Annotated in this window: 49 protein-coding genes and 1 pseudogene (1 of these 50 cut by a window edge); 35 read left to right on the plus strand and 15 right to left on the minus strand. The window is 66.9% G+C overall.

Going from position 1 to position 57,334, the window contains the following annotated elements:
• Window positions 1-619: cysteine dioxygenase (locus tag QZ609_RS02940; RefSeq protein WP_295490868.1), on the minus strand; the 619-nt coding region annotated here is incomplete at its 3' end.
• A 66-nt stretch (window positions 620-685) separates the two neighbouring features.
• The gene (locus QZ609_RS02945; RefSeq protein ID WP_295490872.1) at window positions 686-1,894 is read right to left on the minus strand and encodes an acyl-CoA dehydrogenase family protein; all 1,209 of its coding nucleotides are present in this window, start codon (window positions 1,892-1,894) and stop codon (window positions 686-688) included.
• 209 nt (window positions 1,895-2,103) lie between these two features.
• Here QZ609_RS02945 and QZ609_RS02950 point away from each other — a divergent pair, with 209 nt between their 5' ends.
• Genes QZ609_RS02950 through QZ609_RS02985 form a run of 8 tightly spaced genes read left to right on the plus strand, consistent with a single transcriptional unit; the run spans window position 2,104 to window position 10,163 of the window.
• On the plus strand, window positions 2,104-3,195 hold the full coding sequence (locus tag QZ609_RS02950; protein WP_295490875.1) for an LLM class flavin-dependent oxidoreductase: 1,092 nt from the start codon (window positions 2,104-2,106) through the stop codon (window positions 3,193-3,195).
• Window positions 3,196-3,205: 10 nt separating this feature from the next.
• Window positions 3,206-4,045 (plus strand): class II aldolase/adducin family protein, encoded by an 840-nt coding sequence (locus QZ609_RS02955; RefSeq protein WP_295490878.1) that lies wholly within the window; start codon window positions 3,206-3,208, stop codon window positions 4,043-4,045.
• Between the two features lie 41 nt (window positions 4,046-4,086).
• The gene (locus QZ609_RS02960; RefSeq protein ID WP_295490881.1) at window positions 4,087-5,094 is read left to right on the plus strand and encodes an ABC transporter substrate-binding protein; all 1,008 of its coding nucleotides are present in this window, start codon (window positions 4,087-4,089) and stop codon (window positions 5,092-5,094) included.
• 27 nt (window positions 5,095-5,121) lie between these two features.
• Complete coding sequence (locus QZ609_RS02965) at window positions 5,122-6,162, plus strand: ABC transporter permease (RefSeq protein ID WP_295490884.1); 1,041 nt, start codon at window positions 5,122-5,124, stop codon at window positions 6,160-6,162.
• A complete protein-coding gene (locus QZ609_RS02970) occupies window positions 6,156-6,971 on the plus strand; it encodes an ABC transporter ATP-binding protein (protein ID WP_295490887.1) in 816 nt (271 codons plus the stop codon). Before QZ609_RS02965 ends, QZ609_RS02970 begins: the two co-directional genes overlap by 7 nt.
• A gap of 37 nt (window positions 6,972-7,008) precedes the next feature.
• A complete protein-coding gene (locus tag QZ609_RS02975; protein ID WP_295490890.1) occupies window positions 7,009-8,181 on the plus strand; it encodes a cytochrome c in 1,173 nt (390 codons plus the stop codon).
• Between the two features lie 19 nt (window positions 8,182-8,200).
• A complete protein-coding gene (locus tag QZ609_RS02980; protein ID WP_295490893.1) occupies window positions 8,201-9,142 on the plus strand; it encodes an ABC transporter substrate-binding protein in 942 nt (313 codons plus the stop codon).
• 28 nt (window positions 9,143-9,170) lie between these two features.
• Window positions 9,171-10,163, plus strand: coding sequence for an ABC transporter substrate-binding protein (locus tag QZ609_RS02985; protein WP_295490896.1), 993 nt, complete (start codon window positions 9,171-9,173; stop codon window positions 10,161-10,163).
• Window positions 10,164-10,291: 128 nt separating this feature from the next.
• On the opposite strand, the gene QZ609_RS02990 is transcribed toward QZ609_RS02985, so the two are convergent.
• The gene (locus QZ609_RS02990) at window positions 10,292-11,188 is read right to left on the minus strand and encodes a LysR substrate-binding domain-containing protein (RefSeq protein ID WP_295490898.1); all 897 of its coding nucleotides are present in this window, start codon (window positions 11,186-11,188) and stop codon (window positions 10,292-10,294) included.
• Window positions 11,189-11,314: 126 nt separating this feature from the next.
• On the opposite strand from QZ609_RS02990, the gene QZ609_RS02995 reads away from it, so the two are divergent.
• The 10 genes from QZ609_RS02995 (at window position 11,315) to QZ609_RS03040 (ending at window position 23,829) form a co-directional block, all read left to right on the plus strand.
• A complete protein-coding gene (locus tag QZ609_RS02995) occupies window positions 11,315-12,376 on the plus strand; it encodes an SMP-30/gluconolactonase/LRE family protein (RefSeq protein WP_295490901.1) in 1,062 nt (353 codons plus the stop codon).
• A 195-nt stretch (window positions 12,377-12,571) separates the two neighbouring features.
• Window positions 12,572-13,507 (plus strand): 5-dehydro-4-deoxyglucarate dehydratase, encoded by a 936-nt coding sequence (gene kdgD, locus QZ609_RS03000; protein ID WP_295490903.1) that lies wholly within the window; start codon window positions 12,572-12,574, stop codon window positions 13,505-13,507.
• Between the two features lie 31 nt (window positions 13,508-13,538).
• Window positions 13,539-15,110, plus strand: coding sequence for an aldehyde dehydrogenase (NADP(+)) (locus QZ609_RS03005; RefSeq protein WP_295490905.1), 1,572 nt, complete (start codon window positions 13,539-13,541; stop codon window positions 15,108-15,110).
• Between the two features lie 90 nt (window positions 15,111-15,200).
• The gene (locus QZ609_RS03010; protein WP_295490908.1) at window positions 15,201-16,553 is read left to right on the plus strand and encodes an MFS transporter; all 1,353 of its coding nucleotides are present in this window, start codon (window positions 15,201-15,203) and stop codon (window positions 16,551-16,553) included.
• A 17-nt stretch (window positions 16,554-16,570) separates the two neighbouring features.
• A complete protein-coding gene (locus QZ609_RS03015) occupies window positions 16,571-17,980 on the plus strand; it encodes an enolase C-terminal domain-like protein (RefSeq protein ID WP_295490911.1) in 1,410 nt (469 codons plus the stop codon).
• A gap of 34 nt (window positions 17,981-18,014) precedes the next feature.
• On the plus strand, window positions 18,015-19,616 hold the full coding sequence (gene garD / locus QZ609_RS03020) for a galactarate dehydratase (protein WP_295490913.1): 1,602 nt from the start codon (window positions 18,015-18,017) through the stop codon (window positions 19,614-19,616).
• A gap of 1 nt (window position 19,617) precedes the next feature.
• Complete coding sequence (locus QZ609_RS03025; RefSeq protein ID WP_295490914.1) at window positions 19,618-20,466, plus strand: NAD(P)-dependent oxidoreductase; 849 nt, start codon at window positions 19,618-19,620, stop codon at window positions 20,464-20,466.
• 4 nt (window positions 20,467-20,470) lie between these two features.
• Complete coding sequence (locus QZ609_RS03030) at window positions 20,471-21,355, plus strand: SMP-30/gluconolactonase/LRE family protein (protein ID WP_295490917.1); 885 nt, start codon at window positions 20,471-20,473, stop codon at window positions 21,353-21,355.
• Window positions 21,356-21,409: 54 nt separating this feature from the next.
• A complete protein-coding gene (locus tag QZ609_RS03035; protein WP_295490920.1) occupies window positions 21,410-22,708 on the plus strand; it encodes an MFS transporter in 1,299 nt (432 codons plus the stop codon).
• A 338-nt stretch (window positions 22,709-23,046) separates the two neighbouring features.
• Window positions 23,047-23,829, plus strand: coding sequence for an MHYT domain-containing protein (locus QZ609_RS03040; protein WP_295490923.1), 783 nt, complete (start codon window positions 23,047-23,049; stop codon window positions 23,827-23,829).
• Between the two features lie 320 nt (window positions 23,830-24,149).
• Here QZ609_RS03040 and QZ609_RS03045 read toward each other — a convergent pair whose 3' ends face one another.
• Window positions 24,150-25,727, minus strand: coding sequence for a methyl-accepting chemotaxis protein (locus QZ609_RS03045; RefSeq protein ID WP_295490926.1), 1,578 nt, complete (start codon window positions 25,725-25,727; stop codon window positions 24,150-24,152).
• A 66-nt stretch (window positions 25,728-25,793) separates the two neighbouring features.
• Window positions 25,794-27,356 (minus strand): methyl-accepting chemotaxis protein, encoded by a 1,563-nt coding sequence (locus QZ609_RS03050; RefSeq protein WP_295490929.1) that lies wholly within the window; start codon window positions 27,354-27,356, stop codon window positions 25,794-25,796.
• Between the two features lie 359 nt (window positions 27,357-27,715).
• Between QZ609_RS03050 and QZ609_RS03055 the strand changes: the two genes are divergently transcribed.
• From QZ609_RS03055 to QZ609_RS03065, 3 genes are all read left to right on the plus strand, one after another.
• Window positions 27,716-28,225: a sigma-70 family RNA polymerase sigma factor gene (locus QZ609_RS03055; protein WP_295490932.1), complete on the plus strand. Its 510-nt coding sequence runs from the start codon at window positions 27,716-27,718 to the stop codon at window positions 28,223-28,225.
• A complete protein-coding gene (locus QZ609_RS03060; RefSeq protein WP_295490935.1) occupies window positions 28,222-29,178 on the plus strand; it encodes a FecR family protein in 957 nt (318 codons plus the stop codon). Before QZ609_RS03055 ends, QZ609_RS03060 begins: the two co-directional genes overlap by 4 nt.
• Before the next feature lie 150 nt (window positions 29,179-29,328).
• Complete coding sequence (locus tag QZ609_RS03065; RefSeq protein WP_295490937.1) at window positions 29,329-29,850, plus strand: helix-turn-helix transcriptional regulator; 522 nt, start codon at window positions 29,329-29,331, stop codon at window positions 29,848-29,850.
• 95 nt (window positions 29,851-29,945) lie between these two features.
• Here QZ609_RS03065 and QZ609_RS03070 read toward each other — a convergent pair whose 3' ends face one another.
• The 3 genes from QZ609_RS03070 to QZ609_RS03080 all read right to left on the minus strand — a co-directional run bounded on the left by QZ609_RS03070 (window position 29,946) and on the right by QZ609_RS03080 (window position 33,604).
• A complete protein-coding gene (locus QZ609_RS03070) occupies window positions 29,946-30,683 on the minus strand; it encodes a response regulator transcription factor (RefSeq protein ID WP_295490939.1) in 738 nt (245 codons plus the stop codon).
• 242 nt (window positions 30,684-30,925) lie between these two features.
• Window positions 30,926-33,232: a TonB-dependent receptor gene (locus QZ609_RS03075; RefSeq protein ID WP_295490942.1), complete on the minus strand. Its 2,307-nt coding sequence runs from the start codon at window positions 33,230-33,232 to the stop codon at window positions 30,926-30,928.
• A 162-nt stretch (window positions 33,233-33,394) separates the two neighbouring features.
• Window positions 33,395-33,604 carry a hypothetical protein gene (locus QZ609_RS03080; protein ID WP_295490945.1) on the minus strand — a complete coding sequence of 70 codons (210 nt, stop codon included), beginning with the start codon at window positions 33,602-33,604 and terminating at the stop codon, window positions 33,395-33,397.
• Here QZ609_RS03080 and QZ609_RS03085 point away from each other — a divergent pair.
• The gene (locus QZ609_RS03085; RefSeq protein WP_295490948.1) at window positions 33,585-33,776 is read left to right on the plus strand and encodes a hypothetical protein; all 192 of its coding nucleotides are present in this window, start codon (window positions 33,585-33,587) and stop codon (window positions 33,774-33,776) included. The genes QZ609_RS03080 and QZ609_RS03085 overlap by 20 nt on opposite strands.
• A gap of 36 nt (window positions 33,777-33,812) precedes the next feature.
• Here the strand turns inward: QZ609_RS03085 and QZ609_RS03090 are convergent, their stop codons facing one another.
• Entirely contained in the window at window positions 33,813-36,056 is a 2,244-nt protein-coding gene (locus tag QZ609_RS03090) for a LamG-like jellyroll fold domain-containing protein (protein ID WP_295490951.1), read from the minus strand.
• A gap of 302 nt (window positions 36,057-36,358) precedes the next feature.
• On the opposite strand from QZ609_RS03090, the gene QZ609_RS03095 reads away from it, so the two are divergent.
• Window positions 36,359-37,258, plus strand: a complete 900-nt coding sequence (locus tag QZ609_RS03095; protein WP_295490955.1) for a type III effector protein — start codon at window positions 36,359-36,361, stop codon at window positions 37,256-37,258.
• 7 nt (window positions 37,259-37,265) lie between these two features.
• Here QZ609_RS03095 and QZ609_RS03100 read toward each other — a convergent pair whose 3' ends face one another.
• On the minus strand, window positions 37,266-37,562 hold the full coding sequence (locus tag QZ609_RS03100; RefSeq protein ID WP_295490958.1) for a hypothetical protein: 297 nt from the start codon (window positions 37,560-37,562) through the stop codon (window positions 37,266-37,268).
• Between the two features lie 422 nt (window positions 37,563-37,984).
• Here QZ609_RS03100 and QZ609_RS03105 point away from each other — a divergent pair, with 422 nt between their 5' ends.
• Window positions 37,985-40,768, plus strand: coding sequence for a DNA translocase FtsK 4TM domain-containing protein (locus QZ609_RS03105; protein WP_295490960.1), 2,784 nt, complete (start codon window positions 37,985-37,987; stop codon window positions 40,766-40,768).
• On the opposite strand, the gene fliD is transcribed toward QZ609_RS03105, so the two are convergent.
• Window positions 40,769-42,805 (minus strand): flagellar filament capping protein FliD, encoded by a 2,037-nt coding sequence (gene fliD, locus QZ609_RS03110; protein ID WP_295490963.1) that lies wholly within the window; start codon window positions 42,803-42,805, stop codon window positions 40,769-40,771.
• Between the two features lie 264 nt (window positions 42,806-43,069).
• Between fliD and QZ609_RS03115 the strand changes: the two genes are divergently transcribed.
• Genes QZ609_RS03115 through QZ609_RS03130 form a run of 4 tightly spaced genes read left to right on the plus strand, consistent with a single transcriptional unit; the run spans window position 43,070 to window position 47,939 of the window.
• Window positions 43,070-43,363 carry a hypothetical protein gene (locus QZ609_RS03115; protein ID WP_295490966.1) on the plus strand — a complete coding sequence of 98 codons (294 nt, stop codon included), beginning with the start codon at window positions 43,070-43,072 and terminating at the stop codon, window positions 43,361-43,363.
• On the plus strand, window positions 43,360-44,409 hold the full coding sequence (gene mdtN / locus QZ609_RS03120; protein WP_295490969.1) for a multidrug transporter subunit MdtN: 1,050 nt from the start codon (window positions 43,360-43,362) through the stop codon (window positions 44,407-44,409). The genes QZ609_RS03115 and mdtN overlap by 4 nt, the downstream gene beginning before the upstream one ends.
• Window positions 44,390-46,402 carry an FUSC family protein gene (locus tag QZ609_RS03125; protein ID WP_295490971.1) on the plus strand — a complete coding sequence of 671 codons (2,013 nt, stop codon included), beginning with the start codon at window positions 44,390-44,392 and terminating at the stop codon, window positions 46,400-46,402. Before mdtN ends, QZ609_RS03125 begins: the two co-directional genes overlap by 20 nt.
• Window positions 46,389-47,939, plus strand: a complete 1,551-nt coding sequence (locus QZ609_RS03130) for a TolC family protein (RefSeq protein WP_295490973.1) — start codon at window positions 46,389-46,391, stop codon at window positions 47,937-47,939. Before QZ609_RS03125 ends, QZ609_RS03130 begins: the two co-directional genes overlap by 14 nt.
• Before the next feature lie 28 nt (window positions 47,940-47,967).
• Here the strand turns inward: QZ609_RS03130 and glnA are convergent, their stop codons facing one another.
• Complete coding sequence (gene glnA, locus QZ609_RS03135; protein WP_295490976.1) at window positions 47,968-49,443, minus strand: type I glutamate--ammonia ligase; 1,476 nt, start codon at window positions 49,441-49,443, stop codon at window positions 47,968-47,970.
• 247 nt (window positions 49,444-49,690) lie between these two features.
• Here glnA and QZ609_RS03140 point away from each other — a divergent pair, with 247 nt between their 5' ends.
• Window positions 49,691-49,975, plus strand: coding sequence for a hypothetical protein (locus QZ609_RS03140; protein ID WP_295490979.1), 285 nt, complete (start codon window positions 49,691-49,693; stop codon window positions 49,973-49,975).
• Between the two features lie 53 nt (window positions 49,976-50,028).
• On the opposite strand, the gene QZ609_RS03145 is transcribed toward QZ609_RS03140, so the two are convergent.
• Complete coding sequence (locus QZ609_RS03145) at window positions 50,029-51,471, minus strand: FAD-binding oxidoreductase (RefSeq protein ID WP_295490982.1); 1,443 nt, start codon at window positions 51,469-51,471, stop codon at window positions 50,029-50,031.
• Between the two features lie 157 nt (window positions 51,472-51,628).
• Here QZ609_RS03145 and QZ609_RS03150 point away from each other — a divergent pair, with 157 nt between their 5' ends.
• A complete protein-coding gene (locus tag QZ609_RS03150; RefSeq protein ID WP_295490984.1) occupies window positions 51,629-52,534 on the plus strand; it encodes a LysR substrate-binding domain-containing protein in 906 nt (301 codons plus the stop codon).
• A gap of 123 nt (window positions 52,535-52,657) precedes the next feature.
• A complete protein-coding gene (locus tag QZ609_RS03155; protein ID WP_295490986.1) occupies window positions 52,658-54,076 on the plus strand; it encodes a VOC family protein in 1,419 nt (472 codons plus the stop codon).
• A 15-nt stretch (window positions 54,077-54,091) separates the two neighbouring features.
• Here QZ609_RS03155 and QZ609_RS03160 read toward each other — a convergent pair.
• Window positions 54,092-54,313: pseudogene (locus QZ609_RS03160) on the minus strand (IclR family transcriptional regulator C-terminal domain-containing protein); the annotation flags it as partial.
• A 48-nt stretch (window positions 54,314-54,361) separates the two neighbouring features.
• Window positions 54,362-54,796: an Hg(II)-responsive transcriptional regulator gene (merR, locus tag QZ609_RS03165; RefSeq protein ID WP_004636746.1), complete on the minus strand. Its 435-nt coding sequence runs from the start codon at window positions 54,794-54,796 to the stop codon at window positions 54,362-54,364.
• A gap of 70 nt (window positions 54,797-54,866) precedes the next feature.
• Between merR and merT the strand changes: the two genes are divergently transcribed.
• The 4 genes in view from merT to merA are tightly spaced (at most 39 nt apart) and all read left to right on the plus strand, a layout consistent with a single transcriptional unit that may run on beyond the window.
• Window positions 54,867-55,217 (plus strand): mercuric ion transporter MerT, encoded by a 351-nt coding sequence (gene merT / locus QZ609_RS03170; RefSeq protein ID WP_004636748.1) that lies wholly within the window; start codon window positions 54,867-54,869, stop codon window positions 55,215-55,217.
• 12 nt (window positions 55,218-55,229) lie between these two features.
• On the plus strand, window positions 55,230-55,505 hold the full coding sequence (gene merP, locus QZ609_RS03175; RefSeq protein WP_004636750.1) for a mercury resistance system periplasmic binding protein MerP: 276 nt from the start codon (window positions 55,230-55,232) through the stop codon (window positions 55,503-55,505).
• 27 nt (window positions 55,506-55,532) lie between these two features.
• Window positions 55,533-55,955 carry an organomercurial transporter MerC gene (gene merC, locus QZ609_RS03180; protein WP_004636756.1) on the plus strand — a complete coding sequence of 141 codons (423 nt, stop codon included), beginning with the start codon at window positions 55,533-55,535 and terminating at the stop codon, window positions 55,953-55,955.
• Between the two features lie 39 nt (window positions 55,956-55,994).
• Window positions 55,995-57,334, plus strand: partial view of a mercury(II) reductase gene (gene merA, locus QZ609_RS03185; RefSeq protein WP_004636758.1) — the 5' portion only. The gene runs 346 nt beyond the window's last position; 1,340 of the gene's 1,686 nt are visible here — the first part of the coding sequence; its start codon is at window positions 55,995-55,997; the stop codon falls past the right edge of the window.

The raw sequence follows: 57,334 nt of genomic DNA on the forward strand, positions 1-57,334 counted from the left end.
CCTTGGAACGGTCCCAGAGGTTGGGCAGGTGGGTATTCGAATAGCCGGAGACGAAGGGCTTGCGCTCGCCGTCGTCGGTGTAGACCGAGCGGTGGATGCCGCCGATGTTGCCGCCGTACACGTGGATGCTGATCGAGGTGCGGTCGTCGAACGCGTTGTGCACGCGGTGGATGTCGCCCACGTTGGGCGAGACGCGCTCCACGTCACCCGGCGCCAGGCGGATGGCGGCGCCGTCGGGCTGTATGCGGCCTTGCGCATCGACCTTGAACGGCTGGGAATACTCCGCGCCGCGCAGCATGCCGATCAGGCCCCACGTGGTGTGGTCGTGGATGGGCGTGCGCTGGCCTGGGCCCCAGACGAAGCTGACGATGGAGAAGCGCTCGCCCGAGTCGACATGCAGCAGGTATTGCTGGAAGTGCTCGGGGTGCGGCTGGGCGTATTCGGCGGGCAGCCAGTCGTCACGGGCGACCAGGGCGCCGAGCAGGGCGCCCGCGCGCGAAAGGATCTCGGCCTCGGTCAGCTGCTGGTCCAGCAGGCGCGACAGCGCGGTCACGAAGTCGCGCAGCGGGGCGATGGACTGTGTCGCGGCGGGCGGGGTGGCAAGCGCGGGCGTGCTCATCGGCAGGTTCCTGGGGCGGGGATGGCGGGCGGGGTCATCATGCGTGGCTTCGGCCGGTACGTCCAGCTAGACCCCAAGGGCAGTGCGGCCGGCGGCGAGCAGGATCGAATCGTTCTGTGGGGTATGGATGCGGCTGCAGAGCACGTCGCGGTAATGCCGCTCCAGCGGGTTGTGGCGCGACAGCCCGTGGTTGCCCGAGAGCTGCAGCGCCAGCTCCACCGCACGGATGGCGTTGGTGGTGACGGTGTACTTGAGCAGGCCGCTGTCGGTGACGGACAGCGGGGTGCCGGCATCGGCCGCTTCGGCGGCATGGTCGAGCAGCACGCGGTTGGTGCGCAGCACGGCGGCAATCTCGCCCGCGGCTTCCTGCATGCGCGGTAGCGTCGCCAGGGGGCCGCCAAGGTTGGCCGGGGCGCGGGTGTTGAGGAACGGCACGAGCCAGTCGCGCGCGGCCTGGGCCACGGCGTCGTACAGGCTGCCGAGCAGCACCACCATCCAGGCCTGCTGGTCGAGGTTGGCGCAGGTGTCGGCCTGGCTGGCGCCGTGCGCTGTCCATTCGGCGGGTGTGCGGATGTCGACGGCGTGGTCGAGCGGAATCTCCACGTCTTCCAGCACCACGTCGTGGCTGCCGGAGGCGCGCAGGCCAAGGTGGTTCCAGGTCGGTTCGATGCGGATGCCGGGCGTGTCCGGCAGCGGGCGCGGCACGAGAAAGATGCCGACACGCGGCTCGGCTTCGTCGGTGCGGCCCCAGACCGACAGCCAGCGCAGGGCCGGGCTGCCGGTGCTGTAGAGCTTGCGGCCACGGATGCGCCACGTATTGCCGACGCGGGTGGCCACCGTCGCGGGCAGGCCGCCGCGCGCCGGTGTGCCGAGGTCCGGCTCCACGCGCAATGCGTTGATGAGCGCCCCCTCGTTCAACGCGGTGGCAAACACCTGTTGCCGCACCTGCGCGGGCCAGCGTGTGTCGGCACGGCCGATGGCGCGGTGCTGCAGATACGTCATGGTCAGCACCAGCGCCGTTGCCGCATCGCCATGGGCAACCGCAGCAATGATGCGGCGCGCGGTGGCCAGGCCCGCACCCCCTCCGCCAACTGCCTGCGGAATGACCTGTGCGATCAAGCCCGAGGTATGCAGCAGCGCAAAGTTGTCGTGCGGGAAGGTGCCGTGCGCGTCGTGCTCGGCGGCGGTGGCAGCCAGTTGCGGCGTGATGGAGGCCAGCACGTCGGCAAGCCGCTCGGGTGGCGTGGGCAGGCGGTGAAGCGGAGCGGACGACATGGCGAGGCGGCGGTCGATGCGAGTGACGTTGGCACACAGCCTATCCGCCTTGCCACGCATGACGAACGATCCATGCCGAATATGCAGCGTTGAATTTATTCGTTAGCGCGGCGCAAGCGTTGTCGTAATTTCATTCGCATTCGTGGCGAGCTGTGGCGCAGCCAAGGCAGCCTCGCCGGCCTTCTAACGATATGCGGAGTGCAACCACCATGAGCGTCGATTTCATCGGCATGATCCAGAGTCAGAAACAGTCGGAGATCCATCCGCCCGATCCCAATGGCCCGGTGATCGATCGCGACTATGTGCGCGCCTTTGCGCAGGCACATGAGCAAGCGGGCTTCGATCGCATCCTGGTGCCGCATCACTCGACCGGGCCGTCGGCCACGCTCACGATCTCGTATGCGGCGGCACTCACCGAGCGCATCCACTTCATGCTCGCGCACCGGCCCGGTTTCACCAATCCGACGCTGGCCGCGCGCCAGATCGCCACGCTCGACCAGTTCACCGGCGGGCGTCTGGGCGTGCACTTCATCTCGGGTGGCTCCGACAGCGAGCAGCGCCGCGACGGCGACTACCTCGACCACGACCAGCGCTACGCCCGCACCGACGAATACCTCGGCATCCTGCGCCGCCTCTGGACGGAGGCCAAACCGTTCGACCACGCGGGCGCGTTCTATCGCTTCGAGCAGGGCTTCTCGGAAGTGAAGCCAGCGCAGAAGCCGCATGTGCCGATCTACTTTGGCGGCGCATCGGACGTGGCCGTCGAGGTGGCGGGCAAGCATGCGGATGTGTATGCGCTGTGGGGCGAATCGCTGGAGCAGGTGCGCGAGCTGACCACGCGCGTGCGGGCCGAAGCCGCCAAGCATGGGCGCAGCATCCGCTTCTCGGTGTCGTTCCGGCCGATCCTGGCAGACACGGAAGCGGCCGCCTGGGCGCGCGCCGAACAGATCCTGGAGCGCACCCGCGCGCTGCGCGTGCAGCAGGGCTACAGCCGGGGCGGCCCGCAGCAGAGCGAAGGCGCACGCCGCCTGCTGGCCGCGGCCGAGCAGGGCGCGCGCGTGGACAAACGTTTGTGGACGGCGATCGCCCAGGAAACCGGCGGGCGCTCCAATTCCACCGCGCTGGTCGGCACGCCCGAGCAGGTGGCCGACGCGCTGCTCGACTACTACGACCTGGGAATCACCACCTTCCTGATCCGCGGCTTCGACCCGCTGGAAGACGTGGTGGACTACGGCCGCACGCTCATCCCGCGTGTGCGCGAACTGGTGGCGCAGCGCGATGCGCGGCGCTTGGCGGCGTGAGGGCGATGGCATGAGCGCTGTCCTGTCCATCGAGCGATCGTCCGCCACCTCGCTCAATCTGAACCCCACGCCGCAGCAGAAGTTCTGGTTTGACCCGCCTGCCGCGCGCCCCTCCATCGAGGCCGAGCGGCGCCATCGGCAGGAGCGCCTGGCGGGCGCCTTTCGCATCTTTGCGCGGCATGGGTTCGACCTGGGGCTGGCCGGGCACATCACCGCGCGTGACCCGGAGCTGACCGACCACTTCTGGGTGAACCCGCTGGGCGTGCACTTCTCGCGTATCAAGGTGTCGGACCTGCTGCTCGTCAACGCACGCGGCGAGACCGTGATCGGCAACCGGCCGCTCAACAAGGCGGCCTTCGCCATCCATGCGGCGATCCACGAGGCGCACCCGCACATCGTGGCGGCGGCGCACACGCATTCGACCTACGGCAAGGCGTGGTCGACGCTGGGCCGGCTGCTCGATCCGCTCACGCAGGACGCGTGCTCGTTCCATGAAGACCACGCGCTGTTTGACGACTTCACCGGCATGGTGGTCGACGCCAGCGAGGGCGAGCGCATCGCCCGGGCGCTTGCCAAGCGCGACGGCGGCACGCACAAGGGCGTGATCCTGAAGAACCACGGCATCCGCGCCGCCGGCCCGACGGTGGAGGCCGCCGCCTGGTGGTACATCGCGCTGGACAACGCCTCGCACACGCAATTGCTGGCAGAAGCGGCCGGCGCGCCGCAGCCGATCGACGCGGCCACCGCGCGGCTCACGCACAGCCAGGTGGGCGGCCCGGAGGGCGCGCTGCACGCGTTCGACAGCCTGTTCGAAGGGCTGGTCGCTGCTGAGCCGGACGTGCTGGATTGAGCCGAACCCACCCAATGAACAATCAAAACGGGGAGCTATCAATGAGCCAAAACGAAGGGGGCCTTTCACGCCGCAAGGTGCTGCACGCAGCGGCGGCCACCGCACTGGCTGCACCGGCGCTGATCCTGGGGCGCACGGCCTGGTCGCAGACGCGCAAGTTGACCTTTGCCTGGAACCAGAGCGCGTTTTGCCTCACGCCGATCGTGCTGGCGCAGGAGCGCGGCTTCTTCGAGAAGAACGGCCTGCAGGTCGACCTGATCAACTACAGCGGCTCGACCGACCAGCTGCTCGAATCCATCGCCACCGGCAAGGCCGATGCGGCGGTGGGGATGATCCACCGCTGGCTCAAGCCGCTGGAGGCGGGCTTTGACGTGAAGATCATCGGCAGCTCGCACGGCGGCTGCGTGCGGCTGGTCGGCGCCAAGGCGGCGGGCGTCACCAGCCTGGCCGCGCTCAAGGGCAAGACGGTGGGCGTGAGCGACCTGGCCGCGCCGGGCAAGCATTTCTTCACCATCCTGCTGGCCAAGCACGGCATCGATCCGGACCGCGACATCACCTGGCGCCAGTACCCGGCCGACCTGCTGGGCGTGGCGGTAGACAAGGGCGAGATCCAGGCCATCGCCGATGGCGACCCGAACCTCTACCTGTTGGAGAAGCGCACCAACGGCGCCTATGTGGAGCTGGCGACCAACCTGACCGGCGAGTACGCACGCAAGGTCTGCTGCGTGATCGGCGCGCGTGGCGAACTGGTCCGCAACGACAAGCCGACCGCGGCAGCACTGGCACGCGCCATCGTGCAGGCCACCGACTTTGCCAACGAGAACCCGAACGAGGCGGCCAAGGTATTCGCCAAGTACTCGCCCAAGGTGCCGCTGGAGGATCTGCGCAAGCTCTACGCCACGCTCACCTACACGCACCATCCGACCAACCTCGACCTGCGCGACGAGATTGCCTTCTACGCCGAGGACTTCCGCCGCATCGGCGTCATCAAGAAGACGACTGACCCGCAGCGCCTGGCGCAGCACGTCTACGCCAACGTGCTCGGCTGACGGCACCCGAATGACGAGGACATCGATATGAGCACCATCCAACCCGCGCTGCAGGCGCCGGACGCGCTCGCCAACCCGTTTGCGGGGTCGGCAACCACCGGGCACGGCATCTGGCGCACCGGCGTGGCGGCGGCCGTGGCGTGGGCGGCCTTCGGGCTGCTGACATGGCGCTGGCCGAATCATGTGATCGGCTTCAGCGATTGGGCCTTCACGACGGAGCTGGGCATCGCGGCGCTGCTGGTCGGCGCCGTGCTGCTGGTGCTGGCGCTGGCAGCGCTGCTCGCCGGCCCGCTGCGCACCGCGCAGGAGACGCTGCGACCGGCTGGCCCGTGGCTGATCGTGCTGCCGCTTGCGCTGGGCGCCTGGGAGGTGCTGACGGCCAAGACGGGCTTTCTGCCCACGCCGTTCTTCGCGCCGCCGCAGGCGCTGATCGAGGTCGTCACCGACGACTGGCCGCGCCTGGGCGGCAGCGTGGCCAACACGCTCAAGCTGCTTGGGCTGGGCTACTTCCTGGGCGCGTTGACGGGCTTCCTCGTTGGCGTATCGATCGGCTGGTCGCGGGCGGTAGGGTACTGGGTGCATCCGGTGTTGCGGTTGATCGGCCCGCTGCCGCCCACCGCGTTGCTGCCGCTGACATTCTACTTTTTCCCATCGAGCTACTCGGCGGCGGTGTTCCTGATCGCCCTGGCAACCGGGTTTCCGGTGGCGGTGCTGACGTGGTCGGGCGTGGCGGGCGTGAGCAAGCGTTACTACGACGTGGCCCGCACGCTGGGCGCATCCAACGCCTTCCTGGTGCTGCGCGTGGCGATTCCGGCCGCGTTACCGCAGGTGTTCGTCGGGCTGTTCATGGGATTGGGGGCATCGTTTACGGTGCTGGTGGTGGCCGAGATGATGGGCGTGAAATCCGGTCTCGGCTGGTACCTGACGTGGGCACAGGGCTGGGCGTCGTACGTGAACATGTATGCCGCGCTGATCGTGATGGCGCTGTTGTTCTCCGGCATCATCACGCTGCTGTTCAAGGTGCGTGACCGTGCTCTGGTCTGGCAGAAGGGGACGCTGAAATGGTAGCCGTGCTTGATCACGCGAATGAGCGTGAGGCATCGCCGGCTGCCGTCTCTGCCAGCGGTGCACGCATTGATGTGCAGGGTGTCAGCCACTGGTTCGGCAGCCGGGCCAATCCGCTGCAGGTGCTGGACCACGTCAACCTGACCGTGCATCCGGGCGAGTTTGTCGCCCTGCTGGGCCCCAGCGGCTGCGGAAAATCCACCCTGCTGCGCTTGATTGCCGGGCTGGAATCGCCCACACGCGGCCGCATCCTGCAGGACGATGAGGCCATCGCGGCCCCCGACCCTTCGCGCGTGGTCGTGTTCCAGGACCCGACGCTGTATCCGTGGCGCCGCGTGTGGGACAACGTGGCGCTCGGCCTGCAGGCGCGCGGCGCGCTCAAGGCGGAGCGCGATCGCGTGGACGATGCGCTGGGCCGTGTCGGCCTGAATGGCTTCCAGCACGCGTTTCCGCATGAACTGTCCGGCGGCATGGAACAGCGCGTGGCGCTGGCGCGGGCGCTGGTCAACGATCCGCAGCTGCTGGTGCTGGACGAGCCCCTGGGCAAGCTCGACTCGCTCACGCGGCTGGCGATGCAGGGCGAGCTGGCCGAGCTGTGGCAGCGCGCGCGCTTTTCCACGCTGCTCGTAACGCACGACGTGGAAGAGGCGCTGTTCCTCTCCCAGCGCGTGATCATCTTCAGCCCGCGCCCGGCGCGCATTGCCGCCGAGCTGACGGTCGACCTGCCGTATCCGCGCCACCGTGGCGACCCGCGCCTGAGCGCGCTGCGGCACGAAGCACTGGGCCACCTCGGCCTGGGCGCGACGTGGTAGGCGAGGCAGCGGAGCCCTCCACGATGACGGTGCCGTCGTGAGCGGGCCGCCGCCGACGGCCTGGCTCAACGCACTGCTCGGCTTCCTGCAATGGGCGCAGCACGGCGTGCTGGCGCTGTGGCATGCGCTGGGTCTGACTGGCGACGTGCGCGGCCAGCCGGCCTGGCCTTGGAGCGCACGCATTGCCGGCGAGACGCTGCTGATCGACCTCGGGCAGGCGCGGCAGCTTGGCCTCACGTTGATTGCCGTGGTGCTGGCATTGGTCGCAGCGCTCGTGGCGCTGCTGGTGCGCCGGTGGCGTGCGGTGGCGGTCGGCGCCAGCCTTGGCCTGCTGGTGGCCGCGCCCTGGCCGTCGCCGGACCTGGTGCTGGCGCCCGCGGTGCCGACCAGCTTTCATGACAACCCGCACCCGTTCTCGCTGGCCTCCATCACGCACGGCGCGCACGTCTATGCAGCCGCGTGCGCGAGTTGTCATGGCGACGACGGCCGTGGCGAAGGGCCGCTGGCCGCCACGCTCACGCGCTGGCCGCCCACCGTGGTGGGCCCGCTGCTCGGCCGCCGTGCGGATGGCGAGTTGTTCTGGCACATCGCCCATGGCATGCGCAACGCGCAAGGCGCGGTGACGATGCCCGCCTTCTCCCTTCGATTCAGCGACACCGACATCTGGGCCGTGCTCGACTACATGAAGGTACTGGCCGCCAGCGGCGGTGCGCGCGCGGGCGGTTGGCCGTTGCCGGTGGCCCTGCCGGTGTTGTCCGTGCGCTGCGGCGATGGGCCCGCGCAGCCGTTGGCCAGGTGGCGCGATGGACAGCGCTTGAGGCTGATCGCAGCCGATGCCGCATCGGCCGGCAGGGTGCCGTTGGAAGATCCGCGCCTGCGCACACTGCTCGTCACGCCGGACGGCACGCTGCCGCCGCTGGCCAGCCCGTTCCAGGCACGCTGCGTGGCCGAGGGCCGCGACGCCTGGCCCGTCTTCGCCGCCATTGCCGGGGCCACGCCGCAGACGTTTGCCGGCACGCAACTGCTGGCCGACCGCGACGGCTGGCTGCGCGCTCGCGGCGAGGCAGGCACCACGTGGTCCGACGCCGATTTCCTGTGCACCTCCGCGTCGCGCACGTCCGGTACGTCGCGCGCCAGCGGCCTCGATACGCTCATTGCCCGCATGGACGCCGAACCGGTGCGTTACGTGAAGGGCGGCTTCATCCATTGACCCTCATCGCTCATCCGCCATGCCGCAAGCCCGACGACGTTTCCTGCAATCCACCCTGGCACTGGCCGCCCTGCCAGCGCTGTCCTTTGCGCAACCGCGCCCCGTGCTCAAAGCCGGTGACCAGAAGGGCGGCCTGCGCGCGCTGCTGGAAGCGGCGGATGCCCTGAACGGCGTGCCCTACGACATCCAGTGGACGGAGTTTCCCGCCGCAGCACCGCTGGCCGAGGCGCTCAACGCGGGTGCGGTGGAGCTGGGGCCGATTGGCGATGCACCGGCCATCTTTGCGCTGGCCGCCGGCACGCGCATCAAACTGATCGGTGCCAACCGGTCCGACCCATACGGCACGGCCGTGCTGGTGCGCCCGGACTCGCCATTGAAGACGGCAGCGGATCTCAAAGGCAGATCGATCGGGACCAACCGTGGATCGATCGGCCATTTCGTGGCGCTGAAGGCGCTGGAGTCTGCCGGGCTTGGGCCGGACGATGCCAACTTCCGCTTCTTGCCGCCGGCGGATGCGAAGCTTGCTTTGGTTAATGGCTCGATCGATGCCTGGTCAACATGGGAGCCGTACACGGCCATGGCGGAGGTGGCCAAGCACGCACGCGTGCTGGTGAGTGGGCGCGGCCTGTGGTCGGGGTTGAGCTATCTGGCGGCCACGGACGCAGCGCTGGCCGCCAAGCGCGACGTGCTGCGTGATTTCCTGCAGCGCGTGGTGCGGGCGCAGGTGTGGTCGTACCAGCATGTCGACAGCTTTTCGGCCACGCTGGCGCGCATCATCGGCATCTCGCCGGAGGCGGCTCGGTTGCAGTTCGCGCGGCGCCAGACGGTCTGGCGCAACCTCGACGCGCAGATCGTGGCCGAGCAGCAGCGCACGGCCGATTTCTACTTGAAAGCGGGGTTGCTCAAGCAGCGGCTGGAGGTGGCATCGACGTTCGACGCCGGCTTCCCGCTTGCCGCCTGAGCCCCGATCACGTCGTAAGCGAGGTGCCATGACGACCCTTCTTTTTCCGAAGTCTGCCAAGCGGCGTCGCCTGCTGGGCCTTGCCGCCGCAGCGCCGCTCGTGCCGGCGGCGGGCCTGTTGACGCCGATGGGTGCGCGTGCGGCGGAGCTGTCCGGTGTCACGCTCGTGCTGGGTGATCAGGCGGGCGGCACGCGCGCGCTGGTGGAGGCGGCGCAGGTGCTCAAGGGCACGCCGTATGCGTTCCGCTGGGCCAACTTCCAGGGCGCGGCGCCGCTGTTCGAGGCGCAACGCGCGGGCGCGGTCGATCTGGCGCCTGCAGGAGACCTGCCCGTACTCGCCGCCGCTGCGGGCGACCCGTCGCTCAGGATCGTCGCCACGCGCGTTGGGCAGGCATCGCAGCTCGGTCTGCTGGTGCCGAAGGATTCACCGGTACGCAGCGTCGCGCAGCTCAAGGGGCGCACCGTGTGCGTGTCGTCGGCGCGGGGCAGCATCTCGGAATACCAGCTCTACGGCGCGCTTGCGGAGGCCGGGCTCGCCAAGACCGACGTCAAGGTGCGCTTCATCTTGCCCGTCGACGCGTTCGCGGCGTTTGAGTCGGGCTCGCTGGAAGCCTGGGCGACGTTCGATCCGTACTACGCCATGGCCATCGGCCGGGGCGCGCGGATCCTGCGCGATGGCACCGGCATCAACAGCGGGCTCGGCTTCATCACGGCGTCGGGCGCGGCGCTTGCCGATGCGGCCAAGCGTGCCGCGATCGCCGATGTGCTGCTGCGGCTGCAACGCGCAGGCGATTGGGCCCTGGCCAACGCCGATGCCTACGCGCAGGTCTATGCGTCGCTCACGCGCACACCGCCCGACGTTGCCGCGCTGGTCACGCGGCGCGCGGCGCTCAAGCTGCGGTTCGTCAGCACAGCGGACATCGCCACGCTGCAAACGGTGGCCGACACGGCCTTGCGTGACGGTGTCCTGCCGCGCCGCATCGATGTCCGTGCGATTGCCGAGACGCACCTCGGCGTGTAGGGGTGGATGACCGCCTGCGGCGCCCGCTTGCCGAGGTGATGACGTGACACGCTCGGGCGCTACACCCCACGTCAGGGGGCGCGCACGATCGGGCCGGTGCTTCTGGCTGTGTTCGTGGCAGGCGGCGCTCAGCCGCTCCCCATCAGGGAGCGTCGCAAGACATCGCGCAGTACGTTGAACACCGGGTTGTCGTTGTCCTTGCGGTAGGCAAACCACAGCTCGACGGGCTTGGTCGGGGTGGTGCGCACCGGGCGGTAGACCACACCTTCAAAGTGCAGCATGGCGGCGGCCGCCGGGATCAACGCTACTCCGATGCCCGCGCGTACCAGCGCCAGCATCGAATGGATCTGGCTCACGTATTCCACGATATCGGGCAGCACTTCTGCACGCTCCAGCAGGCCGCTGACCAACTGATGGAAGTAGCGCGCCTCGTACGGGGAGTACATCAGCAGCGGCTTGCCTTCGCAGTCGCGCAGGCTCGGGCGCTGCGGCCAATCGGCGGCAACCGCCTCGGGTAGCGCCAGCACCAGCGCTTCCTGCGAGCAGGGTACGGCCACCAGTTCGCCGTGCTCGACGGGCGGCCGAAGCAGGCCGACATCGATCTCGCGCGCATCAAGCGCCGCAAGCTGCGCGCCGCTCACCATCTCTTTGAGCGTCAGCCGCACACCTGGCGATGCCGCCCGCACCGCGCTCACCAGCGACGGCAGTTGCCCGTATCCGACCGATGCCGTGAACCCGATCGCCAGCGCCCCGGCCGCCCCGGTGGCGACGCGCCGTGCCGTGGCCGCCGCCTCGTCCGCCAGCCGCAGGATGCGTGCGGCATCGGGCAGGAAGCTGCGCCCGGCGGCCGTGAGCTTGACCGAGCGGCTATTGCGCTCCAGCAGTTCGGTGCCGACCTGGTGTTCCAGCAGCCGCACCTGGCGCGACAGCGGCGGCTGGGTCATGTGCAGCCGCTCGGCGGCGCGTCCGAAGTGCAATTCCTCGGCCACGGCAACAAAACAGCGGAGTTGGCTGAGCTCGAACATCGATTCAAAACCTGTATTGATTGAGTCAGTGCTTATCTTGAAGGGGAATGATGCGTGGTGCAAGAATCGGCTCGCCCTGGTGGTCCGGTGGTCCACGGGGTCAACGACGACAACCAGGAGACGAGCATGACCACGGAAGGTATGGAGATCGACCGCAGGAAGTTTCTCAGGAGCGTGGCCGGCGCGGGGCTTGCTGCAGCCAGCGGCCTGGCGAGCGCGCAGAAGGTCGAGGGGTTCAAGCCAAACGCGCGCTACCCCGATGTGGCGGTCGAGGTGCTCGACCCGAGCTTCCTGAAGTACCGGCTCTACAGCAGCTCGGTCGAGCAGCTCGCCACGGGCATGCGGTGGGCGGAAGGGCCGGTCTACTTTCCGGCCGGGCGCTACCTGCTGGTGAGCGACATCCCAAACAACCGCATCATGAAGTACGACGAAACCAACGGCGCCTTCAGCGTGTTCCGCGAACCGTCGAACTACGCCAACGGCAATACGCGTGATCGGCAGGGGCGCTTGGTGACCTGCGAGCACTCGGTGACGCGCCGCGTCACGCGCACCGAGCACGACGGCCGCATCACCGTGCTGGCCGACCAGTACCAGGGCAAGCGCCTGAACGCGCCCAACGACATCGTGGTCAAGTCCGACGACAGCGTCTGGTTTACCGACCCGCTGTTCGGCATCAACGGCAATTGGGAGGGGTTCAAGGCCCAGTCGGAGCAGGCCACCACCAACGTCTATCGCATCGATCCGAGCGGGGCCGTCCGCGCCGTCATTACCGATCTGGTCAACCCGAACGGCCTCGCGTTCTCGCCGGACGAGAAGAAGCTGTACGTGGTCGAGTGGAAAGGCACGCCGTCACGCAGCATCTGGAGCTACGACATCGCCGCGGACGGCAGCGCATCGAACAAGACCAAGCTGATCGACGCCAACGGCGCCGGCGCGCTGGACGGCTTCCGCGTCGACAAGGATGGCAATCTCTGGTGCGGCTGGGGCTCGGACGGCCGGCTCGGCATCGATTCCGCCAACTACGATGGGGTGAAGGTGTTCAACGCGCGCGGCTTGCCGATCGGCTTCATCCACCTGCCGGAACGCTGCCCGAACCTGACCTTTGGCGGGCCGAAGAACAACCGGCTGTACATGGCAAGTTCGCACTCCTTGTATGCGTTGTATGTGGAGGCCGAAGGCGCGGTGTGATGCCGGTTTGACGCCCAGGGCGGCCGCCGCGTCATGTGCGGCCGCAGCATCGCAATCTAGAGGCTAGGGAAGACCCTGTATCAATACAAAACGTGTATCAATCGAGTCATCAGTTGTTTTGGACTTGAATCGATCGCGATGCAAGAATCCGCTCACTCACAACACTTTCACCAACCGCAGCACGCGGAGCGAGACATGTCCCGATACACGCCCACCGAATTCGCCCACCAGATCGGCACCGGTCTGCTGTCTTTCCCGGTCACGCATTTCAAGTCCGACCTGTCGTTCGACGAAGCGGCCTACCGCGCCAACCTGAACTGGCTGTTCAGCCACGATGCGGCCGGCCTGTTTGCTGCGGGCGGCACGGGTGAGTTCTTCTCGCTCACCGCCGCCGAGACCGACCGCGTGGTGCGCGCCGCCGTGGCTGAAACCGGCGGCAAGATTCCGGTGATCGCTCCGGCCGGCCGCGGCACCGCCGAGGCCAAGGAATACTGCAAGGCGGCTGAAGCCGCCGGCGCCGACGGCATCCTGCTGCTGCCCCCGTACCTGACCGAAGCCTCCGCCGACGGCGTGGCCGCGCACGTGGAGGAGGTCTGCAAATCGACCCGCCTGGGCGTGATCATTTACAACCGCGCCAACCAGATTCTCGACGAGAACCATCTCGAGCGCCTGGCCGACCGTTGCCCGAACCTGGTCGGCTTCAAGGATGGCGTGGGCGATCTGGAACTGATGACGCGCATCTACGCCCGCATGGGCGACCGCTTCACCTACGTCGGTGGCCTGCCCACCGCCGAGACTTTCGCGCTGCCGTACCTGACGATGGGTGTGACGACGTATTCGTCGGCCATCTTCAACTTCGTGCCGAAGTTCGCGCTGGAGTTCTACGCCGCCGTGCGCGCCATGGACCAGGCCAAGGTCTACAAGATGATCAACGACTTCGTGCTGCCGTATATTGCGCTGCGTAACCGCAAGCGTGGTTACGCAGTGTCGATCGTCAAGGCAGGCATGAAGGTCATCGGCCGCAGCGCCGGCCCAGTGCGTGCCCCGCTGACCGACCTGACCGATGCGGAACTGGCCGAGCTGTCGGCGCTGGTTTCGCGCATTGCCGAAGTGGAAAAGCTCGCGGCCTGAGCGTAGCGCCGTCGTAGCTGGAGAAACCAATATGACTCTAAGCGGCGAACTGCTGCTGGGTGCTGCCCGCGTGGCGGGCGGTGCCGGCACGGTTCGCGCCATGAACCCCGCCACCGGGGAATGGCTCGAACCCAACTTCACCCTGGCCTCCAAGGCCGATGCCGCGCGTGCCGCCGAACTGGCTGCCGCGGCGTTTGACGTTTACCGCGAGACCGGCCCGCAAGCGCGCGCTGCGTTCCTCGAAGCGATCGCCAGCCAGATCGAGGCGCTCGGTGACGCGCTGATCGAGCGCGCGATGGCCGAATCGGCGCTGCCGCGTGCCCGCCTGGAAGGCGAGCGCGGCCGCACGTGCAACCAGCTCCGCCTGTTCGCCAATGTCGTGCGCGCGGGCGATGCCGTGGGTGCGCGCATTGATCCGGCGCTGCCGGAACGCAAGCCGCTGCCGCGCTCTGACCTGCGCCTGCGCCGCATCGCGCTGGGCCCGGTGGCCGTGTTTGGCGCGAGCAACTTCCCGCTGGCGTTCTCGGTGGCGGGCGGCGATACCGCATCGGCGCTGGCCGCCGGTTGCCCGGTCGTCGTCAAGGCGCATCCGGCACACCCGGGCACGTCCGAACTCGTAGGCCGCGCCGTTCAGGCCGCCGTTGCGCAATGCGGGCTGCCGGAAGGCGTGTTCTCGCTGATCCTGGCCGACAACGATGTGGCGGGCGCGCTGGTGGCCGATCCGCGTATCCAGGCCGTGGGCTTTACCGGCTCGCGTGCTGGTGGCCAAGCGCTGCTGCGCATCGCGCAAGCGCGCCCGCAGCCGATTCCCGTGTACGGCGAGCTGAGCGCCATCAACCCCGTCTTCCTGCTGCCCGATGCGCTGGCCAAGCGCGCTGCGGCGCTGGGCCAGCAGTACGTTGCCTCGCTCACGATGGGCGCGGGCCAGTTCTGCACGAATCCGGGCCTGTTGCTCGCGATCGACGGTCCGGACCTCGACGCCTTTGAAGCCGCCGCTGCCGCCGCCATGGGCGGAGCCGCCGCGCAGCCGATGCTGACCGCAGGCATTCACGCCGCCTATGCGCGCGGCGTCGACAAGCTGGCCGGCGAGGCCAACGTCCGCTGCGTCGCACGCGGGCTGGGCAGCGACCAGCCCAACCGCGGCCAGGCCGGTTTCTACACCACCGATGCCAAGAGCTTCCAGGCCCAGCCGACGCTGCACGATGAGATCTTCGGCGCCACCGGCCTGGTCGTGCGCTGCGCCAATGCGGAAGAACTGCGCACGCTGGCCGAATCGCTGGAAGGCCAACTGACCGCCACGTTGCACCTGGATGCCGGGGATACAGCGATCGCCCGTTCGCTGCTGCCGATCCTGGAGCGCAAGGCGGGCCGCATCCTGGCCAACGGCTGGCCGACCGGCGTCGAGGTCTGCCAGGCCATGGTGCACGGCGGCCCGTGGCCAGCCACGACGGATTCGCGCGCGACCTCGGTCGGCACGGCGGCCATCGAGCGCTTCCTGCGCCCCGTCTGCTACCAGGACCTGCCGGCAGAATTGCTGCCCGAGGCACTGCAAGACGCCAATCCGCTCAAGCTGCGCCGTCTGGTCGACGGGCAGTGGCAGTAACCAGAATCAGCAAGCAAACCACAAGCCGGGCCGCACAGGACCCGGCGGCTTGACCCCCGGCGCATCTGGCGCCGGACGAAGGAGGAGACGATGGATATCAAAGCCCCCACTGTGGGAGCCCAGAGCGTGCCGCGCACCGAGCGCATGAGCCGCGTACGTTTCGGAATCCTCGCGATGCTGTTCATCGCGACGACCATCAACTATGCGGACCGCGCCACCATTGCCATGGCCGGCTCGGCCATGCAGAAAGACCTCGGCATCGACGCCGTTGCGCTCGGCTATATCTTCTCGGCCTTCGGCTGGGCCTATGTGATCGCGCAGATCCCCGGCGGCTGGCTGCTGGATCGCTTCGGCTCCCGGCGCGTGTACACGTTCAGCATCGCGCTGTGGTCGCTGTTCACGCTGGCGCAGGGCGCCCTCGGCTTCTTTACCGGCGCAGCCGCCGTCACCATGGTGTTCTGCCTGCGCTTCCTGGTGGGTGCGGCGGAGGCGCCGTCCTTCCCAGCCAACAGTCGCATCGTCGCGGCATGGTTCCCGGCCAATGAGCGGGGCACGGCGTCGGCCATCTTCAACTCGGCGCAGTACGCCGCCACGGTGGTGTTTGCCCCGCTGATGGCGTGGCTGGTGCATGCGTTCGGCTGGCACTACGTCTTCATCGTGATGGGTGTGATCGGCATGGTCATGGCGGTTGCCTGGAAGACCTTCGTGCACGATCCGAAGGATCACCCGCGCATCACCCGCCGCGAGATCGACTACATCGAGGCCGGCGGCGGCCTGGTCAACATGGACCGCTCGGGCGTCGCCAAGACCGAGGGCCCGAACCTCGGCTACGTCAAGCAGCTGCTGGGCAACCGCATGCTGATGGGTGTGTACATCGCGCAGTACTGCATCAACGCGCTCACGTATTTCTTCATCACGTGGTTCCCGGTGTACCTGGTGCAGGCGCGCGGCATGTCGATCCTGAAAGCGGGCTTCGTGGCGTCGATTCCGGCGGTATGCGGTTTCCTGGGCGGCATCCTGGGCGGGATCATCTCCGATGCGCTGCTGCGCCGCGGGGCCTCGCTGTCGGTGGCGCGCAAGGTGCCGATCGTGGTGGGCATGCTGCTGTCGATGAGCATGGTGATCTGCAACTACGTCGACGCGCAGAGCATCGTGGTGGCGGTGATGGCGCTCTCATTCTTCGGCAAGGGCCTGGGCGCGCTGGGCTGGGCGGTCAACTCGGATACCGCGCCCAAGCAGATCGCCGGCCTGTCGGGTGCACTGATGAACACCTTCGGCAACCTGTCGAGCATCACCACGCCCATCGCTATCGGCTATATCGTCAACACCACGGGCTCGTTCAACGGTGCGCTGGTCTACGTGGGCATCCACGCGGCGATCGCCATCGTCTGCTATCTGGTGATGGTGGGCGAGATCAAGCGCGTGGAACTCAAGCCGCTGTAACCGCAGGAGCTGTCAACGTGACATTGCAATCGATCGAATCCGGCGCGCGCACGCATACCCCGCGCGTGACGGAGATGCAGGTGATCCCCGTCGCCGGTCGGGACAGCATGCTGCTGAACCTATGCGGCGCGCATGCGCCGTTTTTCACGCGCAACCTCGTCATCCTCAAGGACAACGCCGGCCGCACCGGCGTGGGCGAGGTGCCGGGCGGGGAGGGCATCCGCCTCGCGCTGGAACGCATCACGCCGCTGGTAGTGGGCCAATCGATCGGCCGTACCAATGGCGTGCTGAACAGCATCCGGCGCGCGCTCGCCGGCGGCGGCAATGCCGCGCATCAGGCTACCGTGCACCAGGTGACGTCGGCGTCCGAGGCCGCCGTGCTGCGCCAGCCGCACGAGATCAACCTGCGCATGGACAACGTCATTACGGCGGTGGAAGCGGCGCTGCTGGACCTGCTCGGCCAGTTCCTGGAAGTGCCGGTGGCCGAGCTGCTCGGTGCCGGGCAGCAGCGCGATTCCGCCCCGATGCTCGCCTACCTGTTCTACGTGGGCGACCGCCGCAAGACCGATCTGCCGTATCTCGATGGTGCCAGTGGCGCGGATGATTGGCTGCGCCTGCGCCACGAAGCCGCCATGACGCCCGCCGCCATCGCCCGCTTGGCCGAAGCCGCTACCGAGCGTTACGGCTTTGCCGATTTCAAGCTCAAGGGCGGCGTGATGCGCGGCGCCGAGGAAATGGAAGCGATTGCTGCCATCAAGGCGCGCTTCCCTCAGGCCCGCGTCACGCTGGACCCGAACGGCGCCTGGTCGCTGGGCGAGGCCATCGCGCTGTGCAAGGGACAAGGCCACCTGCTGGCCTACGCCGAAGACCCGTGCGGCCCCGAAGCCGGCTACTCGGGCCGCGAAGTCATGGCCGAGTTCAAGCGTGCCACCGGCATCCCGACCGCCACCAACATGATCGCCACGGATTGGCGCCAGCTGGGCCACGCGATTCCGCTGCAGGCGGTGGACATCCCCCTGGCCGATCCGCATTTCTGGACCATGCAGGGCTCTGTGCGCGTCGCGCAACTGTGCGACGAATGGGGCCTGACCTGGGGCTCGCATTCCAACAACCATTTCGATGTCTCGCTGGCAATGTTCACGCACGTGGCTGCCGCCGCACCGGGCACCATTACCGCCATCGACACACACTGGATCTGGCAGGAAGCCGAAGAGCGCCTGACGCGCGAGCCGCTGCGCATCCAGGGCGGCCACGTGGCCGTGCCGGACCGCCCGGGCCTCGGCATCGAGATCGACATGGACCGCGTCATGGCGGCCCATGCGCTGTACAAGACCCTCGGCCCCGGCGCGCGCGACGACGCCATGGCCATGCAATACCTCGTGCCGGGCTGGACGTACGATCCGAAGCGCCCGAGCCTGGGACGCTGAACTGCATATGCTTGAACCAATCGCGGAGTCTGTGATGTCCGAATCCACGCTGGCCCCCGAGGCCGGCAACGCAACCGAGAAAGCGCTGACGATCCGCGTGCACGACAGCGACAACGTCGCCATCGTCGTCAACGCGCGTGGCTTGCCTGCCGGCACGGCACTGGCCGACGGCACCGTACTGGTCGAAGGCGTGCCGCAAGGCCACAAGGTGGCGCTGTCTGACCTGGCCGAAGGCGATGCCGTCATCCGTTATGGCGAGGTGATCGGCTATGCCGTCAAACCACTGCCGCGCGGCAGCTGGATCAACGAACACGCAGTCAAGCTGCCATCCGCACCCGCGCTCGATGAGCTGCCGCTGGCCACGCGCCCCGATCCGAAGCTGGCGCCGCTGGAGGGCTACACCTTCGAGGGCTACCGCAACACCGACGGCACGGTCGGCACCAAGAACGTGCTCGGCATCATGACCAGCGTGCAGTGCGTGGCCGGCGTGACGGACCACGTGGTCGCGCGCATCAAGCGCGAGCTGCTGCCGCTGTACCCGAACGTCGACGATGTGGTGGCGCTCAATCACGTCTATGGCTGCGGCGTCGCCATCAACGCGCCGGCGGCCATCGTGCCGATCCGCACGCTGCAGAACCTGGCGCTCAACCCGAACTTTGGCGGCGAGATCATGGTGATCGGCCTGGGCTGCGAGAAGCTCGTGCCCGAGCGCCTCGTGCCGGAGAAGCTCGCCCCGGGCGGCCGTATCCCCATCGAGGTGGCCGGCACCGCCGATTCGCCCGTGCTACGCCTGCAGGACGAAGCCTTCGACGGCTTCACCGGCATGGTCGAGGCCATCCTGGAGATGGCCGAGCACCGCCTCGCGCAACTGAACAAGCGCCGGCGCGAAACCTGCCCGGCGTCGGACCTCGTGGTCGGCGTGCAGTGCGGCGGCAGCGATGCGTTCTCGGGCGTGACCGCCAACCCGGCGGTCGGCTTTGCGGCCGACCTGATCGTGCGTGCCGGCGGCACCGTGATGTTCTCGGAAGTGACCGAGGTGCGCGACGCCATCCACCTGCTCACGCCGCGCGCCATCGATGAAGACGTCGGCCGCGCGCTGCTGCGCGAGATGGACTGGTACGACAACTACTTGAGCGGCGGCCAGACCGACCGAAGCGCCAACCCGTCGCCCGGCAACAAGAAGGGCGGCCTGTCCAACGTGGTGGAGAAGGCGCTGGGCTCCATCGTCAAGTCGGGCAGCACGCCCATCGTCGACGTGCTCGGCCCGGGCGAGAAGGTGCGCCGCAAGGGCCTGATCTTCGCGGCTACACCGGCCAGCGATTTTGTGTGCGGCACCCTGCAGCTCGCCTCGGGCATGAACCTGCAGGTATTCACCACGGGGCGCGGCACGCCGTACGGCCTGGCCATGGCGCCGGTGATCAAGGTGTCGACGCGCAAGGCGCTGTCCGAGCGCTGGCACGACCTGATCGACCTCGACGCCGGCCGTATCGCCACCGGTGAAGCGAGCATTGCCGACATCGGCTGGGAGCTGTTCCACCTCATCCTCGACGTGGCCAGCGGCCGCAAGCAGGTGTGCGCCGACAAGCTCGGGCTGCACAATGCGCTGGCCCTGTTCAATCCTGCTCCAGTGACCTGACATGACGCATACCGACGCACAAGCCCCGGCCGATCCGCTGGCGGGCATCACCACCCGTTGCCATCGCCTGCTGCTGACCGGCGCGGGGGGCAACCTCGGCAAGGTGCTGCGCGAGCGCTTGCCGCAGTACGCCGACGTGCTGCGCCTGTCCGACATCGCTGATCTTGGCGCCGCACGTGACGGCGAAGAGATCGTGCCGTGCAACCTGGCCGATGCGCAGGCTGTCGACGCACTCGTCGCCGGCACCGATGCGATCGTGCACTTGGGTGGCATCTCGGTCGAGCGGCCGTTCGAAGAGATCCTGCCGGCCAACATCCAGGGCACCTACAACCTGTATGAAGCCGCCCGGCGCCACGGCGTGCGCCGCATCGTGTTCGCCAGCTCGAACCACACCATCGGCTTCTACAAGCAGGGCGAGATCATTGACAGCACCGTGCCGACCAAGCCCGACGGCTACTACGGCTTGAGCAAGGTCTTTGGCGAGCAGCTCGCCAGCTTCTATTTCGAACGCTACGGCATCGAGACCGTGGCGATCCGCATCGGCTCCTCGTTCGCCGAGGCCCGCGACCGCCGCATGCTGGTCACCTGGCTCGGCTACGACGATCTGGAGCAACTGATCCGCCGCGCGCTGTTCGTCCCCAACGTTGGCTTTACGGTGGTCTACGGCATGTCGGCCAACCGCGACCACTGGTGGGACAACCGCCACGCCGCGCACCTCGGCTACGTGCCCACCGAGACCAGCGAGATCTTCCGCGCGCAGGTCGAGGCGCAACCGCCGCTGCCCGCCGACGATCCGGCCGCGCAGTACCAGGGCGGCGCCTTCGTCAACGCCGGCCCGTTCGGAGACTGACACCATGCGCGCACACGTGGAACGCATCGGCACCATGCGCTGCGGCGTCGGCGAAAGCCCGGTCTGGCACCCAGGCGAGCAGGCGCTGTACTGGACGGACATTCCCGCGCGCACGCTGTGGCGCTGGCATCCGGAGAGCGGCCGCGCCGATCAGTGGGCCGTGCCGGAGATGACCGGCTGCATGGCGATGGTCCAGGGCGGCGGCTGGCTGCTGGCGATGGAGACCGGCGTCTTCCGCACCGGGCCGTTGCAGCCCGGTCTGCCCGTGCTCGCACCCGAGCGCCTGGCGGAAGTTCCGCACGCCACCCCCGACATGCGCTTCAACGACGGCCGCTGCGACCGCCAGGGCCGGCTGCGCGCCGGCACCATGGTCCTGAACATGTCGCTGGCCGTCCCCGACGGCAAGGTCTACGGCTTCGATGCCGCCAGCGGCCGCCTCGATGCGCTGCTGGATGACCTGATCGTGCCCAACGGCATGGCCTTCAGCCCCGACGGCCGCACGATGTACCTGTCCGACTCGCACCCGAACCGACAGGTGGTCTGGGCCTTCGACTACGACATCGCCAGCGGCACGCCGCACAACCGCCGCGTCTTCATCGACATGCACAACCACCCCGGCCGCCCTGACGGCGCTGCCGTGGACGCCGACGGCTGCTACTGGATCTGCGGCAACGATGCCGGGCTGGTGCATCGCTTCACGCCGGCCGGGCGGCTCGATCGCAGCATCGCCATCCCTGCCACCAAGCCGGCCATGTGCTCGTTTGGCGGGCCGGGGCTGGACACCTTGTTCGTCACGTCGATCCGCATCGACGGCGACCCGCTCTCGGGCAGCACGTTTGCTGTACGCCCGGGCGTGACCGGACTACCGGAGCCCATGTTGCACATCTGAACGCAGCACAGCCCCACACCACAATCAAAACGGGGCCCCTAGGAGACAACACACATGAACACCATCAAAGGCTTGCGCTGGTGGATGATCGGGCTCGTCCTCACGGGCCTGGTCATGAACTACCTCGCGCGCAACGCGCTGGCCGTGGCCGCACCCGAAGTCAACAAGGTCCTGAACATCACCACGCAGCAGTACAGCTACATCGTGGCGGCGTTCCAGGGCGCGTACATGCTGATGCAGCCGGTGGCGGGTTATGTGCTCGACGTGCTCGGCACCAAGCTGGGCTTCGCGCTGTTTGCGGGGGCATGGTCGGTGGTGTGCCTGCTGCACAGCACGGCGGGCAACTGGGTGTCGCTGGCGGTGTTCCGCGCGATGCTGGGGGTGACGGAGGCGGCGGGGTTCCCCTCGGCGCTGCGCGCGACGTCCGAATGGTTTCCGGCCAAGGAGCGCTCGATTGCCACCGGCTGGTTCAACATCGGGTCTTCGGTGGGAGCGGTGCTGGCGCCGCCGCTGGTGGTCTGGTGCATCCTGCACGGCAACTGGCGCTTCGCGTTTGCCGTGATCGGGGTGCTGGGGCTGGTGTGGAGCGTGCTCTGGTTCCTGCTGTACCGCGTGCCGGCCCAGCACCCGCGCTTGTCTGCCGACGAGCACGCATACATCCTCGCCGGGCAGGACGCGCCGGTGAGCGATGCGGTTGCCGCCAAGCCGTCGTGGGGCCGCATCGTGCGCAGCCGGCGCTTCTGGGGGATCGCCATCCCGCGCTTCCTGTCGGAGCCGGCCTGGCAGACCTTCAACTTCTGGATTCCGCTCTATCTCGCGACCGAGCGCCACATGAACCTCAAGGAGATCGCCCTGTTCGCATGGCTGCCGTTCCTGGCGGCGGACATTGGCTGCGTGCTCGGCGGCTATCTGGCGCCGTGGTACCAGAAGCGGTTTGCGACGTCGCTCATCACCTCGCGCAAGATGGTGATGGTGTCGGGCGCGGTCTGCATGATCGGGCCGGCCTGCATCGGGTTGGCGGCCAGTCCGTACACGGCGATTGCGCTGTTCTGCCTTGGCGGCTTCGCGCACCAGACCTTGTCGGGCGCGCTGTACACCTTGACGTCCGACCTGTTTGGCAAACACGAGGTCGGCACCGCCGTGGGCTTGGCCGGCATGTCGGGCTGGTTGGGCGGCATGCTGTTCTCGCTGGCGGTGGGCACGTTGGCGGCCACCATTGGCTACAACCCGCTGTTCGTGGCGCTGGCGGTCTTCGATATCATCGCCGCCGTGGTGGTGTGGACGGTGCTGCGCGACGAGCCGCATCGGCCTGTGGCGATGCCGGCGAGCGAGCTTGGCGTGGCCGGTAGTTGAGGGCACGCCGCGGTTTCACTGGTTCTTCTTTTCTGAGGTTTTCACCTTCCATCGTTCAGATACGGCAGGCGTGTCCAGGCCTGCCGTCATCGCCCTCGACGCTCCCCGCAGGTGTTCTCTTTTTTTACCTAGATCAGGTTATTGGCTAGGCAGACTCCCCTGACCATACTCCCCCGATCAGCAAAACATAAGAAACGTGCTCGCCTGGGCTCCAGGCGCCATTCGCGGATTCGCAGTCGCTGTCGCAGTCGCAGTCGCAGTCGTCGCAGTACGCAAGTGGAAGTAGCAGATACCGCCGCACGCTGGCGGTTTTGAGCACTACAACGGGAGGGTGTGTCATGTTCAACGGCTTTCAAGCTGTTCCGGGCGCGGTCGTGCCGTATACGTACGATTGGCTGCTCGTCGCGTTGTCCTATCTCATTTCGGTCTCTGGCGCATACGTTGGCTTGCGATGGTCGCGGCGCATGCGGCGGCCCGACGGTCGCATCGATACCGACCGGCTGATCTGCGCCAGCGTCGCGCTTGGCGGCGGAGCGGTCTGGTCGATGCACTTCATTGGCATGGCCGCGTATCGGGCGCCCGTGCGCATGGAGTTCAACCTGTTCCTGACCGTGCTCTCACTGCTGGTGGTGATCGTGTTTGCCGGTGCGGGGCTGGTGGTCGCGTCGCGCACCACCGGCAACCGCGTCGGTAACATCGTCCGGGGAGGCATGCTGACCGGGTTGGGGGTGGCTGTCATGCACTACACCGGCATGGATGCCGTACACACCAACAGCGAATTCGACTGGAGCCTGTCGATCGTCGCGCTGTCTGCGCTGATCGCGGTGGTGGTGTCGATCGTCGCGCTGTGGCTGGCGACCACCGTCAAGACCAAGGGCAAGCAACTGGGCGCGGCGCTCATCATGGGCGTGGCGGTCTGCGGCATGCACTACACCGGCATGACCGCCGGCACCATGATCTGCACCGGCCAGACCTATTCGCCGTCGCTGTTTGCGATCGAGGGCGGCAACATCGGCTACGCGGTGTTCGTGTTGGCGGGCGTCGTCCTGATGGTGATCCTGATGATCGAGGCCACGCGCGGCTCGGCTGTGTCCAGGCCGGTGCCCTCGGGCGGCGCGTGATACGCGAAAAAAAAAAGCCCGCCGTGTAGGCGGGCAGCACGATCCAAGTTTGCTCAGGGAGACGACGCCAGCGCGTCAAAAGCCGACTAGCGGACCGTGCGGCAGTGATACGTCAACAAGGCGCTCAACCGTGCTCCGCCGTACCGCACACGAGACGGCGAGGTCGGGGAGGGGCCACCGATCTCGCCTGACCCGGCACGGCAGCTGAGCCGGCTTCCGTATCAAGGCTGCACCCACTGTAGCGGCGCACCCACGGCCAGTCCACGCCTGGCCGCGGGTTTCTGAGCATTGATGAATTTTGGGCCGCCACCATGGTGTGCCTAACCTGCGCTCAACGTCGGCGTGGATTCCGCGCCGTCAAGACGAAAGAACGCAACCGTCGCGCTGAGCTGCTGCCCCTGTTCCTGCAACGATGCAGAAGCCGCGGCCGCCTGTTCCACGAGCGCGGCGTTCTGCTGCGTCACCTCATCCATCTGCGTGACCGCCAGGCTGACTTGCTCGATGCCGCGGCTTTGCTCGGAAGACGCCGCAGCGATCTCGCCCATGATGTGGGTCACGCGCTCGATCGCCTTCGTGACGTCGGACATCGTCTTGCCCGCCTCATCGACCAGCAACGAGCCGTTCTGCACTTTCTCCACCGAGGTCTCGATCAGGCCCTTGATCTCCCTCGCCGCGCTTGACGAGCGCTGGGCCAGCGTACGCACCTCGCTGGCCACCACGGCAAAGCCGCGGCCCTGTTCACCCGCCCGCGCTGCCTCGACGGCGGCATTGAGCGCGAGGATGTTCGTCTGGAACGCGATGCTCTCGATCATGCCCGTGATCTCGGCGATCTTGTTGGAGCTGTCGCTGATCTCGCCCATCCGGTCGACCACCTGATCGACCACGGCCCGCCCTTGGTTGGCGATGGCCGAGGCGGTGGCCGCGAGCTCGTTGGCCTGGTGCGCATGGTCCGTGTTCTGCTTCACGATGGCAGTGAGTTCCTCCATGCTCGACGCGGTCTCTTCCAGCGAGCTGGCCTGCTGCTCCGTGCGTGAAGACAGATCGAGGTTGCCGGCGGCGATCTGGCCGCTGGCGGCGGCGATATTCTGCGTGCCGCCGCGTACGCGGCCGACGACGCCGGTCAGGCTTTCGGTCATGTCGCGCAGGGCACGCAGCAACTGCCCGGTCTCGTCCGTGCTTTGCACGTCGATCCGGTGCGTCAGATCCCCCGCGGCTACCGCGTTGGCCAAGGTCACGGCGTCGGCGAGCGGGCGGGTGATCGAACGCGTGACGCCTAGGGCCAGGATCACAGCCAGCGCAACCGAGCTCGCCACAGTGGCCAGCATGATCCGGATGGTCCGCGTGTAGTCCGCCTCCACCTGTGCGGCGGCGTCCTGATTCAGCTTCACCTGACGATCGATCAGCGCCCGGATCGAACCAAACAGCTTGTCCTGCATGGGCTGGACGTCCCGGGCAAGGAAGATCGCGGCCGCTTCCATATTGCCGGCATCGACCAGCGGGATGACCTTTTCATAAAGTGGCACGATGTCTTTCTTCCCGGCTTCGATCGCGGCGTGAAGCTGCTGTCCTTCTGCGGAATGGATCAGCGGTTTCATTTTCGCCAGATCTTGGTCGAGCTTCTGCCGGTAGGTGACGATCCTTTTGGACATCGTCTCCTGCAACTCTCTGTCTTGATAGATCACGTAGTCCCGAATGGCCCGCGCGACTTCATTCAGGTCCCCTTGCAGTTCGTAGGCGAGGGCGATCTTCGCGTTGTTCTCGTGGACGATGAGGTCCGTCTGCTGCTTGCCGGCGGAAATCGAGCTCCAGCCGACAGTGGCGTTGATCAGCAGCAGGATCACAAGCGCAGCGAAGCCAAGGCTGAGCCGGACGGATATCTTCAGGTTGTTGAGCAGCATGTCTTTTCAGCCAAGGTCAATGTCGTGAATCATGCGTTGTGCAGCGAAGTGCTGAGGACACCAACGTTAAGCCAACGTACCTTTCGCCAGCCTGAACACCGACACGGCATGCTTCAACTGCGCAGCCCGTTCCTCCAGCGACTGCGCCGCCGCAGTCGACTGCTCGACCAGCGCCGCGTTCTGCTGCGTGACCTCGTCCATCTGCTGCACGGCCTGTCCGACGTGCTCGATATTGCGGCTTTGTTCTTCCGATGCCTCGGCGATCTCGCCCACGATCTGCGCCACGCGGGCAATCTCGGCCTCGATCCGGTGGATGGTGGCGCCGACGTCATGGGTGGCTTCGGTGCTTTCCCGCACGCCCTCGACCGAACGTTCGATCAGCTGCTTGATCTCCCGGGCGGCCACCGACGAGCGCTGCGCCAGGCTGCGGACCTCACCCGCCACCACCGCAAAGCCACGACCTTGCTCGCCGGCGCGGGCGGCTTCCACCGCGGCGTTGAGGGCGAGGATGTTGGTCTGGAAGGCGATGCCCTCGATCACGCCGGTGATGTCGGCGATCTTGCTGGACGCCTCGTGCATGCGCTGCATGGTCCCGCCCAGGCGGCTGACGGCCTCCTGCGCGCCGGTGGCCACGCCCGCAGCTGCGGTGGCCAGCGTGCTGGCCTGCCGTGCGCTGTCGGCATTGCGGCGGACCGTTTCGGTCAGCTCCGTCATGCTGGAGGCGGTTTCCTCGAGCGAGGCCGCCTGCTGCTCGGTCCGCGCGGATAGGTCACTGCTGCCGGCGGCCACCTGGCCGGAGGCGGTGGCGATGGTATCCGTACTGTCATGCACCTCCTGCACGATCGTCGCCAGGTTGGCGCGCATCGCGTCCAGCGCGCGCGCGAGCTGGCCGGTTTCATCCGCTGCCTGGGCATGGAGAGAATGGATGCGGGTCGACAGGTCACCACGGGCCACGTCGTCGGCGAGGTGAACCGCTTGCGAAATCGGCCGCACGATCGAACGCGTGATCCAGATGGCGGCGAGGATCGCCAGCAGTGTGCTGGCTACGGCAATGGCCAGCAGGATGAGCGTGGCGCGCCGGGCCGCCTCCATGGCACTGTTGCCTGCGTCGACCATGCGCTGCGCCTGGTGATTGGCCAGCCCGTCCAGTGCCTCGAAGTAGGCCGCCTGGGGGGGCGGCATCTCGTCCTGCAGGATCGCCAGCGCGCCGCTCTTGTCATCGGCCTCGATGCGTGCGATGGCGCGGTTGCGGATGGCGACGTAGGGGTCCTGCGTTTGCAGGATGCGCTGGAACAGATCCGTGCCCGCCTTGGAGGCCACCAGTTTCTGGAGCGCTTCACGCGCCTTGGCGCTTTCCACGCGCACGGCTTGGATCTTCTGCAACGGGGCTTTCGCCGCAGCCGCGTCCTGCGCCATCCATGCGTCGCGCACGAGTACAGCGGAGGTGCCTGCATTGAACTTCAATTGCGCGACCAGCGCAGTCTTCGGATACAGCTCGCTCGCCATCTGCTGGAGATCGTTGCTGGCTGCGTTCATCTGGAAGATGGCCAGCGCCGTTGTCAGCAGGCCCAGCGCGACCACAAACCCGAACGCGATGCCAAGCCTGAGCCCGATTTTCAAGCGGGTCATGAAATGCCTCTCAAGTATGCAATGTCACTTGGGTACGGGCAGGCCAGGCGCTTCTTGAGAAGATTGAGGATATTTGAGGATTGGCGGACAAGCAGGGCAGAGCGTGCGCGCGGCGGGCGCCTCCCGGCGCTGCAGCCGCGTCGCAACGCGGTGCCGGTGCCGTGGCGCCCACATCGCCCTGCTTGAAAAACACGCGACTTGAAAGCTTTGCGACGGGATGCCCCGCTCAAAATGACTCATATGAAGTAGATACGTCGCTAAAATCGGCCGACACAGCGCACGCTTTCTCCCGAGGCGGCCCGGCGTGCGGTGTGGGGGATCGGGAGACGATCTGAGTTGATACGCGCGAAAGGGGGACCGTGACGCAAGCCTGCCTACCTGCCAACGAGCAGGCATCCGACTGGTTCCGAGAGCATTACGCCTGGCTGGCTGGCCGCGTGGGGCGCAAGACGGGCTGCCGCTTTGGCGCGGAAGACGTGGCGTCGGAGACGTTCATGCAGTTGCTGCAGATGCCGGGGTGGCAGGGTGCCCGTGAGCCGCGCGCGCTGCTCACCACGATTGCGCAGCGACTGCTGTATGAGGTCTGGCGCCGCCGCGATCTCGAACGTGCCTATCAGGCATGGGCCGCGGCGCTGCCCGAGGCCACTCTCCCGTCGCCTGAGGAGCGGGCCCTGATCCTGGAAACCCTCACCACCATCGACCGCGTGCTGGACGGTTTGCCTGCCAAGGCACGCATCGCCTTCCTCTGCAGCCAGCTCGATGGACTGACCTATGCCGAGATTGCCGCGCGCCTGCAGGTGTCGGTGCGTATGGTGCAGAAGTACATGACCCAGGCGCTACGCCTGTGCTATCTGGCCGGCGCGTCGTGAAGCGGCCGCTGGACGATCCGATTGCCGAGCGGGCCATTCAGTGGCTCGTGCTGCTGCGCTCAGGCATGGCCTCGCAAGCCGACCACGAAGGCTTTGCCGCCTGGCGCAACGCCAACCCGGCGCATGCCGAGGCGGTGCAGCGCCTGGAGGGCAGTCTTGGGGCCGTCGCCTTGCCATCTGTTTCCGACGCCCATCGCGAGGCCGCACGGCGCCTGCTGGACGCGCCGCCGTCGCCGGCGCTCGTACGACGGGGCCGCCGCGCGTTGATCGTAGGCGGGTTGGGCGTGGGGGCAGCGGCCCTCGTCAATATGCGGATGCCGGTGTCGGACCTGGGCGCCGACATGCGCACCGCCACCGCCGAACGCCGCGACTTCACCCTCGCCGACGGCCACCAGGTACGCCTCAATGCGCGCAGCGCAGTGGACATCATGCCGACCGCGCTTGGACACGACGTGCGCTTGCGGCGCGGCAGTGTGTTGGTGGCGGCGAGCCCGCGGGCCGATCGCATGAGGCTGGTATCACCCGCTGGCGTGGCCGAATGCACGGGCGGGATGATGTGCGCATCACTAGATGCCCCGCAGGCGATGACCGTCGCAGTGCTGGAGGGGATGGCCGCGTTGTCGACGCCGCCGGGCGCAGCCACGATGGCCCACGCCGGTGACGTGCTGCGCCTCAACCAGGAGGGCATCACGCCGCTGACGCTGTCCGCACGTGCCGTGGCCGCCTGGACGCAGGGCCTCGTCGAAGTCGAACACCAGCCGCTGGCGGACGTCGTGGCCGCGCTGCGACCGTATCACGCCGGCGTCATCGACCTGCAGGCCGACGTTGCCGATTTGCGGGTGACGGGGCGTTTCCCGCTCGATCCGCACCGCGCGTTGCAGATGCTGGTGGACACCCTGCCCATCGACGTGCGCGTCATCGCCGGTTTGTGGGTACGCATCCGTGCACGCTGACGTTCTTTGCGCCATGTCGCCCGATTTTTTTCATTCCGCCGGTTCCGCTTTGGCCAGCTCGTTGCACATGGAGGTAAGAGGACAGCGTTGCGCGATTTGGCATCGCCACGCTTGCATCCAATTGCAACCCACAACAGAGCGAAGATCGAGATGAACGCCCGGGGTCAGGACGATGTGCTGCCATCCGCAGCCGACACACCACACCTTGTCATGCCGACCGGGATGGGGGCCGGTCACACTGCCGCGGCAATGGCAGACCTCGTCGCCCAGTGGGGCGCGCTCACTGCATCGACTGGCGTGATTCTCCTGGACCTGGAGCAACTGGCCGATGCTGCGGGCGTCTGGCCGACCACGCAGTTGCAACCACTCAGCCTCGAGCAGGCGTACGCCATGCTCGGCCGTCTGCTGGAGGCGCGGGAACGGGAACGCGGGCCGGGTGCGTCTGCCCGCTCCAGCCTGTCGGCATTGACCCCGCGCCAGTGCGACATCCTGCGCGAAACGGTGCGCGGTAAATCGAATGTCGAGATTGCGCAAACGCTGCATATCAGCGTTGAAACCGTCAAATCGCACGTGCGTCAGATCCTGATGCGTCTGGGCGCGCGCAACCGGACAGAGCTGGCGGCGCTATATCAGCAGAGTGTGAGTGAAATCCCGCCGCGCGAGCGCAATTAAGCAGTGATTTAAATCACGTTATCCGAGTTCAAAAGAACTGCGCAAGCGGGCGGTTTTGCGTCTGCCGGCTGCAATCGTTTGCGCAGGCAAGCGATTTACGCGGCCAGACTTGGTTTTGGCACAGCGTCCATTGGCTCGCTTGCCGGCTCGAGCACGACAAGCTGGTATCCGCGTGCGTAGATGGTCTTGAGTTCGACGCCGGTCTCCTGCCCGAAGCGCAGCTTCTTGCGCAGCTTGTAGATGTGCTGCTCGATCGAGCGCTCGACAATGCTCGCATCCGTGCCCCACACGGCCGAGGCAATCTGTTGGCGCGACAGGAACGCCCCCGGCGACGAGAACAGGAGCCACGCGGTGGCGAACTCGCGCGCGGTCAGGCGGATGGGCGTGTCGTCGATGCTGGCGATACGGGTCAGGCGGGACAGACGGTAAGGCCCGACCACCATGTGCATGCTGGCGGCCTGTCGCGGGGGGCCGGAGCGGCGCAGCACCCGCTGCACACGGGCGCGCAGTTCGTCGGCGGTGAAGTGTCCCGTGAGCAAGTCGTCGACGCCGGCATCGAAGGCATGGGCCATGTCTGCGCGGTCGGTGAACTGCCCGAAGACCAGGATCGGCCAGCACATGTCGGCATTGCAGTCGCGCCACGACAGCACCAACTGGCCCGCCGTGCGGAACTGCTGGGCATCGATCATCACCAGGTCGAAAGCATGGGTGCGCCGCGCCCGCAGCAACGCCAGTGCATCGTCAAAGCACATGCATTCCACGTCCGGCGTCGACAGGTATGCGGCGACATGGGCAAAGCTGGACGGATTGGTGGTCAGGACGGCGAATTTCATGGCGATGGCGCTTCCCGTTCACGTTGTGCCAGGACGTGCACGGGCATCTCTGCTGACGGATCGGGAAAATTGGAGGCCAAGCATAACGTTCACTATTTCTCAACACATCACCATAAAGAGTGAAATTGCTCGCCGGAATGAATTGAATGTTTTATCGCACCGATTAAGTGCATTTTGATGATGCTGATTCCCTATTTAAGGGGCGCCATCATGCGTGAATGCATGGACTGCCTGCTACAGCTTCAGAAGCTGCGCATGAGCCGCAGATCCAGCGTGCGCCCGGGCAGGATGGGGATGAAGCTGCTCGTGAGCGTATTGCCGTAGGCGCGGGCATTGAAGAGATTGCGCGCGATCAGGTCGACGCGCCACGTCTTGCGATGCCAGTACAGGCTGCCATCGAACAGCATCGAGCCGGGGATGCGGAAGCTTGGCGAGGCGTAGCAGGTGACGCCGCTCTGTGCGATGACACCCAGCCCTGCGCCGGCGCCGTCAAAGGAACCGCCGCGCACCGTGTAGGTCGTCCATGCGGCACCGTTCACGGCGGGCGCCGTAGGTGTCTGGTCGTTCAGCAGCCGACCTGAGATGCTGGAATAGGCCAGCCACAACGAGGTCTCCCACCCGCCGCCCAGTGCGCCTTGCAGCGACAGCTCGATCCCCTGGCTAGTCTGCTCGGGCACTTCCATGTAGTAGCCCGGGTGTCCCATGTCGGCCAGGCTCACGTGATTGGCGTCGATGCGGTAGAGCGCCACCTGCGCCGACAGCTTGCGGCTCGCGTCTTCCCACCGCGCGCCGGTTTCCAGTTGGCGGCTGCGCTCCGGCTGCAGGGTGCCGCCGCTGTAGAAATAGCCGGTGTTGATCTGGAAGCCGTGCGAATAGTCCGCAAACCACGACGTGTGCCGGTCCAGCTTGTAGACCAGCCCGAACGCCGGCGTCCACGCCAGGCCGCGCAGCTGGGCGGCCGGCAGCTTGGCGATGTAGTCGTTGGCGCGCACCGATGCGGAGACCTCCCAGCGGTCTCCCAGCGCAATGCGGTCGCGCAGCCGGAACACCGATTGCCGCACCGTCTGCGACAGCGACACGCCCGGGACGAAGCTGGGCGGCGGCAGCGGCTGCGGATCGAACGGATTCTGCGCGGCCTGGGCGATGGCCCCCGGATAGACGAAATCCTGCCGGTCCTGGATCTCATCCCACCCCAGCACCAGTGCGTGCGTGATCCGTCCCTGGCGGACCGTGCCCGTCAGGTCGTTCGACAGCGCCCAGACGCGGTTGTCGGTGCGATAGCCGAGGCCGAGCATCGGCATGGGCACGGAACCCTGCGGCGTCGGCATCAGCCGCCATTGCACCGATTGCGCCGTGACGTTCTCGTACGATCCGCGCGAATGCACGGTCCAGTCGTCCAACAGGCTGTGCGAGACCTTGTAGTGCAGGCGGTTGGCGCGGTTCTGCAGACTGTCGTCCGGGTTGCCGAGCGGGCTGTCGGCGGGCAGGCGCACTGGCGTGCCGCCCAGCGAAAAACTCGATGGCTGGATCGGCTGTCGGCTGGCGATCGTTTCGATCCCCGCTGTCACATCCGTTGCCGCATCGTGCCAGCCCAGCGCCGCGAGCCCATAGCCGACATGGTGGCCGGCGTAGCCCCCGGCGCTGTTGGCCGACGTGTCCTGCACGCCCACCACGCGGTAGGTCAGGCCGCTTGGCACCGCCTCGCCGATCGTGCCGCCCAGGTCCGCCACGATCTTGCGTCCTGCGTACGCGCCAGCCTCCACGGCAATGCTGCGCTGGGTGGCCGCGGTGGGCGCCTCCAGGCTGGCGCCGACGGTGCCACCCGCCATGGTGGTGCCGGCCACATCGGCGTTCGGGCCCTTGATGACGTGAATCTCGTCCAGCGCCTCGAGCGGCCGTAGCGAGGCGAGCCGGTCAGGCAGACCATCCACCGAGATCGCGTCGGTCATGAACCCGCGTATGGCGTACTGCGGCGGCGCCGACGGATCGACGACAACGGACGTGACCCCTGCCTGGGCAAGCGCTGCCCCCAGCGTGCGCGGCAGCTGGCTCGACAGCAGCCCGTTGGTGATCGTGTTGACCGCGTGCGGCATGCTCATCGACGGCATCTCGAGATGCGTGATGGCGTTAGTAGAGAGCGCCGCAAAGCCGCTGTCGGCAGCGCCTTGTACCTCGGAAGGCGGGAGTGTGACGATCACCGCCGGCGCTGGATCGGGGCGGGCTGCCACGACGGTCAGCGTGCCATCGGGCAGGGTCGCCAGCGCAAGGCCGGACCCCTGCAGCGCGCGCCGGGCGGCGTCCTGGGCCGACAGCGTGCCGTCGATAGGCCCGGCCCAGCGGTCCTTCACCAGGCTGGAAGCAAACACCACGTGCTGGCCGCTCAGCCGCGCGATTTCCAACAGGACATGTTCCAGCGGTGCCCGCGCGATCCGCAGGTGCTTCGGGGTGTCGTCGGCCAGCGCATGCGCGGGGCGCGCGGCGGATAAGGCAACCAGCAGGGCAAGCAGGCGGACGGTCGGGCGGGAGGCGGTGGACCGCGCAGACTTCATCGGAAAAAACACATGGGCGCCGCGCGGGTGAGTGCGCTTGGGGGTTCGGGCTTGGAATGGGGCAGGGGGTCATGCAACGCCCCGACCGCGGATGCAATCAACATCGGCGGTCGGGGCGATTTCCTGAGCGATGCAAACGTCGCCCGCACCTGCGCGCAAACCTCAGATCGGCGAGGTGGGGGCGACGGATTTGAGCGGCACGAAGGCGGCACTGCAATCCACCGGTGCGGCAGTGCCGGGCGTGCCCGACACGCTCACGTCACTGCCCAACTTGAAGTGCGCTGCCGACGGTGAAGCGGGGCCGCCATTGTGCGCGCCCTGGAACGCCGGCTGCATGCCGTCGAAGACCACGTTGTCCAGCGTGATCGTCAATCGTCAGCGGATGGTTCTGGCCGTTGGCTTCGTAGCCGAGGATGGTCATGGTGCGCTTGGCGGCCTGGGTGCTGCCCACGTCGTGGAAGTTCTTGACGACGATGTCGGTGAAACGCGCATGTTGCTCACGCCCGCGTTGGTCTCGCTGCCGATCGACAGGCCGTGCCCGTAGTAGGTCGGTTTCATGGCTGCGGGCTCTCCTGAAGGGTCAGCTGTTCATCAGCGATACGATCTGCGCGCCACTGAGCGCGCCACGGTGGATGCGGAAGTCGTCGATCAGCCCGTTGAAGCCCGGGTCTGCGGCGTATTGCGATTTGCCCAGCCAGTTCTGCGTGGTGCCGCCCAAGCGGAACGGGGCGAGGAACATCGCGGTGTTGGTGGCGACGGCCGCGCCGTTGACATACAGCGCGCCTGTCGAGCCCGACAGCGTGACGGCCACGTGCACCCATTGCCCGATCGGCAGCGCGGCGGTGCCGTCGATGATCTGATCACCATGGCCGTTGACGGTGATGGCGAAGCGGGCCACACCGGCGCTATTGCGCGGCGTCAGCATCAGGTAGTGGCCGGTGCCGGAGCCGAAATCGAAGATGCGCGCCCAGGTTTGCGAGGCGTTCCAGAACACCCAGGCCGAGAGGGTGCAGTCCGACACGTCGGTCAGCAGGTTCGGGGGCAGGGCCACATAGGCGCCCGAACCGTTGAGCGACACCGCAGTGCCGCTGTGGCCCGTCGCCCAGGTCGCGCCATTGGTGAGCGTACCGGTATGGCCGTTGCCGGAGCTGTCGGCCGCAAGCGTGCCGCTGCCCTCGTTAAAGGGCAGGTCGGTGTGCAGCTGGACGGCCGTGACCACCTTCACTTGGTTGGAGGCAGCCGATTGGCCGGAGGCTGTCTGCGCGGTGACGACGTAGTAGTACGTGCCGGCTGCGGGCGGCGTGTCGGTATGGCTGAGCAGGTCGGTGATGCCGCTCTGGACGGTGCTGTACGGGCCGCCGGCAATGGTGGCGCGCTTGACCGTATAGCTGGTGGCGTTGCTGCAGCCCCACCACGACAGCACCACGTTGCCGGCGGCCGCATAGCCTGTCAGGCCGCTCGGGGCGGTGGCCGGCGTGCCCGCGTCCAGCGTGCAGGTGAGGGTACCGTAGCCGAGCTGGTCGTAGCCGCCGCTGTTGGGGCCGTAGTCGCCACCGCCGCCCTCCGGCGCGACGAGATCCGCGAACTGCTTGCTGTACGGCGCCGCCAGCCCCTTGCGGTTGATGTAGTGGTTGGCCACGAGCGCCCAGCATGGCCGATGGGTGCCTTGACCGATCGTCGATAGCACCGTCTGGGTCACGTCCACATTCTGGTACGTGACGTAGGGCACGGTGTAGTACGTGGTGCCGGACTGGATCAGGTTGGCCTTGGCCACGTACTCGGCGCCGGCCAGGAAGCGGTTGTTGTCGAGGCCGTACAGGTCGATGCCCTGGTTCCACGCCATCTCGCAGATCGCGCCGCCCAGCGCGATGCCCAGCGTGTTGTGGCCCTGGTCGCGGCCGGTTTCCTGCCATTGGCCCAGATAGCCCGGGTGCACGTAGTACACGGCCTGCTCGATGCAGCCATTGCCCGCGCCGCTCTTGAAGTATGTGATGGCCTCGTTGAAGAGGCTGGCGTCATCGCACAGCACGCCGATGGCGAGCACGGAGGCGAGGTTGCACAAGTCCCAGTTGGCCCAGTAGTGCGTGATCTCCGTGCCGTTGTGCAGGGTCAGGAATTTGTGATTGATGGGGTAGAAGACGTTGCGCATCAGCGCCTGGAACGCGGCCAGGCCGGACGCGCTCCAGCCGCTGTAGCTGCGCATGATTTCGCCCGCGTTGGCGAACTGGTAGCCGTAGATGCCGGCAGCCAGGTCGACGTTGGAGTCGCCGCCCAGCGTGGTGAGCGTGGCCGACCAGGCGTTGAGGTACTGCACCGCCTTGTCGGCATAGGCCGTGTCGCCCGAGACCTTCCAGCGCAGCGCGCAGCCATACGCTGCGGCGATGTCGTTGTAGAGGATGCCGTAGTTCTCGGCGTGCACGCCGTCGTTGCCGCGATAGATGGCGGCTTGCGGATTGGGGTTGCGCGACAGGCTGGTGTGGCTGTTGGCGACGAGCACATTCCAGCCGTCGATCCACGGCGAGGCCTTGGCCGCGACCTTGGCGCGCATGCGGCCGAAATCCGCCTCGGTGTGCAGCAGGCCCGGATGCGTGAAAGTCTGCGTGCTGGCGGCCGTGTTCGAGGTGGTCGTTCCCGCCGTGCCTGTCGTGCCTGTCGTGCCTTGCGTGGTGGTGGCCGCGGTTGCGGCACCATCCCCGCCGCCGCAACCCGATAGCAGCGCAGCACCCAGCCCATACACGAAATTCCGTCTGGAGAGGTTGTCGATGGTGCCCTCCGCACGATTGTTGCTCTGTGGGGGCAACGCCGGCCCGCGCTTGTCGTTCATATCACCCGCCTTCGTTCGTTGTTGTCGTCAAACCGCGGCGAGCGGGTGCAGGAAGCATGCCAAGCACCCCACGACGGGAGGGTGACGATTTTTGCCGCCCAGGCTGACAGAAGGCGTCGATGCGCTTCAACGGACTGGCAGGTTTGATGAGCTTTGTTGAGGGTGTCGGACAGCGGCCGGCCCCGCATCACCCGCGCTGCCGCTGGTTTCACGCCCGATTGCGGGGCATGCCGGCGCGCTTGGCCATGGTTCTTGCTAGATGGCACGATCGGCCCGATTGGCCATTCGCAACGGGTGTTCTCATGTCGTCATCGACCCCGTCCGCCGCAGACGCCCTGATCGGGCGCATTCGGCGGGGCATCCGGCAGGCAGGCGAGGCGCCCGACCCGGTGGCCCGGCACGCCCAGTTCTACCGCATTGCACAAGCGCTCAAGGCCGAGATCCTCGCGTTCGCTGCCGCAGAATCCGACGACGACGCGGTCCTGCGCTGCATGCGGGCGCTGCACGAGGAAAGCACTGCGTTCAAGCATGCGCATGCCATTGCGCGGCTGGTGTATGCGCCCGAAGTCGACATGCGCTATCCCTTCCGGGATGAGGCGAGCAACCCGGTCGTCGTGGCGACGCTCCAGCAGTTTGGACGGCCCGACGACGGCACGCGCACCTACGTTGCCGATCCGGTCTGGCCGTATCTGCAGGCCGATGAAGCTTCGGATGCACGCGCGATGCGGTATCACAGCCAGATCCATTGCCGTGCAATGCTGCCCACCGATTTGTGCGATCCGCGGGAACACGCGCTGGTGGGCGAGCGCGGTGTGTTTGCGGTGCGCGATCTTGAGGCAGGCGCATGCCTGGGCGTCTACGGCGGTCGGCTGATGAACGCCGCCACCTATTACGCCTGCATCGACCCGACCTTCGTACTGTCGACCACGGTCGATGGCATCGAATCATGGATCGACGGCGAGAACATCCTGGCGATGGCCAACACCGCGTTTGCCTACGAAGGCGAGCGTCCGGCCCGCCAGGCCGGTGCCGGCTACAACATGGAGGCCGCCGTGTTTCACGCACTCTCCCGCTGCGGCCGGCGCTTCGCCATCCGCGCGTTCTTCACGACGGAGCCCGTTGCCGCCGGCACGGAGCTGCGCTGGAACTATCACTACCCGCAGGCCCTGATCCGGCAACGGTTCGGTGCGCAGCCGGCATGAGCGCCGCCTACATCAGCATCTGCGTACGCTGCTTCAGCGCGGCGATCAGCACATTCACCTCGTCCAGCAGCGTCGCCTCATAGGGGCCGGGGACGGCCTCGTCGCTGGTCATCGACATGGCGTCATTGATCTCCCGCCGGAAGTTGTGCTCGATGGCGGCACATTCCGTCGGGGGCAGGTAGGGGAAGGCCGCGGCAATGAAGCGGCTCAACGCAACGACACGGGCACCGAGCTTGGAGACATTGGTCAGGTTTTCGCTGATCGAGGCATTCAGCGCGATGAGCTCGTTGTGGTCGATCGTCATGGTGGTCTGCGTGGGCTTGCACAGCGCCAAGCGGCGGGACGCGGCGGCGCTGACGTTGGGCGGCCGGCTACAGCCGCCTTAGTCCGATTGTATGAAGCCACGGCATGCGCAAGTCTCAAGAATGTTCGCGCGGATGCGACCGGATGCACCGATTCCGTGCCAACGCAGCAGACGAAGCGGGCGCAGCGTGATTTGCAGACTGGCGGAAAAAAAGAACCCGCACCAGCGGCGGGTTCGAGCGTAAGAAGAGCGTGCGGGGAAGCGCCACTCTCGTCTTCATCCTAGGAAAAATCCGAGCAATCTCGAACGGCGTTGCGCACGCAATGTTCAACTTTGCTCCGCGGCTATCGGATGAGTAAATGTGGGCGGGCGCGCGCACCCCGCTACAATCGCGGCCTGGCATTTGTAGACGGCATTTCGAAATGGGGCTTGGCTGGTTTGGCATTTCCACCGTGTGGCTGCTGCCGCTGGTGTGGCGATACGCAACGCGTGTGCTGGCGGGAGAGCGCGGCTTCTTCAAGGGGCCGGGCACCGTTCGGATGTGGCTGGTCACGCTGACCGCACTGTGCGCGAGCGCCGCGCTCGAAGCGCTCACCTCCGGCGCCGATCCGCAGGACAAGGCGGGTGGGGCGGTGGGGCGCGGGTTGTCGTCGCTGTTTTCGGCCATGCTGGGCTGGACGGGCGCGTTTCTGTTGATGCTCGGCGTGCTGGTCTGGGTGGCGCCGATAGTGTTTGGGCGATCCTGGCGGCAGGTGTTCGCCCGCCGTCGCGCGGTTGAAGACGAACTGCCGCCCGAGGCCGCCCCGACGCCCGAGGCCGCCCACGATGCGCCCCTGAAACCCACTGCGTTTGGCCTGGGCGGGGCAGGGGAGGCCCATTGGTCCGCCAAGGTCGACGCCGCACGTCCTGCGCCTCGCCATCGCGGCATCGAAGCCATTTCTGCACGCCGCCAGCCGGCCTGGCAGCCGCCGCCGCGCACGCGCCCATCCCCACCGCAACCCGGCGAGATCTGGCCGCTGCTCGACGCACAGAAAGCCGCCGCTGCCGAGCCGCCCGCAAGCGAACGTGCCACGCCTCCATCTGCGCCGGTAGCGGCGCCCGCGCCGGCCCCGGCCGGGCCCAAGCCGCGTGCCACCATCGTCAGCAGCCCGTTCCATCAGCCGCAGCTCGGCTTGCGCTCGCCCGCTCCCCAGCCGGCGCCGGTGGAAGCGCAGGCGGAGGTGCATGCGGACGTTGACGTGCCACCCACCCCGGCCGCCGTCGCCTCACCGGCGCAAGCGCACGCGGAGCCGGAGATGGCACAGTCCGCCGAGACGCCCTCGGCCGATGCCGATACACAGGCGGTTGATCTGGAAGCGGTGCGCCAGGAAGCACAGGCACTGCTGGCGGAACTGCGCGGCCTGATCGCGCCGATCGATCAGCCGCAGGGGCCTGAGCCGGTTGCGGAAGCGGTTGAGGCGGTTGAGACCGTTGAAGTTTCTGAGGCTGTTGAAGTTGCCGAGCCGCTGCCCGAACCCGAACCCACGGCGACGGTTGCGGTGCCTTCGGTCACGCCGCAGGCGGAGCAGAGTGTCCCGCCGACGGCCGCGATGCCCACGCCCAAGCCGCGCATCGTATTGCCTGCCGTGGTGGGAGACGTCGTATCGCGCGCATCACCGCCGGTGGTGGCCGCGCCTGCGCCAGTGCCGGTGCCCGTTGCGCCGCGCCACGTGGATTACCGTCTGCCCGGCCCGGACTTGCTGACCGCCGCATCGACCAACACCGAGGCCGTCTCGGCTGAACACCTGGAAGAGACCAGTAACTTGATCGCCCAGCGCCTGGCCGAGTTCAAGGTGCCGGTGACGGTGGTGGGTGCCTCGGCGGGTCCCGTCATCACGCGCTTCGAGGTCGACCCGGCCATCGGCGTGCGCGGCGCGCAGGTGGTGGGCCTGATGAAGGACCTGGCGCGCGCGCTGGGCGTGACGTCCATCCGCGTGGTCGAGACCATTCCCGGCAAGACCTGCATGGGCCTGGAGCTGCCCAACGCGCGGCGCGAGATGATCCGCCTGTCGGAAGTCGTGAACGCGGCGGATTTCCAGTCGCATGCCTCGCACCTCGTGCTGGCGATGGGCAAGGACATCACCGGCAATCCGGTGGTGACGGACCTCGCGCGCGCGCCGCACCTGCTGGTGGCTGGCACCACGGGCTCGGGCAAGTCGGTGGCCGTCAACGCGATGATCCTGTCGATGCTGTACAAGGCCACGCCGGAAGACGTGCGCATGATCATGATCGACCCGAAGATGCTGGAGCTCTCGGTGTACGAGGGCATTCCGCACCTGCTGGCGCCGGTCGTGACCGACATGAAGCAGGCCGCGCACGCGCTCAACTGGTGCGTGGGCGAGATGGAGAAGCGCTATCGCCTGATGTCCGCGCTGGGCGTGCGCAATCTGGCCGGCTACAACCAGAAGATCCGCGCGGCCGAGCAGGCCGGGCGCAAGGTACCGAACCCGTTCTCGCTGACGCCCGAGGCGCCCGAGCCGCTCTCCACGCTGCCGCTCATCGTGGTGGTGATCGACGAGCTGGCCGACCTGATGATGGTGGCCGGCAAGAAGATTGAAGAGCTGATCGCGCGGCTGGCGCAGAAGGCGCGCGCGGCCGGCATCCATTTGATTTTGGCGACGCAGCGGCCGTCGGTGGACGTGATCACCGGGCTGATCAAGGCCAACATCCCGACGCGCGTGGCGTTCCAGGTGTCATCCAAGATCGACTCGCGCACGATCCTCGACCAGATGGGGGCGGAATCGCTGCTGGGCCAAGGCGACATGCTGTTCCTGCCACCGGGCACCGGCTATCCGCAGCGCGTGCACGGCGCGTTCGTGGCGGATGAGGAGGTGCACCGCGTGGTCGAGCACTGGAAGCAGTTCGGCGAGCCCGAATACGACGAAGCCATCCTGGCCGGCGACCCAGGCGAGGCCGCCGCCAGCGGCGACCTGTTTGGCGGCGAAGGCGGCAAGGATGGCGAGGGCGAGGCCGACCCGCTCTATGACGAGGCGGCGGCCTTCGTGCTGAACACGCGGCGGGCGTCGATCTCGTCGGTGCAGCGCCAGTTGCGCATCGGCTACAACCGCGCCGCGCGGCTGATCGAGCAGATGGAGGCGGCGGGGCTGGTGTCGCCGATGGGGCGCAACGGCCAGCGCGAGGTGCTGGCGCCGGGCGGCGGCGAGTGATCAGCGGTTTCTTGTCTGCTTCTGCAGCGCCGCCAGCTGCGTCGCCAGGTAGTTGCTCGTGTTCGTCATGCTCGCCACGGCTTGGGACAGCGCGTTGAACTGCGCGTAATACAGCGCCTGCTTGCTGTCCAGATGCCGCTGCATCCGGGTGATCTGGTTGGCCACCGAATTGAGCGAGCTGTTGATGGCATCGGTCGCGTTCTGCACCATGCCGTTGCTCGACAGCAGCGTGCCCATGACGGTGTGGAGTTGCGCCGCATAGCCGCGCTGGACGGTCACGCTGCCACGGGCGCCGACCGCGCCGCCGCTGACCTGCACCGTCAGCCCTTCCGCCGCCGTGCCGGTTGTGCCGTAGAGGTTCTGGCCTGACCCGGCGGCGGCCGCGCCGTTGATGGTGCCTTGGACTTCCCGCCCCGCCGTCGCCATCGGGCTGCCGCCCAGCAGCGACGCTGCGCCGTTGCCCGACACCGATACCGTGGAGATCGCGCCGAACTGCTTGTCCGTGAGGGTCAGCACGCCGTTCGCGTCGGTCGCGACCGCCACCTCCGTCTTGGCCTTCTGCAGGGCGGGGGAGGCGTTGATCAGGCTCTGGATGTGTGCAGCGAGGCTCGAAGCCGTGTAGGTCCCTGCCGGGACGTTGATGCTGGTCGTGATGCCGCTGAGCGTGACCGATAGGCCGTCGTTCACGCCGCTCTGGATCGTCGTGTTGGCCGCCGCCGAGCCTTGCAGTGAGCCCTGCGTGGCCAGTTGCGTGACGTTGATGGCGTAGCTGCCCGCCTGTGTCGCCTTGGAAAAGCTCGATACCTTCACCAGCGCATCCGTTGCGGTGCCGGTGCCGGCAAACAAACCCGCCACCTGTGACGACGACTTGAAGATGGCGGCATCGAGCTTCTTGTCGTTGATCGACAGCGTGCCGTCCGCATCCATCGTTATGCCGATGCTGCCCAGCGACTGGTAGGAGCCGTTGCCGATCGCCCGTCCGAACACGTCGGTCACCTGGTTGATGAGCGCCTTGGTGCTGACGTCGCCGGCCAGCGCCCCGTTGTTGGTGGGGTTGGCGGTGTCGAACTTGGTCAGCGCGTTGAACTGGATGCGCAGCGCGTTGTAGGCCTTGACGAAGTTCAGCACCGACGTGCTGGCCTGCCCGCCGTCGCCGCCGACCGTGACCGTGGTGCTGCCGGTCTTGGACAGCGTGAACGACGTCCCGTCGATCACGTTCGACAGCGTGTTGGTCGTGCTCTGCACGGCAATGCCGTTGATGGTGGCCAGGGCGTTCTGGCCCGTGGTCACCTCGGTCAGGTTCTGCGCGCCGGCCGGGTCGTGCGCCAGCAGCGACGAGAGCGCAGCATCGCCCGACACGGAGATCTTCATCGCCGAACTGGCACCGCCGGCGTTCGAGGTCAGCGCCAGGCGGTACGGCGTGCCGCTGCCGTCGTTGACGATGCTGGCCGACACGCCCAGTTTGGCTGCGTTGATGGCATCGCGGATGCCCGACAGCGTGTTGTTGGACGCATTGATGGTGACCGAGCCGCCAGGCAGGTTGCCGTTCTGCGTGAAGGTGGCGCCGGAGTACTTGCCGTTGGCAAACGTGCCGCCCGAGACGGCGCCAAACGCAAACGAGATCGTCGTGGGCGTGCCGCTGCCGATGGCCACCTTGTTCGACGCCTGGCCCTGCGCCGACAGCACCTGCGACTGCGCGAGCTGCGTCACCTTGACGGCATAGGTACCGGTTGGGGCCGCGCTGGTCACCGTGGCGTTCAGCACCGAGGTGTCGTGGCCGCTCACCTTCATGCCGCTGAACGCCGGCGCGTCGACCAGGTTCGCCAGCGCGGTCTGGAACGTCGACAGCGCGCTCTTGAGCGTGCCGACCGCCGACAATTGGGTCTGATACGACTTCTGCTGGTCCTGATGCAGCTTCAGCGGTCGGCCCTCCACCTGCATCAGCTTGCTGACCAGCGTGTTGACGTCGATGCTGGTCCCGATACCCGGGATGGATATCTGCGGAACGTAATTGCTGCTGGTGGAGGTGGTTGCCATGGTCGAACGCGCCTGAACCGCAGCGCCAGTGAATGTCTCCTTTCTGTCGACGGCGGCCCGAGCGGCTTCTTTAGCGCCCGACCGGCCAGAGATCCCCCGCTCTCAGCAGATGGAAAGGAAAGCGGTGCGCAACACGGCGAGAGCTGATCGCTGATCCCACCTGTTCAAGAATCAAGCGCGCTGCTAGAGTGAAGCGGCCTTGCCCGGTCGTCGAGCCAGGCCGCGCTGGCAGCGCAACACTGCCGATGGGACGCCCGCACACCCATGCCTAGCCGAGAGATCGCCTTGCCGATGCGTGTCCCGCTGATGCTCGCGCTAGGGCTTCCCCTGCAGGGCTGCGCCACGCACGGCGCGCCGTCCTACGCCATCTTCGGCGCCTATTTCCCGCTCTGGCTGCTCAGCGCCGTGATTGGCGCGACCGGTGCGCTCATCGCCCACCGGGTGTTCGTCATGACGGGATGGTCGGCCATCGTGCCACTCCAGCTCTCCGTCTGCGTGGCGATCGGTTTGACCATCGCCGTGATCGTCTGGCTCGCGGGAACGGGGCAACTCCTATGAAAATGGCCGGCATCAACAAGAGCGCGTGGCGCGGCCGGCTGATCGCGCTGGCGATCATCGTGCTGGGCGTGGCGGCGGTGGCCTACGCCATCTCCCGGACGTCGCGCTTCCCATCCACCGACGATGCGACCATCGACGCCGACGTCGTGCATGTCGCGTCGCCGGTTGGCGGGCGCATCCTCAAGCTGGCGGTCACGGAAAACCAGCATGTCGCCAAGGGCGATCTGCTGTTCGAGATCGACCCGGTGCCGTATCGGCTGGCCGTTGCACAGGCCCAGGCCGACGTGGAACTGGCCCGCGCGGCACTCGACACGCGGCGCAGGACGGTGATCGGCGAGCAGTCGGCAGCGGCCATTGCGTCCGACCAGACCCGCCGCGCCACGCACAACTATGATCTGGCCGCGCGCACCGTCACGCGGCTCAGTCCGCTCGCCGCGCAGGGCTACGTGCCAGCCCAGCAACTGGACCAGGCACAGGTCGCGCAGCGCGACGCGGCCATCTCGCTCCAGCAGGCCAACGAACAACAGCGCGCCTCCGCACGGACGATCGGCAACGACGCCGACGCGACCGCCACACTGCACGCCCGCGAGGCTGCGCTCGCGATCGCCCAGCGCGCGCTGGACGATACCGTGGTGCGCGCACCGCACGAAGGGTGGGTGACCGGGTTGAGCGTGCTGTCGGGCGAGATCGTGGCACCCAACCAGTCGATCTTCACGCTCATCGATTCCGGCGAGTGGTTTGCTGTCGCGAACTTCCGCGAGACCTCGCTTGGCGCCATTGCCGTGGGCGATTGCGCGACCGTGTTCTCCATGATCGACCGCAGCCAGCCGATCCGCGGCAAGGTGGTGGGCATCGGCGCCGGCATCACCGATCTCGACCGCGTGAACCTGCCGCGCGCGCTGCCCTACGTGCAGCCGTCCGTGAACTGGGTGCGGGTGGCGCAGCGCTTCCCGGTGCGTGTGAGCCTGGATGCGCCGGCCGACAAGCTCGTCCGCGTTGGCGCGAGCGCCATCGTCGAGATCAAGCATGGCGCCGCTTGCCGGTGACATTGCCCGCCCGGGCCTGGGTGAAATCCTGCGCCTGCTCGCACCTTTTCCGGGGCGGGCGGAGCGGGTCTTCCGCGTTGCGCTGATCTGCGCGCTGACGGTACTGGTGACCAGCATCTATGGCACACCAGAGGCCGCGCTGTCCGCCTACATCGTGTTCTTCCTGAACCGCGCAGATCGCGTGACCAGCGCCGTACTGGCCATCGTCATGCTGCTGCTGGTGACGGTCGTGATCGGGCTGGTGCTGGTGGTCGCAGTCTTTTGCGTCGACGACCCGATGCTGCGCGTAGCCGCCATGACCGTGCTGTCGGTCGGCTTGCTGTACCTGGCCTCGGCCAGCAAGCTGCGCCCGGTGGGGGCGATCCTGGCGATGATCGTTGGCTTCGGGCTCGACGAGCTGGGCATCGTGCCGAGCGGGGAGGTGGCGACCCGTGGCGCGCTCTATGCCTGGCTGATGGTGGCGATTCCGGTGGGCGTGGCGGTGGGTGTCAATCTGCTGACGGCGCCGTCACCGCGCAAGCTGGCGTGCAGGGAACTGGCCCGGCGGCTGCGTCTTGCTGCGTGCCAGTTGCGCACGCCTGGCATCGATCGCACCGCGTTCGACGCCAGCCTGCGGGAAGGCGACCACCAGATCGCCACCTGGCTGAAGCTGTCCAAGCTGGAAGGCACGTCCTCGCGGGACGATGTCGCGGCGCTGCGGCAGGCGATGTCGTCCACGGCCGCCATCCTGATGGCGGTCGATCTTGCCGATGGCGAGCCGCATCAGGGTGGGCTGCCCGCATCGTTTGCCGCCCCCATTGCCGACACGCTTGAACAGATGGCGGGCATGCTGGCGCAGGGCGGCTATCCGGTCGAGATCGAACTCCACCTGCCGACCGACGCCACGCTGCCACCCGTGGCGAAGATGATCGCAGCCGACCTGCGCACGGCGATCACGGATTTCGCCCGGGTGCAGAATCCGGCGGTGCACGCATCAGTCGGCGAGGTAGCCGCCAAGCCGCACAGCGGCTTCTTTTTGCCGGACGCGCACACCAACCCCGATCACATCCGCTACGCGTTCAAGACCACCGCCGCTGCCATGTTCTGCTATCTGCTGTACATGCAGCTGAACTGGACCGGTATCCATACTTGCTTCATCACGTGCTACGTGGTCTCGCTCGGCACCACGGCGGAAACCGTCGAGAAGCTGACGCTGCGCATCGCCGGATGCGCGATCGGCGCGCTACTGGGCATCGCCGCCATCGTGTACGTGACGCCCGCGTTGACGTCGATTGGTCAGTTGATGGCGCTGGTGTTTGCCGGCGCATGGGTAGCGGCCTGGATCGCGCAGGGCTCGCCGCGCATTGCCTATGCGGGGTTCCAGATCTCGTTTGCGTTTTTCCTGTGCGTGATCCAGGGGGCGGCGCCGAGCTTTGACCTGACGACCGCGCGGGACCGTGTCATTGGCATCCTGCTGGGCAACGTCGTCGTGTACCTGGTCTTTACACGCGTGTGGCCGGTCAGCATTGCCAAGCAGATCGACGCGGCGCTGGCTGCGCTGCTGCTGCAATGGCAGCGGCTGATCAAGATCGAACGCGCCGACCAGCGGCGCGCCGAAGCCGCGCAGGCCCTCGCGCAATATGGCGCGCTCGAGCAGAATCTCGGGCTGGTCCACTACGAGCCCGCGTGGGTGCGGCCGCCACCAGAATGGATAGCCGGACGCCGGCGGGTGCTAGCCGAACTCGGGGCGATCGAAGGGCCGCTGTTCCTGCTGGCCGAACGCGCACCGGGCGATACGGCTGCCGAGGCGCGACTGCATCGCATCGCGAGCGGGTTCCTGGCCGACGAGGGCGGGGTGGCGGTTGCTGCCGATGACGCCGCGCCCGCGCCCGAACGCCCCGCGGACCCCGCGCGCGACGCGCTGCTCAAGCTGGCCGACGCGCGCCTGGCCGACGTTGCCCAGGCGACTCGCCATGACGCACCAAAGGAGTCCGTAACGCATGCGCCGGCTTAGGTTGTCGCCCCTTCCCGTTGTGCTCGCCGTGGCCGCCATGACGGGTTGCGCCACTGCCTCGCTGGACCTCGCGCCGGGCAGCCCCGACCACCCATGGCAGCCGGACACGACCGCTACCGGCGAGATCGTGCCGGGGGCGTCCAAGCCCGCATCGGCGGTCTCGCCAATCGGCTACACGTTGCCGGCGAACGCTGCCGTGGCATCGGTGCCCGCAGCGTCCGCGCTGGACGCTGCGCATGCCTACACGCTGCCCGAGCTGATCGACTTGGCCGAATCCGCCAACCCGCTGACGCGCGTAGCCTGGAATGACGCCCGCAACGCAGCGCTGGCGGCGGGCATTGCCAAGAGTGCATATCTGCCCTATCTCTCGGCCACCGCCATGGCCGGTTATCAGTCCGGCCATGGTTCGACCTCGACCCTGCTCGGCCAGGCCTCGGCGGATTCAACCGCGCATGGGTCGATCTCAGTGCTGTCACTGCAATGGCTGTTGTTCGATTTCGGTGGGCGCGCTGCTCGGGTCGAGGCTGCCGAACAAATCTCGGTCATCGCCAACATTGGCTTTACCGCGGTCCACCAGCAGGTGATCCACGATGTCAGCGTCGCGTTCTACGCCTACGAGGCCGCGCGTTCGCGCACGGTTACCACGCGCCAAGGACTGGACAATGCCGATGCGATCCTGGCCGCGGCGCGGGCACGGTACAAGCAGGGCATCGGCACCGTGGTCGAGGTCGCCCAGGCCACGCAAAACCGGGCGCAGGCGAATCTCGCGCTCGTTCAGGCGCAGGGTGCGGAGAGCAATAGCTACATGAGCCTGATCTCCGGGCTGGGTGTCTCGCCGCTCTCCCACCCCAGGATCGCGGAGCTGCCGACGCGTCCCTTGCCGGCGGCGCTACGCGATTCCGTCGACCAGATCGTTGCCACGGCCATCGCCCGGCGCCCCGACGTGCTGAGCGCCTATGCGGCGGAAAAAGCCAGCCAGGCCAGGGCCCGCGCCGCCGAGACGGAATTCCTGCCCAAGGTCTTCCTGTCGGGGTCGGCGTCGTACAGCTCCGGCGGCGCGGCGATCACGGCCATTCCCCCGATCGGCCAGCAGGCGCCGACGGTGAACCTCAACGGCACGCATTACGGCACCAGTGTCTTCGTGGGCGTCAACATCCCGCTGTATGACGGCGGGCTACGCGCGGCAGTGCTGATGCAGGCGCACAATGACGCCGAGAGCGCCGCGACCAAGCTAACGCGGACGAAGGAGGAGGCAGTACGCCAGATCGTCACCGGGCAGAACATGCTGCAGACGAGCCTTGCCACGCATGAAGCGGCGCAGGCGCTGGTGGCCGCAGCACAGACCACGTACGACGCCGCATTTACGGCCTACCGCCACGGGGTGGGCTCGATCACCGATGTGCTGCTGGCGCAGAACCAGTTGCTTGCAGCCAAGAACGCTGCCGCCGACGCCTACAGCGGCGCACGCGCGGCCGCCGCAACCTTGGCGTTGGCAACTGGCTCCATCGGCGCAAAACCGACGCAATCGGACTGGTAGCGCACGAGGTACGGCCCCCGCACCCGCATCAGATATCGAAGTAGAGGTAGAACTCCCACGGGTGCGGCCGCAGCTTGAGCGTGTCGATCTCGCGATGGCGCTTGTAGTCGATCCAGGCCCGGATCACGTCGTCGGTAAAGACGTCGCCATGGCGCAGGAAATACGAATCGGCTTCCAGCGCCTCCAGCGATTCTTCGAGCGAGCCGGGCACCTGCCGGATCTTCGCGGCTTCCTCGGGCGGCAGTTCGTAGATGTTGCGGTCGAGCGGCTCGCCGGGGTCGGTTTGATGCGCGATGCCGTCCAGGCCGGCCATCAGCATCGCCGCGAACGCGAGATAGGCATTGGCGGAAGGGTCGGGGCAGCGGAATTCCACGCGCCGGGCGGCGGGCGAATCCGAAACCATGGGAATGCGCGCGGCGGCCGAGCGGTTGCGCTGCGACATGGCCAGGTTGACCGGCGCCTCATAGCCCGGCACCAGGCGCTTGTAGGAGTTCGTACTCGGCGCGCAGAAGGCCATCAGGGCCGGCGCGTGCTTGAGCAACCCACCGATGTACCAGCGGCATAACTGCGACGTCATCGCCCAGCCGTTGGCGTCATAGAACAGGTTCTCGTCGCCTTTCCACAGGCTCTGGTGGCAGTGCATGCCGCTGGCGTTGTCGGCAAACAGCGGCTTGGGCATGAAAGTCGCGACCTTGCCGTGCTTGCGCGCGACGTTCTTGCAGATGTACTTGTACATCATCACGTTGTCGGCCATGCGCGTGAGCGGGGCGAAGCGCATGTCGATCTCGTTCTGCCCAGCGGTGGCCACCTCGTGGTGATGCACCTCGACCCGGATGCCGGCCTGCATCAGCGCCAGCACGATCTCCGAGCGGATGTCCTGCAGCGTGTCGTGCGGCGGCACGGGAAAGTAGCCTTCCTTGTAGCGCTGCTTGTAGCCGAGGTTGCCGCCGCCGTACGCACCTTCGTCGCGGCCCGAGGCCCATTCGCCCTCGGCCGATTCCACATGGTAGTAGCCGGAGTGCTGGTCCTGCCCGTAGCGGATGGAATCGAAGATGAAGAACTCCAGCTCCGGGCCGAAGTAGCAGGTCGTGGCCAGGCCACCGTGTCGCAGGTGGTGCTCGGCCTTCTTGGCGATGTAGCGCGGGTCGCGCGAATAGGGCCCTTTCTGCACCGGGTCCATCACATCGCAAATCACGGCCAGCGTGGTGGTCGAGCAGAACGGGTCGATAAAGGCGGTGGTCGGGTCCGGCCGCACCAGCATGTCGGACTCGTGAATCTCCTGGAAGCCGCGGATCGATGAGCCGTCAAAGCCGATGCCGGCTTCGAACAGCTCGTCGTTGACCTCGGGGAGGGTGATGGAGAAGTGCTGCCACTGGCCGGGCAGGTCGGTGAAGCGGAGGTCCACCACCTGGACGGCGCGCTGCTTGATCAGGTCGACCACTTCGCCCGCGTTCTTGGGCAAGTCGGCGCGGTAGCTGCCAGGTTCCACTGAGACCATGCTCATGGCTGCCTCCCTTGTGTGGCCGCGCATGCTTCAACACTAGTCGGTCGGGCCGTGAAAGCAAAGTGCTTCGCAGATGGCCTCCCTAGTGCCGCCCACCGCTGCCAGATCGGCGAGAGGTGGCGTCTGCGATACCCGATTTCCGCACGGTCTTCACATCGGGAATTGCGTGCCGATAATCCGCTCAGACGTCAGAGGTACGACGGGAACGCTGCCAAACCGGCAGCCCCCAAGCCGTTGAGGGAAAGTGATGCACGAAGATCTTCTGGGCGATCTCAGCGATTGTTTTGACCAGATCGTCGGTGGTGACACCGCGCATGCAGGCGAGGTGGTTGCGCTGATTGCGCGCTGTGAGCAGGCCATTGCAGCCAGCACGGGCGAGGTTGGCGCATGGGAGCGGCAGGCGCTGGCCAAGGCCCGCGCGGCTTATGGCGCAGGCCAATTGCAACAGGCGCTGTTGTCTGCCAAACGGGCGTTGACGGTGGGCCGGTTACCCATCAAAGCGGTCGCGCCGGATGTCGGCAACTACCGCTAGAAGAGGGGCAAAGCCATGGTGTTTTCTGGAAGTGAGGCGGCGCCGGATGCGCGTCATGGGGGCTCGGCGTGGTCATCGCTTGGCGGCCCAAAATCGACGGTGCCGCAAAGCTCGTCCGGATCGACCAGTCGCCGGATGCCTCGCGCGATGCGCATCGCGGTGTGGCTGGTGTATTTCCGGTAGTACGCGAGATTGTGCTGGCCTACGCCGTGTTCAGCGCTGAAGCTGCCGCCACACCCATGCACGACCATGGCATACAGCCCATCACGCAAGGCGTGCACACCTGCTTCGGTGTAGGCCGGTTGCGCGAGATCCGGCCAGACGATGTTGAAGTGCAGGCCACCATCGGCAACGTGGCCGAAATCAACAACGGTCAGCCCCGGATGGCGCTCCTGCACGAACGCCAGCGCAGCGCGGCGAAACGGCATGAGTTGCGACCGTGGCACCGAGATGTCGAACGCGACGGTTTTTCCCATCGCCCGCGCGCCCTCGCTGATGCTGTGGCGCAGGCGCCAGAGGTCGTGCGCGCCATCGACCACGGCATTGGAGATCAGCGTCTCGAACTGCGCTTCCAGGAATCGGTTGAGCGCGTCCTGCAGATCCAGCCCCGTGTATGCGGCCGCTGAAGCCGACTCCAGCTCGATCAGGATGGCGAAGTCGGGAATGCCATCCGGCGCGAACGGGTTGCGCAGGTTCGGCACGTGTTCGATGGCGGCCCTGAGCGCCGTACCGGACATGCCCTCGAAAGCGGCGAGGTAATCACCCAAGGTCTGTTCCAGCGCCAGCAGCAGGGCGAGGACGGCGTCATCCGAGGTGGGCACCACCAGCGCGGTGGCGGTCTGCCTGGGCCGGGGATGCACTTCGAGCGTCGCCCGGGTGATGACGCCGCCGACACCGGAGGTGCCGACGAACAGTTGCTTGAGGTCGTAACCGGTGTTGTCCTTGCGCAGCGCCTTGCCCAGCACCAGCGTTTCACCAGCCGGCTCGAACAGCACAACCTCGATGGCCAGCAGGTTGTGCCGGACGTCGCCGTAGCGGATCAGGCGGGTGCCGCCCGTGTTGGCGGCGATCATGCCGCCGATCGATGGATTGGCGCTCAGGTCGATGGGAAACCACAGCCCGTGCGGCTCCAGCACCTGGTTCAGGTCCTGCAGCAGCACACCGGCATCGACCGTGACGCTGCGGTTTTCCACGTCGATCAAGCAGGTCTTGCGAAGGCGGCTCAGGGACAGCACGACCTGCTCGCCCGATGGGTCCGGCGAGCTGGCGCCGACCAGTCCCGTATTGGCGCCCTGTGCAACGGCACGGATGCCATGGGCCGCGCAGAATCGCACCACGCTGCTGACTTCTTTGGTGGTTGCCGGGCGCACGACACAGCGCGCGGTGCCATGGCCGTAGCGCGCACCGGCCGCGTAGGGGGCGGCGTCCGCACCGGTGAGGATGCCGGCCTCGCCGACAATCGCCTGCAGGCCATCGATTACCTCGGTCTCGGTCATCGGTCAGCTCGCGCGCCGCGATGCCGGCTGGAAAGCATGGATGAACACGAGCATGACGGCGATCTCCTGGCGAGCGATGGTTGCCGATTCTGGCGGTTGCTGGCGCGCGAGCGCAATTGATATAGTTGGCCGACTTAGTGCTATTTCGGAAGTCATCGTGTCGCTTCGCCCACCAAGCCTGATCAGCCTGCAGATGCTGGAGGCGTCTGCCCGGCTCGGCAGCTTCACCCGCGCCGCGCAAGAGCTGTCGGTCACGGAAAGCGCCATCTGCCGGCAGGTGATTGCGCTCGAACGGCGTTTTGGCGTGCAGTTCTTCCATCGCATCAAGAAGCGCATCGTGCTCACGCCGGAAGGCGACCGCTATGTGCGCGAGATTCGGGATCACCTCCACAGCATTGAACGCGCCACACAAGAGCTGGCCTCGCGCGCTGGCGGCATGGAGGTCATCGAGCTGGCGGTGGTGCCCACGTTTGCAACGCAGTGGCTGATCCCCCGGCTGGGCGGGCTGATTGCCGCGCAGCCCAGGCTGATCCTGAACGTGGCGTCGCGCACCGAGCCGTTCCATTTCAATGAGTCGCGCTTTGACGCGGCCATCTACTTTGGCAACGCGCTATGGCCCGGGACGGCAGGGCGACGCCTGATGGAGGAAGGGCCATCGATTCCCGTCTGCAGCCCGCGCCTGCTGCGCGGCACCTCCCGTATCAGGACGCGCGCGGATCTCGTCAAACTGCCGCTGCTGCATCTCGCGACTCGCCCCGATGCCTGGCCGGATTGGGTGGGCGGTAACGACGAGGCGCTGCGGCTCAAGGCAAGCCTGGGTTTCCGCTACGACCTCTTCACCATGGTGGTGGGCGCAGCGATTGCCGGCACGGGCGTGGCGCTGCTGCCCAGGATGCTGATCTGCGATGCGCTGGAGCAGGGCACGCTGGTTCAGCCCGTCGACGCCGCTCCGGCGCTGGCCGGAAGCGAAGGCGCCTACTTCCTGTCCCACCGGGACGATCGGGTGGCGCAGGAGAAGCTGCAAGGGTTTCTCGACTGGTTGGATATTGAGTGCCCCAACTAGCCTGTCGCAAGTGGTTCCTTCCGATTTGGAACTAATTCGCGAAAAGGTATCGATTGTTGGCGCGGCCCACGCAGACTAGATTGGTGGCCAAACCGCCGACAAGCCCCCTCATAGGACACCGCCGTGACCGCATCCACTTTTGTGTCGACCGACACCATCCGAGCGCTGTTTTCCAGCGCCATGTCTGAGATGTACCGGTCTGAAGTGCCGCAGTACGGGGCCTTGCTGGACTTGGTGAAGACGGTCAATCAGGCGGCGCTTGCGCGGCAGAACGGCGACGCGGCGTTGCCCTTGCCAGCGGAGCAGCTCGGCCGCCTCGAAGTGGAGCGCCATGGCGCGATCCGCGTCGGCACCGCGCAGGAACTCGCCACCATCCGGCGCCTGTTCGCTGTCATGGGCATGCAGCCGGTCGGCTATTACGATCTCTCGGTCGCGGGCGTGCCGGTGCATTCGACCGCCTTCCGGCCGATCGAGCCGCAGGCGCTGGCGCGCAACCCGTTCCGCGTGTTCTCGTCGCTGCTGCGTCTGGAGCTGATTGAGGATGCGCAGTTGCGGGCCACGGCACAGGCGGTGCTCGAACAGCGCAGCATCTTTACGCCCCGCTGTCTGGCATTGATCGAGCAGTGCGAGCGCGAAGGTGGGCTGGATGCGGCAGACGCACGCGCGTTCGTTACGCAGGCCCTCGAAACCTTCCGCTGGCATCACGAAGCCACCGTCAGTGCGGCGCTCTATCAGCAACTGCGCAAGACGCACCCGCTGGTGGCCGACGTGGTCTGCTTCAAGGGGCCGCATATCAACCATCTGACGCCGCGCACGCTGGACATCGATGCCGCGCAGGCCGCGATGCCGGCCAAGGGCATCCACCCGAAGGCCGTGATCGAAGGGCCGCCGCGGCGCGCGTGCCCGGTCTTGCTGCGGCAGACGAGCTTCCTGGCCCTGAACGAACCGGTGGCGTTTCCTGATGCGCAGGGCGCCCATCAGCCGGGAACGCATACTGCCCGCTTTGGCGAGATCGAACAGCGTGGCATCGCCCTGACGCCGCGCGGGCGCGCGGTCTACGACCGGATTCTTGCCGCCGTGCGTGCAGACATCCAACCGGCCGGCGACGGCTCCAACGCGGCAGCCTATGTCGAGGCGCTGCAGCGGCATTTCCAGGCATTGCCCGACGACGCCGAGGCCCTGCGCAAGCAGGGGCTGGCGTTCTTCCGCTACCAAGCCAACCCAACAAACGGGCAGCCGGTCGACATCGCGCCGCTACCCGACAACCTGGAAGCACTGGTCGAGGCCGGGCTGCTGCGTGCCGAGCCCATCGTCTACGAAGACTTCCTGCCCGTCAGCGCCGCCGGCATCTTTCAGTCAAACCTGGGCGACGAACGGCGCAGCGCATACGTGGACGAGTCCAGCCGCCGCGCCTTCGAAGCCGCGCTAGGTGCGCCGGTCATCGACGAGATGTCCATTTATGCGCAAGAGCAGGCGGCATCGATTGCCGACGCCCTGCGTGTGCTGTGCCAGCGCGCCGCCGAGGTCGCATCGCACGTGTAAGGCTGGCCCCGCGCGTCAGCCGATGAAGGAGTTCGCGGGCCGCCGCACGGTCGGGTCGAACGGGTTGATCAGCGGCCCGAGCGCCTCGGCTTCTTTCTTCAGCATGGCGGCGACCACCGGCAGCCGCTCGGGGTTCAGCCGGTCGGCAATGGTGCCCACGCTCAGGGCCGCCACTGGCCGCTGGCTGGCGTCGAACACCGGCACGGCGAGCCCCGCCATGCCTTCGATCAGGCCGGTCTGGGTGGCCACATAGGGGTCGTCTCAGAAAACGGAAAATAAAGCACGCTAAGGCGTCGCCGCCCCTGCCAGGCTTGCCCCGCCCTGTAGTGACGCGATCAACGGGCAGGAAACATTCCCCTTTCGTGCATGGCAGGCGCACACGAGTTCAGACAGCACGGTTTCCATGCGCGCCAAGTCGGCCATCTTCTCGCGCACGTCCTTGAGCTTGTGCTCGGCCACGCTGCTGGCTTCCTCGCAGTGGGTGCCATCGTCGAGCCGCAGCAGCTCGGCGATTTCATCCAGGCTGAAGCCCAACCGCTGAGCGGATTTCACGAACCGCACCCGCGTTACATCCGCCTCCCCATAGCGGCGGATGCTGCCGTAAGGCTTGTCCGGCTCGGGCAGCAAGCCCTTGCGCTGATAGAACCGGATCGTCTCCACATTGACGCCGGCCGCCTTGGCAAAAACGCCAATGGTTAGGTTCTCCAAAGTATTTTCCATATCGCTTGACTCCGTACATGAGTACGGAAGTAAGGTTACGCTATCCAATCCAAATTCAAAAGGCCAACGTATGTCTGAATCGCAAAACGGGCGCGGTGCGCTCTTCGCCGGCGGGCTGGCCGCCATCCTCGCCTCCGCTTGCTGCCTCGGGCCGCTGGTTCTGATCGCCTTGGGCTTCAGCGGGGCTTGGATCGGCAACCTGACCGTGCTGGAGCCGTATCGCCCGATTTTCATCGGCGCAGCGCTGGTGGCGTTGTTCTTCGCCTGGCGGCGCATCTACCGCCCTGCGCAAGCCTGTAGGCCGGGTGAGGTCTGCGCGATTCCCCAAGTGCGAGCGACCTACAAGCTCATTTTCTGGGTCGTGGCCGTACTGGTTCTGGTCGCGCTCGGATTTCCCTATGTCATGCCATTTTTCTACTGATCGGAGTTCACCATGAAGAAACTGTTTGCCTCCCTCGCCCTCGCCGCCGTTGTTGCCCCCGTGTGGGCCGCTACCCAGCCCGTCACGCTGTCCGTACCGGGCATGACGTGCTCGGCCTGTCCGATCACCGTCAAGAAGGCGATTTCCAAGGTCGATGGCGTCAGTAAAGTTGCCGTGACCTTCGAGACCCGCGAAGCGGTGGTCACCTTCGATGATGCCAAGACCAGTGTGCAGAAGCTGACCAAGGCAACCGGGGACGCGGGCTATCCCTCCAGCGTCAAGCAGTGAGCCACTGAACCCGACCCTGGGGCGATCATGGGACTGATCACACGCATTGCCGACAAGGCCGGCGCGCTTGGCAGTGTGGTTTCCGCGATGGGCTGCGCCGCCTGTTTTCCGGCCATCGCCAGCTTGGGCGCGGCCATCGGGCTGGGCTTTCTACAGGAATACGAAGGCTTGTTCATTTTCACGCTGCTGCCGCTGTTCGCCGTCGTCGCTTTGCTGGCGAATGCACTGGGCTGGCTCAGTCATCGGCAATGGCACCGCAGCCTGCTCGGCATGATCGGGCCAGCCATCGTGTTCGCCGGAACCGTCTGGTTGCTTGGCAACTGGTGGACAGCGCGCCTCGTATACACCGGCCTGGCCCTGATGATCGGCGTGTCGATCTGGGACTTGGTTTCACCGGCAAATCGCCGCTGCGGGCCGGATGGCTGCGAACTCCCAGCAAAACACGGCTGACGGCGTGAGCCAGCGGCCAACACAGAAAAGGAACGATGAATGACCACCCTCAAAATCACCGGCATGACTTGCGACTCGTGCGCAGTGCATGTCAAGGAAGCCCTGGAGAAAGTGCCAGGCGTGCAGTCGGCGAATGTCTCATATACCAAGGGCAGCGCCAAGCTCGCCGTCGAGACCGGCACATCGCCGGACGCGTTGACTGCCGCCGTGGCCGGACTCGGTTATCGGGCCACGCTCGCCGACGCGCTCGTGCCTCCGGTGGGCGGCGGCTTGCTCGTCAAGATGCGCGAATGGCTAGGTAGCGGCGACAAGGCTGGTGATGATGGTGGCGGATTGCATATTGCCGTTATCGGCAGCGGCGGCGCGGCGATGGCGGCGGCGCTGAAGGCCGTCGAGCAAGGCGCGCACGTCACCCTGATCGAGCGCGGCACTATTGGCGGCACCTGCGTCAATATCGGCTGCGTGCCGTCCAAGATCATGATCCGCGCTGCTCACATCGCCCACTTGCGTCGAGAAAGCCCGTTCGATGGCGGCATGCCGCCCACACCGCCGACGATCTTGCGCGAGCGGCTGCTGGCCCAGCAGCAGGCGCGCGTCGATGAACTGCGCCACGCCAAATACGAAGGCATCCTGGATGACAATCCCGCCATCTCCGTGCTGCACGGCGAAGCCCGTTTCAAGGACGCGCACAGCCTGACCGTGCAACTCAACGGTGGTGGCGAACGTGTGCTGGCGTTCGACCGTTGCCTGATTGCCACCGGCGCGAGTCCGGCCGTGCCGCCGATTCCCGGCCTGAAGGACACGCCGTACTGGACTTCCACCGAAGCACTGGTCAGCGACACCATTCCTGAGCGGCTGGCCGTGATTGGTTCGTCGGTGGTAGCGCTGGAACTGGCGCAGGCGTTCGCCCGACTGGGCAGCAAAGTAACGATTCTTGCACGCAGCACCCTGTTCTTCCGCGAAGACCCGGCCATCGGTGAGGCAATCACGGCGGCGTTCCGCGCCGAAGGGATCGAGGTGCTGGAGCACACCCAGGCCAGCCAGGTCGCGCACGAGGGCGGCGAATTCGTGCTCACCACGGCGCACGGCGAGCTGCGCGCCGACAAACTGCTGGTCGCCACCGGTCGCTCGCCCAACACGCGCAGCCTGGCACTGGACGCGGCAGGTGTCGCGCTCAACCTGCAAGGCGCTATCGTCATCGACGTCGGCATGCGGACCAGCACGCCGGACATCTACGCGGCCGGCGACTGCACCGACCAGCCTCAGTTCGTCTATGTGGCGGCAGCGGCCGGCACCCGTGCGGCGATCAACATGACGGGCGGTGACGCGGCGCTTAACCTTGCCGCCATGCCTGCCGTGGTGTTCACCGATCCGCAAGT

Source organism: uncultured Ralstonia sp. (assembly GCA_913056305.1).
In the GTDB taxonomy this organism is placed as follows: Bacteria; Pseudomonadota; Gammaproteobacteria; order Burkholderiales; family Burkholderiaceae; genus Ralstonia.

Excerpts from the sequence above, each read along its gene's own strand:
- QZ609_RS02950 (WP_295490875.1), top strand. The coding sequence starts at position 2,104 with ATGAGCGTCGATTTCATCGGCATGATCCAGAGTCAGAAACAGTCGGAG.
- QZ609_RS03090 (WP_295490951.1), bottom strand. The coding sequence starts at position 36,056 with ATGAACGACAAGCGCGGGCCGGCGTTGCCCCCACAGAGCAACAATCGT.
- QZ609_RS02955 (WP_295490878.1), top strand. The coding sequence starts at position 3,206 with ATGAGCGCTGTCCTGTCCATCGAGCGATCGTCCGCCACCTCGCTCAAT.
- merP (WP_004636750.1), top strand. The coding sequence starts at position 55,230 with ATGAAGAAACTGTTTGCCTCCCTCGCCCTCGCCGCCGTTGTTGCCCCC.
- QZ609_RS03075 (WP_295490942.1), bottom strand. The coding sequence starts at position 33,232 with ATGAAGTCTGCGCGGTCCACCGCCTCCCGCCCGACCGTCCGCCTGCTT.
- QZ609_RS03010 (WP_295490908.1), top strand. The coding sequence starts at position 15,201 with ATGGATATCAAAGCCCCCACTGTGGGAGCCCAGAGCGTGCCGCGCACC.
- fliD (WP_295490963.1), bottom strand. The coding sequence starts at position 42,805 with ATGGCAACCACCTCCACCAGCAGCAATTACGTTCCGCAGATATCCATC.
- QZ609_RS03095 (WP_295490955.1), top strand. The coding sequence starts at position 36,359 with ATGTCGTCATCGACCCCGTCCGCCGCAGACGCCCTGATCGGGCGCATT.
- QZ609_RS02990 (WP_295490898.1), bottom strand. The coding sequence starts at position 11,188 with ATGTTCGAGCTCAGCCAACTCCGCTGTTTTGTTGCCGTGGCCGAGGAA.
- mdtN (WP_295490969.1), top strand. The coding sequence starts at position 43,360 with ATGAAAATGGCCGGCATCAACAAGAGCGCGTGGCGCGGCCGGCTGATC.
- QZ609_RS02965 (WP_295490884.1), top strand. The coding sequence starts at position 5,122 with ATGAGCACCATCCAACCCGCGCTGCAGGCGCCGGACGCGCTCGCCAAC.
- QZ609_RS02985 (WP_295490896.1), top strand. The coding sequence starts at position 9,171 with ATGACGACCCTTCTTTTTCCGAAGTCTGCCAAGCGGCGTCGCCTGCTG.
- QZ609_RS03050 (WP_295490929.1), bottom strand. The coding sequence starts at position 27,356 with ATGACCCGCTTGAAAATCGGGCTCAGGCTTGGCATCGCGTTCGGGTTT.
- QZ609_RS02970 (WP_295490887.1), top strand. The coding sequence starts at position 6,156 with ATGGTAGCCGTGCTTGATCACGCGAATGAGCGTGAGGCATCGCCGGCT.
- QZ609_RS03105 (WP_295490960.1), top strand. The coding sequence starts at position 37,985 with ATGGGGCTTGGCTGGTTTGGCATTTCCACCGTGTGGCTGCTGCCGCTG.
- QZ609_RS03040 (WP_295490923.1), top strand. The coding sequence starts at position 23,047 with ATGTTCAACGGCTTTCAAGCTGTTCCGGGCGCGGTCGTGCCGTATACG.
- QZ609_RS03115 (WP_295490966.1), top strand. The coding sequence starts at position 43,070 with ATGCCTAGCCGAGAGATCGCCTTGCCGATGCGTGTCCCGCTGATGCTC.
- merR (WP_004636746.1), bottom strand. The coding sequence starts at position 54,796 with ATGGAAAATACTTTGGAGAACCTAACCATTGGCGTTTTTGCCAAGGCG.
- QZ609_RS03045 (WP_295490926.1), bottom strand. The coding sequence starts at position 25,727 with ATGCTGCTCAACAACCTGAAGATATCCGTCCGGCTCAGCCTTGGCTTC.
- QZ609_RS03145 (WP_295490982.1), bottom strand. The coding sequence starts at position 51,471 with ATGACCGAGACCGAGGTAATCGATGGCCTGCAGGCGATTGTCGGCGAG.
- QZ609_RS03140 (WP_295490979.1), top strand. The coding sequence starts at position 49,691 with ATGCACGAAGATCTTCTGGGCGATCTCAGCGATTGTTTTGACCAGATC.
- QZ609_RS03125 (WP_295490971.1), top strand. The coding sequence starts at position 44,390 with ATGGCGCCGCTTGCCGGTGACATTGCCCGCCCGGGCCTGGGTGAAATC.
- QZ609_RS03025 (WP_295490914.1), top strand. The coding sequence starts at position 19,618 with ATGACGCATACCGACGCACAAGCCCCGGCCGATCCGCTGGCGGGCATC.
- QZ609_RS03005 (WP_295490905.1), top strand. The coding sequence starts at position 13,539 with ATGACTCTAAGCGGCGAACTGCTGCTGGGTGCTGCCCGCGTGGCGGGC.
- QZ609_RS03030 (WP_295490917.1), top strand. The coding sequence starts at position 20,471 with ATGCGCGCACACGTGGAACGCATCGGCACCATGCGCTGCGGCGTCGGC.
- QZ609_RS02960 (WP_295490881.1), top strand. The coding sequence starts at position 4,087 with ATGAGCCAAAACGAAGGGGGCCTTTCACGCCGCAAGGTGCTGCACGCA.
- QZ609_RS02945 (WP_295490872.1), bottom strand. The coding sequence starts at position 1,894 with ATGTCGTCCGCTCCGCTTCACCGCCTGCCCACGCCACCCGAGCGGCTT.
- QZ609_RS03100 (WP_295490958.1), bottom strand. The coding sequence starts at position 37,562 with ATGACGATCGACCACAACGAGCTCATCGCGCTGAATGCCTCGATCAGC.
- merT (WP_004636748.1), top strand. The coding sequence starts at position 54,867 with ATGTCTGAATCGCAAAACGGGCGCGGTGCGCTCTTCGCCGGCGGGCTG.
- QZ609_RS02980 (WP_295490893.1), top strand. The coding sequence starts at position 8,201 with ATGCCGCAAGCCCGACGACGTTTCCTGCAATCCACCCTGGCACTGGCC.
- QZ609_RS03070 (WP_295490939.1), bottom strand. The coding sequence starts at position 30,683 with ATGAAATTCGCCGTCCTGACCACCAATCCGTCCAGCTTTGCCCATGTC.
- kdgD (WP_295490903.1), top strand. The coding sequence starts at position 12,572 with ATGTCCCGATACACGCCCACCGAATTCGCCCACCAGATCGGCACCGGT.
- garD (WP_295490913.1), top strand. The coding sequence starts at position 18,015 with ATGTCCGAATCCACGCTGGCCCCCGAGGCCGGCAACGCAACCGAGAAA.
- merC (WP_004636756.1), top strand. The coding sequence starts at position 55,533 with ATGGGACTGATCACACGCATTGCCGACAAGGCCGGCGCGCTTGGCAGT.
- QZ609_RS02995 (WP_295490901.1), top strand. The coding sequence starts at position 11,315 with ATGACCACGGAAGGTATGGAGATCGACCGCAGGAAGTTTCTCAGGAGC.
- QZ609_RS03065 (WP_295490937.1), top strand. The coding sequence starts at position 29,329 with ATGAACGCCCGGGGTCAGGACGATGTGCTGCCATCCGCAGCCGACACA.
- QZ609_RS03035 (WP_295490920.1), top strand. The coding sequence starts at position 21,410 with ATGAACACCATCAAAGGCTTGCGCTGGTGGATGATCGGGCTCGTCCTC.
- glnA (WP_295490976.1), bottom strand. The coding sequence starts at position 49,443 with ATGAGCATGGTCTCAGTGGAACCTGGCAGCTACCGCGCCGACTTGCCC.
- QZ609_RS03130 (WP_295490973.1), top strand. The coding sequence starts at position 46,389 with ATGCGCCGGCTTAGGTTGTCGCCCCTTCCCGTTGTGCTCGCCGTGGCC.